Annotated in this window: 42 protein-coding genes and 3 pseudogenes (2 of these 45 cut by a window edge); 18 read left to right on the top strand and 27 right to left on the bottom strand. The window is 58.4% G+C overall.

Translation table 11 applies throughout. The features are described from left to right. Positions 1–364, top strand: partial view of a DUF3422 domain-containing protein gene (locus CU100_RS18245; protein ID WP_106717959.1) — the 3' end only. The gene continues 890 nt to the left of window position 1, outside the view; only the last 364 of its 1,254 coding nucleotides appear in the window; its start codon lies beyond the left edge, outside the window; its stop codon occupies positions 362–364. 320 nt (positions 365–684) lie between these two features. On the opposite strand, the gene CU100_RS18240 is transcribed toward CU100_RS18245, so the two are convergent. Together CU100_RS18240 and CU100_RS18235 are read right to left on the bottom strand one after the other, a co-directional pair. Further along, the gene (locus tag CU100_RS18240) at positions 685–1,767 is read right to left on the bottom strand and encodes a hybrid-cluster NAD(P)-dependent oxidoreductase (protein ID WP_106717958.1); all 1,083 of its coding nucleotides are present in this window, start codon (positions 1,765–1,767) and stop codon (positions 685–687) included. Next, positions 1,757–3,010, bottom strand: a complete 1,254-nt coding sequence (locus CU100_RS18235) for an aromatic ring-hydroxylating oxygenase subunit alpha (protein ID WP_106717957.1) — start codon at positions 3,008–3,010, stop codon at positions 1,757–1,759. The genes CU100_RS18240 and CU100_RS18235 overlap by 11 nt, the downstream gene beginning before the upstream one ends. 140 nt (positions 3,011–3,150) lie before the next feature. On the opposite strand from CU100_RS18235, the gene CU100_RS18230 reads away from it, so the two are divergent. The 5 genes from CU100_RS18230 (at position 3,151) to repC (ending at position 10,645) form a co-directional block, all read left to right on the top strand. After that, positions 3,151–4,068 carry a LysR substrate-binding domain-containing protein gene (locus tag CU100_RS18230; protein ID WP_106717956.1) on the top strand — a complete coding sequence of 306 codons (918 nt, stop codon included), beginning with the start codon at positions 3,151–3,153 and terminating at the stop codon, positions 4,066–4,068. A 402-nt stretch (positions 4,069–4,470) separates the two neighbouring features. Next, complete coding sequence (locus CU100_RS18225) at positions 4,471–4,974, top strand: hypothetical protein (protein ID WP_106717955.1); 504 nt, start codon at positions 4,471–4,473, stop codon at positions 4,972–4,974. Positions 4,975–7,044: 2,070 nt separating this feature from the next. Next, positions 7,045–8,238 carry a plasmid partitioning protein RepA gene (gene repA, locus CU100_RS18220; RefSeq protein WP_106717954.1) on the top strand — a complete coding sequence of 398 codons (1,194 nt, stop codon included), beginning with the start codon at positions 7,045–7,047 and terminating at the stop codon, positions 8,236–8,238. Then, the gene (gene repB, locus CU100_RS18215; protein WP_106717953.1) at positions 8,238–9,266 is read left to right on the top strand and encodes a plasmid partitioning protein RepB; all 1,029 of its coding nucleotides are present in this window, start codon (positions 8,238–8,240) and stop codon (positions 9,264–9,266) included. The genes repA and repB overlap by 1 nt, the downstream gene beginning before the upstream one ends. Positions 9,267–9,424: 158 nt before the next feature. Next, a complete protein-coding gene (gene repC, locus CU100_RS18210) occupies positions 9,425–10,645 on the top strand; it encodes a plasmid replication protein RepC (protein ID WP_106717952.1) in 1,221 nt (406 codons plus the stop codon). 972 nt (positions 10,646–11,617) lie between these two features. Here the strand turns inward: repC and CU100_RS18205 are convergent. Next, positions 11,618–12,634, bottom strand: coding sequence for a CHAT domain-containing protein (locus tag CU100_RS18205; protein ID WP_170113884.1), 1,017 nt, complete (start codon positions 12,632–12,634; stop codon positions 11,618–11,620). 195 nt (positions 12,635–12,829) lie between these two features. On the opposite strand from CU100_RS18205, the gene dpdE reads away from it, so the two are divergent. The 8 genes from dpdE to dpdD are packed head-to-tail and all read left to right on the top strand — an operon-like array spanning position 12,830 to position 30,749. Then, a complete protein-coding gene (gene dpdE, locus CU100_RS18200) occupies positions 12,830–16,078 on the top strand; it encodes a protein DpdE (protein ID WP_280951618.1) in 3,249 nt (1,082 codons plus the stop codon). Next, positions 16,078–18,663 (top strand): protein DpdF, encoded by a 2,586-nt coding sequence (gene dpdF / locus CU100_RS18195; RefSeq protein WP_106717949.1) that lies wholly within the window; start codon positions 16,078–16,080, stop codon positions 18,661–18,663. The genes dpdE and dpdF overlap by 1 nt, the downstream gene beginning before the upstream one ends. Continuing rightward, a complete protein-coding gene (gene dpdG / locus CU100_RS18190) occupies positions 18,660–19,562 on the top strand; it encodes a protein DpdG (protein WP_106717948.1) in 903 nt (300 codons plus the stop codon). Before dpdF ends, dpdG begins: the two co-directional genes overlap by 4 nt. Further along, a complete protein-coding gene (gene dpdH / locus CU100_RS18185) occupies positions 19,562–22,672 on the top strand; it encodes a protein DpdH (protein WP_106717947.1) in 3,111 nt (1,036 codons plus the stop codon). Before dpdG ends, dpdH begins: the two co-directional genes overlap by 1 nt. Next, entirely contained in the window at positions 22,669–23,403 is a 735-nt protein-coding gene (locus tag CU100_RS18180) for a hypothetical protein (protein WP_106717946.1), read from the top strand. The genes dpdH and CU100_RS18180 overlap by 4 nt, the downstream gene beginning before the upstream one ends. Then, positions 23,348–27,943: a protein DpdJ gene (dpdJ, locus tag CU100_RS18175; RefSeq protein ID WP_106717945.1), complete on the top strand. Its 4,596-nt coding sequence runs from the start codon at positions 23,348–23,350 to the stop codon at positions 27,941–27,943. Before CU100_RS18180 ends, dpdJ begins: the two co-directional genes overlap by 56 nt. Further along, complete coding sequence (dpdK, locus tag CU100_RS18170; RefSeq protein ID WP_106717944.1) at positions 27,940–28,479, top strand: phospholipase D-like domain-containing protein DpdK; 540 nt, start codon at positions 27,940–27,942, stop codon at positions 28,477–28,479. Before dpdJ ends, dpdK begins: the two co-directional genes overlap by 4 nt. Beyond that, the gene (gene dpdD, locus CU100_RS18165; protein ID WP_106717943.1) at positions 28,476–30,749 is read left to right on the top strand and encodes a protein DpdD; all 2,274 of its coding nucleotides are present in this window, start codon (positions 28,476–28,478) and stop codon (positions 30,747–30,749) included. Before dpdK ends, dpdD begins: the two co-directional genes overlap by 4 nt. 391 nt (positions 30,750–31,140) lie before the next feature. Here dpdD and CU100_RS18155 read toward each other — a convergent pair whose 3' ends face one another. The 10 genes from CU100_RS18155 to CU100_RS18110 are packed head-to-tail and all read right to left on the bottom strand — an operon-like array spanning position 31,141 to position 39,550. Next, positions 31,141–31,962, bottom strand: coding sequence for an HAD family hydrolase (locus CU100_RS18155; protein ID WP_106717941.1), 822 nt, complete (start codon positions 31,960–31,962; stop codon positions 31,141–31,143). After that, positions 31,916–32,830, bottom strand: a complete 915-nt coding sequence (locus CU100_RS18150) for a hypothetical protein (protein WP_106717940.1) — start codon at positions 32,828–32,830, stop codon at positions 31,916–31,918. The genes CU100_RS18155 and CU100_RS18150 overlap by 47 nt, the downstream gene beginning before the upstream one ends. Next, a complete protein-coding gene (locus CU100_RS18145) occupies positions 32,827–33,390 on the bottom strand; it encodes a VUT family protein (protein WP_106717939.1) in 564 nt (187 codons plus the stop codon). The genes CU100_RS18150 and CU100_RS18145 overlap by 4 nt, the downstream gene beginning before the upstream one ends. Before the next feature lie 12 nt (positions 33,391–33,402). After that, positions 33,403–34,104, bottom strand: coding sequence for a 7-cyano-7-deazaguanine synthase QueC (queC, locus tag CU100_RS18140; protein ID WP_106717938.1), 702 nt, complete (start codon positions 34,102–34,104; stop codon positions 33,403–33,405). A gap of 13 nt (positions 34,105–34,117) precedes the next feature. Next, entirely contained in the window at positions 34,118–34,474 is a 357-nt protein-coding gene (queD, locus tag CU100_RS18135; protein ID WP_106717937.1) for a 6-carboxytetrahydropterin synthase QueD, read from the bottom strand. Beyond that, positions 34,471–35,103: a 7-carboxy-7-deazaguanine synthase gene (gene queE, locus CU100_RS18130; protein WP_106717936.1), complete on the bottom strand. Its 633-nt coding sequence runs from the start codon at positions 35,101–35,103 to the stop codon at positions 34,471–34,473. Before queE ends, queD begins: the two co-directional genes overlap by 4 nt. Continuing rightward, complete coding sequence (gene dbpB / locus CU100_RS18125) at positions 35,100–36,221, bottom strand: DGQHR domain-containing protein DpdB (RefSeq protein WP_106717935.1); 1,122 nt, start codon at positions 36,219–36,221, stop codon at positions 35,100–35,102. Before dbpB (CU100_RS18125) ends, queE begins: the two co-directional genes overlap by 4 nt. Beyond that, positions 36,139–37,506 carry a tRNA-guanine transglycosylase DpdA gene (dpdA, locus tag CU100_RS18120; protein ID WP_106717934.1) on the bottom strand — a complete coding sequence of 456 codons (1,368 nt, stop codon included), beginning with the start codon at positions 37,504–37,506 and terminating at the stop codon, positions 36,139–36,141. The genes dbpB (CU100_RS18125) and dpdA overlap by 83 nt, the downstream gene beginning before the upstream one ends. Next, the gene (gene dbpB / locus CU100_RS18115; RefSeq protein WP_106717933.1) at positions 37,503–38,624 is read right to left on the bottom strand and encodes a DGQHR domain-containing protein DpdB; all 1,122 of its coding nucleotides are present in this window, start codon (positions 38,622–38,624) and stop codon (positions 37,503–37,505) included. Before dbpB (CU100_RS18115) ends, dpdA begins: the two co-directional genes overlap by 4 nt. Continuing rightward, the gene (locus CU100_RS18110) at positions 38,621–39,550 is read right to left on the bottom strand and encodes a hypothetical protein (protein ID WP_146141872.1); all 930 of its coding nucleotides are present in this window, start codon (positions 39,548–39,550) and stop codon (positions 38,621–38,623) included. Before CU100_RS18110 ends, dbpB (CU100_RS18115) begins: the two co-directional genes overlap by 4 nt. Before the next feature lie 144 nt (positions 39,551–39,694). Between CU100_RS18110 and CU100_RS18105 the strand changes: the two genes are divergently transcribed. Both CU100_RS18105 and CU100_RS18100 read left to right on the top strand, forming a co-directional pair. Next, complete coding sequence (locus tag CU100_RS18105; protein WP_106717931.1) at positions 39,695–40,345, top strand: hypothetical protein; 651 nt, start codon at positions 39,695–39,697, stop codon at positions 40,343–40,345. A gap of 11 nt (positions 40,346–40,356) precedes the next feature. Beyond that, positions 40,357–41,067, top strand: a complete 711-nt coding sequence (locus tag CU100_RS18100) for a hypothetical protein (protein ID WP_146141871.1) — start codon at positions 40,357–40,359, stop codon at positions 41,065–41,067. 360 nt (positions 41,068–41,427) lie between these two features. Here the strand turns inward: CU100_RS18100 and CU100_RS18095 are convergent, their stop codons facing one another. The 3 genes from CU100_RS18095 to CU100_RS26625 form a co-directional block, all read right to left on the bottom strand. Beyond that, positions 41,428–43,890, bottom strand: coding sequence for a S8 family peptidase (locus tag CU100_RS18095; RefSeq protein WP_106717929.1), 2,463 nt, complete (start codon positions 43,888–43,890; stop codon positions 41,428–41,430). A gap of 15 nt (positions 43,891–43,905) precedes the next feature. Beyond that, entirely contained in the window at positions 43,906–44,889 is a 984-nt protein-coding gene (locus tag CU100_RS18090) for an AAA family ATPase (RefSeq protein WP_106717928.1), read from the bottom strand. Between the two features lie 875 nt (positions 44,890–45,764). Further along, entirely contained in the window at positions 45,765–46,061 is a 297-nt protein-coding gene (locus CU100_RS26625; protein WP_146141870.1) for an alpha/beta hydrolase family protein, read from the bottom strand. Between the two features lie 801 nt (positions 46,062–46,862). Here CU100_RS26625 and CU100_RS27745 point away from each other — a divergent pair. Beyond that, a pseudogene (locus CU100_RS27745) lies at positions 46,863–46,951 on the top strand (LysR family transcriptional regulator); the annotation flags it as partial. A 37-nt stretch (positions 46,952–46,988) separates the two neighbouring features. On the opposite strand, the gene CU100_RS18070 reads toward CU100_RS27745, so the two are convergent. The 9 genes and pseudogenes from CU100_RS18070 to CU100_RS18030 form a co-directional block, all read right to left on the bottom strand. Then, entirely contained in the window at positions 46,989–48,866 is a 1,878-nt protein-coding gene (locus tag CU100_RS18070) for an adenylate/guanylate cyclase domain-containing protein (protein WP_106717924.1), read from the bottom strand. A gap of 167 nt (positions 48,867–49,033) precedes the next feature. Further along, entirely contained in the window at positions 49,034–49,255 is a 222-nt protein-coding gene (locus tag CU100_RS18065; RefSeq protein ID WP_146141869.1) for a lipocalin-like domain-containing protein, read from the bottom strand. A 46-nt stretch (positions 49,256–49,301) separates the two neighbouring features. Then, positions 49,302–49,502, bottom strand: a complete 201-nt coding sequence (locus CU100_RS18060; RefSeq protein WP_106717923.1) for a hypothetical protein — start codon at positions 49,500–49,502, stop codon at positions 49,302–49,304. 387 nt (positions 49,503–49,889) lie between these two features. Continuing rightward, positions 49,890–50,474: a dioxygenase family protein gene (locus tag CU100_RS18055; RefSeq protein WP_106717922.1), complete on the bottom strand. Its 585-nt coding sequence runs from the start codon at positions 50,472–50,474 to the stop codon at positions 49,890–49,892. Positions 50,475–50,525: 51 nt separating this feature from the next. After that, a pseudogene (locus tag CU100_RS18050) lies at positions 50,526–51,607 on the bottom strand (aldo/keto reductase). A gap of 29 nt (positions 51,608–51,636) precedes the next feature. Further along, positions 51,637–52,413, bottom strand: a pseudogene (locus CU100_RS18045) (SDR family NAD(P)-dependent oxidoreductase); the annotation flags it as partial. A 141-nt stretch (positions 52,414–52,554) separates the two neighbouring features. Then, positions 52,555–53,187: a class I SAM-dependent methyltransferase gene (locus CU100_RS18040; protein ID WP_407070339.1), complete on the bottom strand. Its 633-nt coding sequence runs from the start codon at positions 53,185–53,187 to the stop codon at positions 52,555–52,557. Between the two features lie 56 nt (positions 53,188–53,243). Further along, on the bottom strand, positions 53,244–53,885 hold the full coding sequence (locus CU100_RS18035) for a DedA family protein (protein WP_146141868.1): 642 nt from the start codon (positions 53,883–53,885) through the stop codon (positions 53,244–53,246). A 125-nt stretch (positions 53,886–54,010) separates the two neighbouring features. Further along, positions 54,011–55,327, bottom strand: a complete 1,317-nt coding sequence (locus CU100_RS18030; protein WP_106717918.1) for an MFS transporter — start codon at positions 55,325–55,327, stop codon at positions 54,011–54,013. Positions 55,328–55,491: 164 nt separating this feature from the next. Here CU100_RS18030 and CU100_RS18025 point away from each other — a divergent pair, with 164 nt between their 5' ends. After that, a complete protein-coding gene (locus CU100_RS18025; protein ID WP_183635554.1) occupies positions 55,492–56,415 on the top strand; it encodes an AraC family transcriptional regulator in 924 nt (307 codons plus the stop codon). Positions 56,416–56,542: 127 nt separating this feature from the next. Here CU100_RS18025 and CU100_RS18020 read toward each other — a convergent pair whose 3' ends face one another. Both CU100_RS18020 and CU100_RS18015 read right to left on the bottom strand, forming a co-directional pair. Further along, a complete protein-coding gene (locus CU100_RS18020) occupies positions 56,543–57,358 on the bottom strand; it encodes an NAD-dependent epimerase/dehydratase family protein (RefSeq protein WP_106717917.1) in 816 nt (271 codons plus the stop codon). Next, positions 57,355–57,671: the 3' portion of a MarR family winged helix-turn-helix transcriptional regulator gene (locus tag CU100_RS18015; RefSeq protein WP_106717916.1), read on the bottom strand. Its footprint extends 145 nt past the window's final position; only the last 317 of its 462 coding nucleotides appear in the window; its start codon lies off the right edge, out of view; the stop codon is at positions 57,355–57,357. The genes CU100_RS18020 and CU100_RS18015 overlap by 4 nt, the downstream gene beginning before the upstream one ends.

The raw sequence follows: 57,671 nt of genomic DNA, 5'->3' as shown, positions 1-57,671 counted from the left end.
CGCAGAAAGACGCCTTGATGAACTGGCCGGGCGTATCAGTTTGGCGGGAGACCTGCTCCGGACCACGGTTCAGGTTCAACTGGAGGATCAAAATGCCTCCCTCCTGACGTCCATGGAGGAGCGGGCGCGGGTCCAGGTGCATATTCAACAGGCCGTCGAGGGTTTTTCGGTCATCGCGATTACCTATTACGGCGTTGGTCTTGCCAAGATAAGTCTTGAAAGCATGTCGGGGCTGGGGCTTGATCCGCATGTGGCAAAACTTGCCGTTCTGGCGGCCATTCCTCTGGTGCTTTTTGCGGTCTTTAAAGCGGTGCATCACATCCGCAGGAGCATCAACCAAAGTCACGGCCGCCCTTTTCCCTAGCTAGACAAGAGCCGCCCGATCCCGGCGGGTGTCTTTGCCCGCCTTGCGCAATCCCGGGTGTCCAGATGCCAGGGCCCTTCCCGCGGCTGTTTTCATCGGCTCAATGGGCTGGGTACATCAAGCAACAGAATATGTTTGGCGCGCACCGGGCGAATATGGGCGAAAAATGCCGTGCCGATAGAGCGGCGCATCGCCTATCTGCGGAAACAAGAAGGAGCCAGTAACAACGCCATGTGCATGACGCGTTGATCGGCCGGCTGACCCGTCGCCGTGGGCGTGAAGGCGGGCACGCGACCCCTCCGTCAATCGTATTTGATCAACTATCGGTCAATGACCAAGTCGCTTAACGGTTTGGAACAGCATGGCAGGAAGAAGCCGGCCTCAATCTCCCTTTGCCTGATGCCGCCATCGTGCTTCATGTCGACGATGCCGCTGGTCAGCCGGGACTTGCAGGTTCCACAGATACCGTTGGCACACGATGATGGAATTCTCACTGCGGATTTCCTGGCGCAGGAAAGGACGGTCTGGTCGGCTCGCACGTCAATCGACTTGTTCTGCTTCGAAAAGTGAACCCGGAAAGATTTCGCCTCGATCACCTCTTCGTTGGGCACCGGAGCGGCCTCGGTCGCCGCGGCATCGAAACTTTCCTCGTAATAATTGGACCGGGGTACGCCAAGTTCTGCGCTGATGTTTCGAGCTGCCGCCATGAACGGCGCCGGCCCGCAACACATAATGACCCGCTCAGCCATGTCCGGAACCGCCAGAGCCAGGTACTCGCTGGAGATCCGGCCCGACAGGCCTGGCCAGCACCGCTCGGTGCCAATGTCTTCCGGAAGCAGGTGAAGCCTAAAACCCTTGATCCGGCTTGCCAGGTTCGCCAGCTCGCTGCGGAAAATGAGGTCTTGCGGGCTGCGTCCGGCATGAACAAAGATGACATCGGTGGGCTCAGCGGTATCCGCGAGCTCGCGCGCCATGGACATGAGCGGCGTGATTCCCGAACCAGCCGACAGGAAAAGGTACTTTTTTGCTGCTGGCCGCACGAAACGCCCCAGTGGTCCCCTCGCACGGATAACGGCGTTCTGCGCCAGAGTATCATGCAGCCAATTCGAGACTTTTCCCCCGGGAACGCGCTTCACGGTGATGGTGATGGCGTTCTTGCGAAGCGGCGAAGAAGATATGCTATAGCAGCGGCTGGCGTCCCCGTCGCCGGGTCCGAGCTCGAACAGAAAGTATTGCCCGGCACTGAAGGCGAACTGTTTGCGGTCGGGTGAGACGAAAGTGAAGCTTTTTACATCGTGCGTTTCCGCATGGATGTCGATGCACACGAGCGTATCGTCCGACTGCGGATCCCACAATTCCCCACTTGCAGATATTCCCGCCGTTGCAAGCATCTCAGTAGCCATGGGCGCGCATACGCTCGACATACCAGCTCGAAAAGTCATCCAAGGCGCCCTCGCTGAACTTTGAATAGGGGCCAGGCTCGTAGGCGGAATCCTGAATGCCGGCATAGGAGCGTGCAACAAGTTCGGAGTCCTGCTCGGTCGTGGCGACCCAAACATGGGTCAGCTTGTCAAGATCATAGTCGACCCCTTCCACCGCGTCCTTGTGCACAAGCCACTTTGTCCGCACCAAAGTGGTATCTGCCGACAGGGGAACTGCCGTGGATGTGACTGCGTGGTCGCCCATGACGTGGTTCCAGCTGTTGTGACCCCACAGGTGCAGGTCACCAAGATCCTTGCGCGCCATCGTTCCCAAAAGCTTGGACGATGCGGCCGTTGCATCCTCTGTCTGGGATTCGCCCGCTCCGGAGATGATGAGGCGCTGCGTGCGAAAGTTCGTTTCGCAATGTCTGACCTGTTCAACCGTTGCCGACGGAAAGCCCGCCTCCTCCCAGCCTCTCGTGCGTTCGGCATAGAGGGCAAAATGCTCCTCTGCCTCATTGCGATCTTCAGGGCTAAGGGAATCGGGATCGAAACCAAAATCGAGGTCAACAAACGAGACGCAGAGCTCAGGGTGATTGGCCGAGCAATGGTAGCACTCGCGGTTGTTCTCCATCGTGAGTTTCCAGTTCCCCTTTTCAATGACGTCGACCTGATGCGCGACCTTTGTGTTGCGCAGATCATAGGGAGCAAGGCGTTTCTCCATAACCTCTTCAAGGCGTTTGATATCTGTCGGGGGGTCGTCGGAAAGGCATACGTAAATAAGACCGCCAATCGACCGAAAGTTCACCGGTTTCAGGCTCCGGCAGCTTTTGTCAAAGTCCTTGCCCATATGCGGTGCATAGCTGAGTTCTCCCGAAAGCTCGTAGGTCCATTGGTGGTAGGGACATACAAGCTTGGAAATCACGCTGGAGCCGGCGTCGAGCAGGCGAGAGCCGCGATGGCGGCAGACGTTGCGCATGACACGGATCTGGTTGTCATCGTCTCTGAGCAAGATGAGACTGGTGGACCCGATATCGATGACGCTGGCATCACCAGGTTCTGGAACGTCGCATTCCACGCCCACCTGGATCCAGTGATTCATGAAGAACACTTCAACATCAGCTTCGAACACGTCGTCGCGTGTGTAAAGGCCAGCAGGCAGCGAATGCCCGGCACGGCGTTCGTCCAGCAGCGTTGTAATGGATGACGAGACCTTGTTTAGCATAATCTCACCTTATGACCGTTGTTGCGCCATAATGCTCGCGAAAACCAAGCGCTTCAACGCCACAAATAGTTGCCATTGACATAATCAAATGTAATGCAGTAGCTGTTGCGAACCACGGCCAAAGCTGAAAGGTCCTTTCCATGCATCGTCGCCGAAAGCTGCCGCCTTTGACAGCACTGACGGCTTTTGAGGCTGCAGCCCGTCTCGCGAGCTTTACCAAGGCTGCCGATGAGCTTGGCGTCACGCAAGCGGCCGTGAGCCGCCAAATCCACCTTCTGGAACAGCAGTTCGGATTTCCGCTCTTCATCCGGTTGCATCGGAAGATCGAGCTGACGGAGAAAGGCATGACCTTGTCAGCCGCAGCCGGAGATGCGTTCGACCTCATCGCCGGTTCGGTGGCCGAAATCTTGAGGGACGGACACAAAGATGAACTGACGATTTCTGCAACTGTGGCGTTTTCGCATTTTTGGTTGCTGCCAAGAATTTCCGAGTTCTCTCGTCAACATCCGCAGATCAATCTTCGTATCGTCACCCAGGACAAAACGCCGAACATCGAATCTGGGGAACTGGACGTTGCAATCAGGTTCGGCAGTGGCATGTGGGCGGATGGCCAGGCCGAATTGCTTTTCGAGGAGGAGGTTTTTCCGGTCTGCAGTCCAGATTACGCCAAGGGAGCTGCTCAGATCATGACGCCGGACAACCTGACAGGCCATCCGCTCATTGCCAACGATGTTGACGATCCCACCTGGATCGGGTGGACCGAATGGCTCGCAGCCTTCTCGGTCAAGGCCCCCAGGAAAACGCTCGGGTTCCGCTGCAGCTTTTATACCGAGGCCATCTACGCTGCACTCAATGGCCAAGGTATCGCCCTGGGCTGGAGACTCTTGGTCGGAGACCTGCTGGCCCAGAACCGGCTAGTCAGAGTGAGCGAGGCAGCGGTGAAGACCAGGAACGCCTACTTCGTCATTCTGCCGAAACGCACACGACATCCCAAAGCCGCCGGCCTTTTTCTCTCATGGCTAAAAAGTAAATCAGACCTTCCGTCCATGGCGAACTGACAGGCGCGGCCCTCAGCGTATCTTGCTGGCAGATCTTGTGTTCGGGTTTGATTGTATACATTGCAATTCGCTGTCCTGGTCGCTGGCCAATCAGGGTGCATCGCTTGCCAATGTTCTGGCAAGCGTTGCAGGCAATTTTTGGAATTGCGAGAGGTCTCTCTGCACCTTGTCTGCTTGAGGTGGAATTCCACGAGAATTTGCCGTCGCCTGCCCCAGGCCGAGGCAGGCATAGGCGGAACGCGCAAACTCGCGGGTGCCGCCGCTGCGACCTTTGATTGGTAGATCATCAAGCCAAGCGTCGGCCTTGATCCGGCACAGACTGCCAGCCTAGTCTCGCAACTGGCTGAGGGGGAATAGATTTCCGAAGGATGATGCGCAGCTGGCCAATGGCCGAACTGCCCGTTGGCTGATCGTGTCGGAGCCGTAACGAAGGTACTCAACGACTTTGAGGCCAGAATCGGCAAGAAGCCGATGTGTTCTTTCAAGATTACCGGCGAGATGGATGAAATGAAGCGCAACGCCGATCTCCTGCGATGCGAATCGCACGTGCGTTACAGCATGGGGCTTCACGCCGCGACCCATATGGATCTGCCGATACATGGCCACTGCAATGGCTGGGGCCTGTTCTCACGCTCCCCTGATATCGGGTCAGCTTCGTCGACTGGCAGAAATTCTGGCGCATTGCCGGGGTCGATCATCTTCATATCGACAGGCTGGCGCAACAAGTTGAGCGAGGAGGGCGTTATCGATCGCGTCGGCGTGCCAGTGCCTCACTCCCCTGTTCGATGGCACCAGGGATTTCCGGGTCATGCCGGTATTTCTTCCAGGCAGTCGGCAGAACAGGTGGAAGACACCTACAAGGCCCCGGCTCGACTGATCTCATTTATTGCGCTGGCGGCGGCATAAGAAGTTTTGCGCGAAGCCTGGCAGGCAGCTGTGGAGGCTATCCGCCTGGATGCCTCGCAGCCACGCATCCGGTTTGGACAGCTGGACTGACTTGCGCCGGCAGGATCGTTGCACCAGCGCGGGCATCCCAGAGGTGTTGAGGTCGGCGGGGACGGAACATACTCGCCTGGCAGCTCTGGCATCGAGGATTAGGTGACTTCAGCTTCGTGCGAAGGATGGTCTTGATTGCTTCGAACCGGTTTCCCAGGATGTGTTAGAAGCAAGAATTTCATCCGGATCAAGTAAATGCGTGGATTCTGGCGATCAACTGCCTTATCATTGCAATTGCCACCCCGCTTTCGGGACGCAGGCTCTGGCCGGTTTGGTGCGGAGAAAACCATATTGAATTTCCATGGTTTTTCTGGCGTTAGTGAAGCTATCCCGCAGCTGCGTATCACTACCGCCGACCTATTTGAGTCGACTGCTCTCGATGGCATCCGCAGGTTCATTGGCCAACGTGCGTTTTGCTACGGTTTCGAGCAAATATGAGGAATGCGGCTTCGTCGATCCAATCAGAAACCATCCCGAGCGTGGCAAACAGGATTGCGAGGCCAAGGTTCATCCTTCGAAGTTGCCGGCATAGATCGACGCGGGCGACGGCCATCATTTCCTAAAGCAACTTTCCAATCGCTGCGCTGACGTGCATCCGCAGGGAAAAACAATCTCGCAACGAATTGCCGAATCCAAGGCAACGCGGGAAATAGCCGCGCCTGTCACCCGGAAATCCGCGCGTGGCACGATGAAGGGCCATTTGTGACCATGTCTCGTCGGCTTGACGCTTCGATCGCAGCCCTGGATGGCTCTGGAAAGACGTCGCAAGACTCAAGCATCTGGCAGCATTGTATGGCGTACGGCCCGGCTGCGTCTTTGTCAGGCTCCCCTTCCCCGGCTGGCCGCAGCAGGCCCGTTGCTGACGTTTGTGGTCCATTCCAGTGGAATCCAGTATGCGGTGCCAGCGCTGATTAGGGGTCGCCCGGAATGTGAAGCTGGATTATATAGGCCAGTGCCAAGCTGCGACGCACCCGCCATGCCGCGACTCTTGCCTACCGGCGCAAAAGACACCCGTCCCCTGCCCTCATTTTCCGTCCAGCATGGCAAGGCTGAAACCGCGTAAGCCAACGATGAGTAACCCGCATCGATTGCTGCCTGGGCTAAGCAGTCGTTAGTAGGAACGGCACTATCGGTGGTGGACATCGATCGCCAGCCTCTGACGCCGTATCGAACAATCTGATGCTGAAACCGCCAATCGCCGGCTCGAGCTCCATCCCATTGCCGTTTCGCCGGCATGGGTTCGACTCCGGCTGACGGTAAACCAGAGCGTCCGGCTGCTGGATGCACTCGAACAGTCGCGTGATAAGGTTCCCACAGCTGCGGCGCCACAGCTTAGTTGCGGTGTAATCGCTCAGCTCGGTTGATCGCCCAAGCGGCAGTGTTCCAGCCGATAACGTTTCGCAGAAATTGGCCGTCCCGTGCAAACCGTCGTTTATCCTGGAAAGTGAGCGAGAAGAACACCCGAATGCCCGTGCCTGCTATGCGAGACCTTGCACGTAAAAAGCCCGGCTCTGGGGGGAGGGCGCCGGGCTTCTATATTGACCGACAGCCTGGGAGGTGTCCTGCCCGTCCGATTAAAGCGGCTTGGGAGGGTAAGCCGCTTGACGTAATAATGGTAGGATTGCGCTGCGCCGATTTCAAGATTCACCGGCTTTAGGTTGGCTGACTGCTGAACCCGGACCGCATTTTTCCCCAATGCTGATCTTGGGCAAATTCGGCTCCGCGAAAGTTGACCGCGTATTTCCCGTTGGTAGACCTGTGGAAATGCCATCGCGCGCAGTTGTGGTGCGGTGCCACCTGCCAAAGTTGTCCGCGGACAACTGGCCGCAATTGTTGCGATCCATCGCCCCGTCAACAGCTCCGGGGCACTATTTGCTGCCCTATGGTTAAACATTTGTGAATCGTTTACGAATCGGAGCATATTATAACTGCGCAGTTCGATAAAATTCTGCGGCAATTGCGCAGTTCGAGGATTCGCCGATGTTACAAACACCTATGCAGAACAGTGAGCAGGAACACCTGCCGTCAATGTTGTCGGCGGATTCGATCGAGTTGTCACGGCAACTCCAACTGCATCAACAGAAAATATTTCCACCAACATCCCAAAAGACCATCCGTCACTTCACACCCGCGGAGGCCGCCTTCTATATCGGTATTGGCGAAGGGTATCTTCGCCAGGTAGCTTCCGAAGGACACGGACCCGAGCCTCTGGCAAACGGCAGGCGGTTGTACACACCCGATGATATGGACAATATCCGTCGATCTCTCGACGAGAAAAACGGAGCCCCTAAATACAGCCCGAACCGCCGTCCGGGTGAAAAACTTCAAGTCATCGCCGTGATGAATTTCAAGGGCGGGTCGGCCAAGACGACAACGTCGGCGCACCTTGCCCAGTATCTTGCCCTGCGCGGACACAAGGTTCTGGCGATTGACCTGGATCCACAGGCCTCTTTGTCGGCACTTTTCGGGCATCAACCCGAACTGGATGTCGGCGAGGGTGAGACGCTCTACGGTGCGATCCGCTACGAAGAGCCACGTCCAATCGCGGACATCGTTCGGGCAACATACACTCAGAGCCTGCATATCGTTCCGGGTAACCTCGAACTGATGGAGTTCGAGCACGAGACCCCGAGAGCGATTACGTCCGGATCGGCAGAATCCATGTTCTTTGCCCGCATAGGGGAGGTCCTAACGGATATCGAGAGTCTCTACGATGTGGTCATTATCGACTGTCCGCCTCAGCTTGGCTTTTTGACGATGTCCGCCTTGTGTGCAGCGACGTCGGTTTTGATCACCGTGCATCCGCAGATGCTGGATGTGATGTCCATGTCGCAATTTCTCGCCATGACGAGTGAGATGATGGCCGTCGTCGAAAGAGCAGGAGGACGCACCAGCTACGACTGGATGCGCTATCTCGTTACCAGATATGAGCCTAACGACGGCCCGCAAAGTCAAATGACTGGCTTCATGCGCGCCATCTTCGGCAATCGGATGCTGCACAATCATATGCTGAAATCCACCGCCATCTCCGACGCCGGCGTCACTAAACAAACACTCTATGAGGTTGACCGAAGCCAGTTCACTCGTGGCACCTATGATCGCGCGATGGAATCCTTGAACTTGGTCAATTCTGAAATCGAGAGCCTGCTGAAATCAACATGGGGGCGCAAATAATGGCTCGCAAGAATTTGATTGAAGTTTCTGCCGACGGAGATGCAACGCTCCAACAAGCAACGGCAATTTCTGCGGCAAGGCCCATCGCAGGGTTCGTCACTCCCGCGGTCCGCAGCACTCCTATCGGGGGTATCACCAAAACGCTGGGCAATATCACTCAGAAATTTGAACGTGCTCAGGACCTTGAGAAACAATTGGCAGAAGGCCAATTGATTGTCGAACTTGATCCTGCCTTGATCGACGGATCGTTTATCAGTGACCGACTTGGCATCGATCCCGTGGAACTTGCCGAACTTGTCTCCCAGATCAAAGACCATGGACAGCAGGTACCAATTCTTGTCCGACCGCACCCGCAGACCAATGGCCGCTATCAGGTGGCATATGGTCATCGCAGGTTAGCGGCCGTCAAGGAGCTTGGCATCAAGGTCCGGGCTGTCATCCGCGAACTGTCCGATGATCAGCTTGTGGTTAGCCAAGGCCAGGAGAACAACACTCGGACCAACCTTTCCTACATCGAGAGAGCCCTGTTTGCGGTTCGGCTCGAGGATCGGGCATTTTCCAGGGACACGATCATGGCTGCTCTCGGGATCGACAAGGCGGCCCTTTCGAAGATGATCTCGGTTGTGCGTCAAGTACCAATCGAGTTGATTGAAGCCATCGGGGCTGCACCCGAGGTCGGAAGACGGCGATGGATGGAACTCGCAGAGTTGCTGTCGAAGGCTAAAAGGAATGACCTGATGGTATTGTTGTCCGCGGACAACTTTAGGGCGCTGCCCAGCGAACAACGTTTTCAACGGATGATTGATCTTCTCAACGACAAAGCCGAGAAGGTCAGCGAACCCCCACCCCTTGCAGCCTGGAGCCCAGCTGACAAATCAGGCAGTATTTCCGTTAACGGCACCGCCAAGAAGGCTTCAATCAGCATCAAGGCAGACTATGGTCGGGAGTTTGCAGAGTTTATCACAGGCAGGTTGGATGGCCTTTATGAGGCATTCAAAAGGTCAAAAGGCGAAACAACAGGAGACTGACAACGCAAAAGAAAAAGGCCCCCTAACGACGTAGTCGCGGAAGCCCTTCTCATAAGTCTGAACAGCTAGAGAATCGCATTTCCCCGAATCCCTGTCAAGAGTATTTGACGTCGTTTTGGCGAGCGGAAGTCTTTTGCCTTTTAAAAAGGTGAACGGAGATGCTTGGAATTCCTATAACGACCCCTTTCGGGGGCCGCGCGATGACGCTTGCGCATTTGAAAGCACAACATAGGGCAAAAGAGGTTGAAGAAGGAAAAACCGTCGACAAATGGCAGCTCTATCGCTGGCTGTGTGAAGCCAAGAGCATCGTCGGGGTTAGCGATCGCTCCCTGGCTGTTCTCAACGCTCTTCTGTCGTTTCTACCCGACGACGAACTGTCCGAAGACAACGGCCTGGTTGTGTTCCCCTCAAACATCCAGCTGAGCCTGCGCGCCCACGGCATGGCTCCCGCAACGCTGCGCCGACATCTTGCCCTGCTCGTTGAATGTGGCCTGATAACGCGGAAGGACAGCCCCAACGGCAAGCGCTATTCGCGCAAGGACGGGGCAGGAGAGATCACCGATGCTTTCGGCTTCTCACTGGCGCCGTTGCTGGCGCGCGCAGAGGAGTTGCAGAACGCCGCAGCAAGCGTTCGCGCCTCGGCAATGGCACTCAGGCTCATTCGCGAGCGGATGACGCTTCACAGGCGCGATATTGCCAAATTGATCGAGGTTGCCGTCGCCCAAGACATACCAGGCCAGTGGGACGACGTGTGGATACGGTTCCGCGCAGTCGTTGACGCAATCCCTCGGCGAGCCACAATCGCGGCCCTGGAGCCTTTCCTGTGCGAATTGGCTGCACTTCACGAGCTAGTGGCCAAAGCATTGGAAAACCATGTAAATACCCAAAATGCGAGCGCCAATGAGTCCAATAACGAGCGGCAGCAACAGAATTCACATACCGATACTATAGTTAATTCTGAACCTCGCATTCGGACCGACCAAGAGGCAACGCTCAAACAGGTCCAAAAAGCTCAGAAGGAAAAGAAAAATGTAACGAACTATCCCTTGAGCATGGTGATGAAAGCCTGTCCCGAAATTGCAGATTATGCCATCAACGGCATTGGCGGCTGGAGCGATTTGATCCGAACGGCAACCCAGGTTCGCGGTTATCTGGGCATCTCGCCATCAACCTATAACGACGCAGTCAACGTTTTGGGAATTCAAGAAACCGCCATTGTTATTGCCTGCATGCTGCGGCGGATACAAAGCATCAATTCAGCCGGCGCTTATCTGCGTACACTCACCGACAAGGCGAGGGCAGGGGAGTTCTCCGTGGGCCAGATGCTCATGGCAGCACTACGGTCGAAGGGATCCCATCTGCAGTTGGTGCCGAAATGACCCGCTTCAGTCCAACAGGCATCAAGTCTCAACCCGTAGAACAATCTTCGTATGAAGTGTCAATGCTCCACGACTGTCTCCCACCCGCTGCGTCGTCAAGGGCCTCCCTGCAGGGCAACACGGCACAGCCGCAACTTGCCCTTGATCCGATGCCAGAACGTGTCGAACGTTATCTGCCTTGGTCTAGACCCAGCATGGGCGAGGCAGGACTGTTCGAGATTAACCGGGGCGGATTGTCCTTGTACAATAATGCGAGTGATTAGAAATGGGTCGTTTGAAAATGCCGATAATAGGCAGATGAGCGTCCATGCGATCGTAGAGATGTCCGAAAAGCAAGGACTATGGGCGTTTTAAGCAGCGACAGATGCGCATGTCTTGGCTGTATACGCCTATCGATAAGGGTTAGTTATCGATAGTTATGGGGCAAGTATGGTTAATAGATGGTAACGATAGTGAATGTTGAAATAGCTTCCGGTTTGCAATAAAAAACACATGAAATCAATGGCACGCGAGCGGGAATTTGCTCTTCACCAGATGCGCGGGATAAGCGGAGCAGATTCCGGGTGTGGCTTCTGACTAACGATTTCAATTTGAAACGCTTAGCCAGGAATACGGTGTCAATTTCTGGCTAAGGACTTCAATTTTGCTGGCGTGTGCAATTCGCGCTAATCTGGTTCGAACGAAGGTACGCAATGCGCAAGGTATTGATTTCTGGACTTTTACCGGAAGTGGACCATTGAACCTTATCGGCTGTTCGAGACGTCTGACTTGGGTGACTTCAGAAGTGATGGAGAGATGTTGAACCAACTCGTCCATGCGGCGAATTCGTGCTGCGGTTGAATGAACGGCCGGACAGCCGGGTATGCGGACGAACCGACCTGACATACCGTCTGCCCCTCAATCCTATTGTGCTCCGAAAGCGGGGTGTCATCCCGTTGCTCCAATCGCCACTGACATTTTGCTAATAGCCGCTCAGTCGGGAGTCACCAGAACCAGATTGTCCACATCGACATCTTCTCGACAAACGCATTCGGGCAAATGATCTTCCGCTGACGCCAAAACGGAAAGGACGGCGCGTGCTTGATTTAAGGCACTACCGACGGATTGTGCACTGGCGATTGCGGAATAAAATTTTGTTGCGAACACGACCGCGGCGGTGTCTGTTATTTTATCCGACATGGCGACGACGACGGGGACCGCGCTCAACAACTCGTCCGCTCCGTCTAGGGTGTCACAAGCGTTCAAGACCAGGAGCCTTGGCGGCTCGTCTGTCGCCGACAGGAATCTTGTCAACTGTGAGTAATCGATACCGACACCGGCTGGCAATGCAACGCTACCATTGTCGAAGAGGATACCCGAACCGCCGCCGTGGCCCGAAAAGTGGACGACATGGGGTCTGATATCGTTCATCCCGTTCAGCATGTCTTCAAACGTTGCTGCCGGAAGATGCCGCACCACCACGCTGTCGCGGTACCGCGTGCCGCGCAGTTCATTCTGCACATTGCGCACCTCAGCATCTGTTCTCAGAGCACCTCCGGAAAGCATCTCAGGATTTGTGGTCAGATACAAAACCCGCAATGGCTCGGGCTTGGGCGCCGGCAGGGCGGCCATGCCATTCCGAAGTGAGGCCATTCGACGAATATGGCTTTCCTCTGCCCTTCGATCTTTCGAAGTCTGGCGCGCTAAAGCTGCTCGTTCAGATTTTTCGGCATTATCCAGACTTTTTTGTTTGGCCGCATTCGCTTTTGCCAGGTCCGCCAGATGCTTCTTGGCAGCGGCGACCTTCTTTTCGGAAGCGGCCGCTTTCGCTGCACTGCTCTCGGCCTGCCGGATATAGCTTGCACGCGACATCGGACTCTTCGTCTTGGAAGCAGCTTGGATCTTCTTCGATGCGTCTGCCGCGTGTTTATTGGCGTCGCGTGCGTGCTTAGCGACCTCCTGCTGAGCGTCCGCCTCGTTCTTTACGAGTCTAGCCAGCTCGCTCCGCAAAGTGTCAGTCCTGCTCATTTGCACCCCATGCCGAATTCATAACACGATCGATTTCAGAATTCGACGCTAGGAATTTGTGACAAAGTGTCGATGGGTTCGAAAACTACTTTCAGTAAAATGCAGATACTTTGCTATTGAGCAGCGAATCGTCAACCTTAGTGGCATAAGACGATCTAATAGCACGGGGGTTGAGCAGTGTTCGTTCAGTCGAACGAGGGGCAGTACGCATCGCTGGGTATAGGCAAGCTAGTCGGCCGAACCCGGTCTCTCTGCGTTGTCGAGTATTTCGATTCACCGATGACCGAGTTGGTCGTGCATCAGATTGAAAGTGATCTGATGGAGCGCGTGACGCTCGCTGAGCAGACCCGCATCTATCATTTCGACGAAGCGGCGGGGTCTTGGGAGATCGGTCGGCTGCTCGATGATCATGGCGACAGCCAACTCATCCAGTTCCCGAACGGCAAGGCGAAGCACCTGAAGGTCGGGGCGCTCTTTGTGCGGTGGGCTCGCCCCATCGAAGACCCAACGCCGTTCCTCGCGAACCGGATCAACGAGAGCCCAAGATTTTCCGATGGACGCAGTGTTTTCGTCCGTTCACAGACGCGCCAACGTGCAGCGTCGGTGGGAATGTCGGCCCTACTTGGGTCGGCGATCGAACTTGAGGCGCATCAAGTCGAGGTGGTGCGGCGCATCCTTCAGGACCCGGTGCAGCGATATTTGCTCGCGGACGAGGTTGGGCTGGGCAAAACGATAGAAGCCGGCGTCCTTATCCGGCAATGCATTATTGATGCGCAGCAGAAATGCAGCATCCTCGTGATTGCACCCGCAGCGCTGGTCGGTCAGTGGCGAAGTGAGCTTGCGAATAAATTTTTTCTCGGGCGCTGCCTGGATCGCAGCCTCCACGTTGTTGCACTCAGCGACTACGAAAGTATACGCGCGCTTCTGCCTAGCACTACGATGCTGGTGATCGACGAAGCGCATCATCTGACTGGGCAAAAGATGGGCGTCGGTAACGGAATTTACGACGACATCGCTGCTGCGTCACCGTCAATCGACCGTGTCCTGTTATTGTCGGCGACGCCGGCGCTCCGCAACGAGCGTGGCTTTCTTGAAATGCTACACCTGCTCGACCCCGCCACTTATCCGCTTAACGGCGAAATATCGTTTCGGCGGAAGATCGAACGCCGCCAGGCGCTGGCGGAGATTGTTGCCGGTCTGACACCCGAAAACGCGCTATACCTGGACTATACTATCGACCAGTTGGCGACGCTATTTCCTCATGACGAATTGCTGCAGGAGCATGCGGGGGATTTGCGCAGCGTCGTCGAGACGATGCCCGATCCCGAGGATCCTGCACTCGTCGAGGCGATCGGCCGGCTACACGCCCATCTCAGCGAAGTCTACAGGTTGCACCGACGCATCTTGCGCCATCGGCGACGGAACATCGGGGGGCTAACTCCTGACCGCTCTGGCGCGGAGATCATCCGATATGCGAGCACTGATCGCGCAGCATTGACAACCGCTTTGGATGACTGGCGGTTCGATGAGGCCGTTAAACTCGACGCTGCCGGCTCCGAAAAGCTCCGGAGCGATCGTGTACGCACCTTCTGGCAGGTGCTCGACCGCGCTTCGCAATATCCCATTCCTGGCGAAGGGAAGAACGGATTCCTCGCCGGCCAAACCGTGATGATGGGCGATCACGAACGCTTTGCGAAGATCAACCGTTCTCTCGAGCGCGCCGGCTTGTTTGAAGACCGAGCACAGGCACTGCTTGAAGTGCTCGCTCCGCTGGTGCGTAGTCGCGCCCAGTGCGTCGTTTTTTGTTCCGATCCGAAGACCGCCGACGCCCTTGCGAGGCTTATCCGAGACGCGCTGGAGATTACGGTCGATCGGCACGATCCCGAGGACGATTCATGGATAGCATTTGGAGGGGCGGCCGATCATCCTGTGCTCGTCTGCGACCGACGGGCCGAGGAGGGCCTCAACCTCCAGGGCGGAAAGAAGGTGGTTGTCCATTATGACCTGCCGCTCAACCCGAACCGGATCGAGCAGCGGCTCGGACGGGTAGATCGCTATGGATCCGGGGAGGCAGTGCGTTCACTCGTGCTGGCTTGCGAGGACGATCCCTTGGAAGTGGCTTGGATAGGGTATCTCGACACCGCCCTGAGGGTATTCGACCGCTCGGTTGCGAGCCTTCAATATTTGATCGAGGAGACCGTTCGTGAGATCGCGCGCTCACTTTTCACGGATGGTGCCGAGGCAATTACCGATCTGACAGCAAGCGGCGCAGGCGAGCAGGGTTCAATCGAACGCGAGATCAAATCGATGGATCAACAGGATGCGCTTGATGCGCTGGGAGCGCCTCCGACCGATATGATAGATGAGATTTCGGAAGTCGACGAGGATTGGCAGTCGCTCGCAAGCGATACGGCAGCCTGGCTCGACCAGACTCTCCAATTCGGCCGCGCCGACGAGGCGCGCCTGCTCGCCGGCGGCGCCAGTGCGGCAGCACCATTTCGTTACGTCTATTCGACCTCCAATCCGCAAACTCTGATCTCCCTTCCGGCGTTCATGACGCAGTGCGCGGCCGCACTCGATCTGGTGCTCGGGTCGAGGGGCGGGCGGACGGTCAGAACGATTCCGTACACATTCCGCAGACGAACTGCGCTCAGTCATGCCGCGCGCGCCAATGGCGTTCGTCTTTTGCGCTACGGTGATCCCCTGATCAGCGGACTGACCGCGCTCACGGAAGCTGATGATCGCGGTCGATCCTTCGCTATGTGGCGCTTTGTGCCCGATCATATCGGCGACCCGCTTGCCGAATTCTATTTTCGCTTCGATTTCATCTTAGAGGCGGACATCGCCCCGGCGATGGGCGTGCTGGCTGCATATCATCGTGAGACGAGCGCCGCCCGCGCGGCCGTTCGCCGACGAGGCGACATGGCGCTCGCCCCATTTTACCGCTCGATTTGGCTCGATCGTGAATTAAATCTGGTGGACGATGAGGCGCTGTTGGCGCGCTTGGGGCGTCCGTATAGCGTCAAGCCTGACCGTAGCGGGGCCCTCGATCTCAACCTGAACTCGAGAAGATGGCAGCGTCTGCTGCAGTTGCACCTCCCGGAACTCGCCTATTGGAGAGAGCTTTGCGGAAAGGCTAGATCGGTGGCAGAGGACGCGCTTCGTGCTGATCCCGAACTGATCGCAAGCCTTGGCCAAGCAGAGCAGCGGGCAGCTCGCGTCGATCAAGGGCGACTCGGGCAATTGCGGGTACGGGCACGTACGTCGACCGCCGAAGGAGAAAGTGCCGAGCTTATGTTCGAGGAGCAACTCGGCGCAAAACTGCGAGTCGGCATCAATTTCCCTCATGTTCGGCTTGATACGATTGGTGCAGTCTTCATCTCTGCGAGCCGATCGGCGACCGACCAAATTTCGGGCGGCATCTGATGGCCGTGCATGACTTCGGAAGCTTGCAGGATGCTTTGCTAGACCCCACCAAGGTTGTCAGACAGTCGCCGCTCACAGACGGCATTTTTGACAGGCTGACCCAAGTGCTCCTAGCTGCGAAGGAAGCGGGGCGGCTAAACAGTCCGCATGACGCGATGGCGCTTTTCCGGCACGTGCTGCGCCGGCAATCGCTGCGCGCGGGTCAGCAGGCGCAGTTGCGCGTTCCTTCGGGAGTAGGTTGGCCCACCCGAACCGATTGGGCGAGCTTTGGCATCCGTGCCCACAGTGAATCGAGCGGGCATCTCCTAATCGAGGCCCGACCATGGCGTGCGGCCTGGCTCGGGGACAGTGATAACCCAGTCTTCGAGGATGTCTTTGCCGAGCGGAATGTCCGGCTCGACTGGCAACGGCCGATCGATCCGTTCCTTGGCGAGGCGAGCGGTTTTGATACCTACGTGTCCCCGGGACAGCGAGAAGCCGTGCGCAGCGCCTTTCTGCTGCCGACCGGAGAGACTTTGGTGGTCGCTCTGCCGACTGGATCGGGCAAGAGCTTTGTCGCCCAGGCCCCCGTTCTCGCGCGGGGCCTCGAAGGCGGTCTATCGCTCTGTGTTGTGCCGACGACGGCACTGGCGCTCGATCAAGCGCGGCAGATGCGGCAGATGCTGAGACGCCGCTACCCACGCCGCGAAGTGCCCGCGCTTGCATGGCATGCCGGCCTGCGCACGGAGGAGCGCGCCGCCATCAAGTCCGCCATTCGCGAAGGTCGCCAAGGCATTCTGTATTGTTCGCCCGAGGCGGTGACGGGCGCGCTGCTGCCTTCACTTTACGATGCGGCGCGCGCAGGGCTGATCTCGTATATTATCGTCGATGAAGCCCATCTGGTGAGCCAATGGGGTGATGGCTTCCGCCCCGCCTTTCAAATGCTGGCGGGCGTGCGTCGCGGTCTGCTTGAAGCATGCCCTGAGGCCCGGCGGTTTAGGACGCTTCTGATGTCCGCGACCCTGGCGCCTGACACGGTGGAAACAATCGACGCGTTGTTCGGGCCCGCGCGCACTGTCCAGATGGTCGCCTCCGTCCATCTTCGACCAGAGCCGCAATACTGGGTGCATCGCGAGGACGATCCCGAAGACAAGGATCGTAAAGTTCTCGAACTCCTGCGGCAAGCACCGCGCCCGTTCATCCTCTATGTGACAAAGCGCAGTGATGCGAAACGATGGATGCGGTTGTTGCGGAGCGAAGGTTATGCTCGCATCGAATGCTTTCACGGCGAGACGCCCCATGCCGATCGTCTGCGGATTATCGACCAGTGGTCTGAGGGAGGACTCGATGGAATCGTCGCCACATCAGCCTTTGGGGTCGGCATCGACAAACGCGACGTACGGACGGTTATTCATGCCGCCGTGCCTGAGACGCTTGATCGCTTCTATCAGGAAGTGGGGCGTGGTGGACGCGATGGGTGTCCCTCGGCGTCGTTCCTGATCTACTCGCGAGAGGACCAGGAGACGGCCTATCAGATCGCCTCGCCTTCTTTGATAAGCGACGATCTCGCGTTTGAGCGGTGGACGACCATGTATGGTCAAAGCGTGCAACTCGATGCCATAGGGCAGTTGCTCGAGGTGGACTTAGCGGTCGTTCCGCCGCGGCTGCGCAGACAGTCAGACTATAACCAGTCCTGGAACATGCGTACGTTGATCATGATGGCTAGGGCCGGCTTGCTCGAATTGGAATCGCAGCCGCCGTCCCGCATCGCGCAGCTGGAAGACGAGGGCGAATCCGCCTTTGAACTACGCAGTGATGAGCATTGGTCCAAATTTTTTCAGCGCACCGTTGTTGGCATGTCGGAGTTCGGCCACCTCAGCCGCGAACGCTTCGAAGCGCTGATCGGTCAGGAGCGGCAGCGCTCGTTCGATACAGCGACCGAGAACCGCGCCGTGCTCGACAAGCTGCTCAGCGGTTCGACCGAGGTTTCACTGCTGCTGGATCATCTTTATCGCAGTAATGCACCGGGGCGTTCGGTGATTGTTTCACGCGCCTGTGGGGGATGCCCGACGCATCGACGCGATGGGACGGCTACAACCGACTATCCGGCGCCTCCCGCCTACGGCATCGAGCAGGTCGGGCACTTCGACCTCAGTCTCTTTTCCGCTCGCTTCCCGCACCTCGACGTAAGCCAGCCGATTATACTGCCCCTCGAGGACCCGCTCGACGACGATGAGATCGGTAGCCTGCTCCGCAATTTTGTCGCGATGTTCGGCGTGCGCGAGATTGCGACCTCTTCGTCGTTTCGCAAGCGCAGCGCCGCGCTGTCAGTCCTGCACAAGCAAAGCGATGATCATGTGCTGTTATTGCAGACGCTCGAAGAAGAAATGCTTCGTCCCTCGTCCTACGAGCTTCCCCGGGTAACGCTCTGGACGGACGCGATGGGCAGGACCTTGCCGAGAGAATTATTCTTCATGAAACGACCGCTGCATGTCATCATATTATCGGCCTCGACGCCAGACCCATGGAACTTTGCACGCCGCATTGCCGACACTGGCTCCAATGTGCTAGCCGTCGATCAATTCAACCTCGGAGCGCGCCTGTGAGTGTCCTCAACCAAACCAGCGACGGGCTGTTCAATGTGCTGATCGTGCTGGTTCGTGCGCTCGTTCGCTTTGGGCCAAAGGGTCGCGAGGATCTACTCCTTGCATGTGGCGCCGCCGCTGACGCTTTCGACACCAGCCAGTTGACAAGGACGCTGAACCGCTGGACCGAGCTTGGCCTGTTTGGCGAGGAAAACGGGTTGGTTATCATTGCTGAGCCGTACCGTTCTGCGCTTGGCAAGAACGCCGAGGGAGCGGAAAATCGCCTTCCGAAAGTGGCGCGCACAGTGGCGCTGCAGTCGGCAAACAATGCGCGTTTTTGGGAGAGTGAGGAAGCCAAGAGCGCGGACCTGTCGCGCGGCGTGGCGTGGATGCTCGCCCAGGACATATATACGCTCGACGCCAATTCAGAACGTCTGGCTGACCTAGAGGGGCGGCAGCTGCTCGACAGCGGCGCGCAGAAGATTGCCCAGAACAATACGCGCTGGAACGGCCTCAAAACCTGGATGCTCTATCTGGGGTTCGCCCGCGACGGCGTGCAGTGGGTCGTGGATCCAACGCAGGCTTTGCGCGAGACTCTCCCCGAGATATTCGGTTCGAACCCAGAATTGTCCGCTCCAGCTTTTATGGAGCGGGCTGCCGCTGTGCTTCCGGTCCTCGACGGTGGGGCCTATCGGGTCCAGGTCGAGGGCGCGTTGAAGGAAAGCGCTCGGCCTAAGCTCCGTGCTGGCCTCGTCTCCTCGTCCTTATCCCGGGCGATCCAACGCCTCGATCATGAGGGGTCCATCGCGCTCTCAAACCGAAGCGACCCTGAAGGGGTTGTGACGCTCACCGGCAGCAATGCCCGCACCTGGCGGGACGTATCCCATGTAGCCCTGGCGCAAACAGGAAAGGCGCGCTGATGCTCGAGAGATATTGGCCTGAGACCGAGGAGGTCAACGCGTGCATCAAGAACGAAGCTGAGACCGCGGACGTGTCGGTCTTGCTGGCAGTTCATCAGCCGACTCCGCTCACGACTCGCAATGCCGGTACGAACATCGAGGCTTCGGCAAGCGAGCAGGAACTGCTCGATGCTTTTCTTTCCAACGACGTGCCGGGCGGATATCTACTGTTTCCGATCACCGGACCCTCCGGCGTCGGCAAGTCACACATCATCCGCTGGCTCGACGCGCAGCTACAGCGCTCGCCCAAGCGGGATCGCCTCCACATTATCCGTATTCCAAAGAGTGCAAGTCTCCGACGCGTTGTCGAACTCATTCTCGAGCCGCTGGAAGGCGATCCGCGTTTCGAGGCGTCGCGATCGGAGCTAACGCGCGCGGTTGCGGAGGTCGATAAGCGCAAGGCAGTGGTGCTGTTCCGCGCACAGATCGAGAATGCGCTGGCGAGCCGAGCGGACGCACTGATTGTGGAGGCACGCGAGCACAAAGAACGACGCGCCGAGCTATCGGTCATGATCGGTCACGCAAGAGACTTGCCGAAATTGTTCAGCGACGCGGCGCTCAGGGACTATTTCGATGACACCGTGTTGGCCAGGGTGGTCGCTCGCGCGCTGCGAGGCCGGGAAGACGGTGCGGAGGGAGACGAAACTCAGTCACAATTTTTCGCCGAAGATTTCCTCCTCCCCGACGAGATCGATCTCAATGAAGCGGCACTGCCGGTAAAGACCTATTATCAGACTCAACTCGCTGTTCAGGATGTCCGCCGCCGTCAGGCCGCGGCCGACCTTCTCAACACAATTGTCGACACGGCGATTGGAAATGTCTTCCAGCTTGAGCAGAGCACGGGCGGCATTACCTTGCAGGACATCATTCTCGGCATCCGTGAAATCCTGCTAAAGGACGATAAAGACCTAGTCCTGCTCGTCGAGGATTTTGCCGCGCTGTCGGGCATTCAGGATGTGCTACTCAAGGTATGCGTGCAGGAAGGCACTCATGATGGGAAGAAGGTGCGCGCCACCATGCGTACGGCGCTCGCGCTCACCGACGGTTATCTTGCCTCGCGCGACACGATCCTGACGCGCGCGCAGCGCGTTTGGGTGATCGGCCACCGTGAGCAGAGCGACCAGGAGATCAAGCGCGCCGTTACCGAGATGGTCGGCGCGTATTTGAATGCGGGCCGTTGGGGTGAAGACGGCCTGCGCAAACGCTTCAACCGCCGCGGTGCCGACGACGGGCTCACCGGCTGGTTGCCGCCCTGGCGGGACGAGGAGCAGAGCGACGAGGAGGCTGAGGCGCTGACCGCCTTCGGATACTCGGCACGCGGCCACGCGCTATTTCCATACAACCATCTGGCAATCGAGCAACTCGTCCACCGACATCTGACCGAGGCTGACCGGCTCATCTTTAACCCGCGCCGGGTAATCAACGAGATCCTCCGCCGTCCGCTGCTTATGCGGGGGAATTTTCTCAGCGGGAATTTCCCCCCGCCCGAATTCCACGGGCTGCGCCCGAACGCATATCTCGCTGGGCTGGTCCGGCAAGCAAGCCAACCCGAACCCGTCAAGCGGCGCTTGGGCTCGGCGCTGGCGGTATGGGGCGGCAATGCGGCAGATCAGGCCGCGCTTGCCCATGTGCCCCCGGCGATCTTTTCCACCTTCGCGCTGCCGACGCCAGCCGAACTCGCTAGCGTGGTGTTTGTACCTTCACATGCTCTGCCTACCTCAACGGCAGGCGCGGCTCCCATAGAAACTCCGCCCTCCGCGCCGCCTCCAGCAGGAGCCGAGCAGGATCCGCGTGCCGCGGCATGGTCGAAGAAGCTGGATGCTTGGGCGTCTGGCACCGAGTTGGTTCAGGCTGACGCGCGTGAACTTCGAAGCGCCCTGGCGGCGATGCTGAAGGGCGCAATCAATTGGCCCGCACTTCGCATTCCAGATCAGGAAATCAAGGCCACATGGCTCGCTATCGCCGGGGCTCGAAACAATCCGATCGGCGGTCGTATTCTTGTCGTTTGCGATAACCATGACGACTTGGAAGGGACATTGCGCGAAGGGTTTCTCGGCGCGCTGCGGTTCGGGTTCAACGGTTATCGCTGGGATTATCCCGAGGCAGATATTGACTACGTCGCGAGCGCCGCGATCATCGATCGTTTGGTCGCGCAGTTGGTTCCGATGCTCGTCGCGGAAGCAAATGCGCAGACCGCGGTGATCGGCCGAGCCCTGCTCAATCAATCACGCATTGTCGGCCTTTCCCCTCCGGTTCGGCCGGCTAGTGCCGAACCACTTCTGCGCGGCCTCTTCTCGCCGCCGCCGCAGGTGGAGACGCACGCTTTCGAAGAAGGCTGGGATCAACTTCGCGCCCAGGCGACGGGGTCGGTTAACGGCCGAAGTACGCGCACGATCCTGCAACAACTGCTGCTCGATCGCAGCGCCAGCTTCCAGGGCACCGGAAGTAAGCCCTTCGCGGTCGACAGCCCTAGGCTGCTCGATGTGCTTGCCGGGGATCCGCCAACTGGGCCGCTTCCAGACGGGCTGCCGGACGAGGCTCGGACCTTTATTCCGACCATGACCGACGCGCGCATCTGGGGAAAGCTGCAGTCGGTCATAGCCAAGCTCCGTGCATTTCGCATCGAGACCGCCGATTATGTCGACGAAAGCTTCGACAAAGGCACTTTCGTTGCGGATCTGCGCGAAATTATCCCACTGCTGCAGAAGACCAACTGCTGGCCCGACAATGTCACGATCAAGAACAGCGAGTTCGAAATTCGCCTAACAGAGTTCCAGACCAGCCGCTTCGTTGACTTAGTGGAAAAGACGGCGATGATCGTCGATGAAGCTGACCGCGAACAAATCCCCAAGTTGCTCAACGCGCTTGGGTCGCTCGATCTCGGATTGATCCAGCGGACCATGTCGTTCCTGACTCTCGCCACCCAGATTGTGTCGCAAGCTGAGCCGCGCGTCACTCAGCAGGAGGCGGTTCGGGGCCAGTCAGATCCTAACGCTGTTGCGGCGGAGATCACTAGCCTGCTCGAAGGCGTGAGTGGAACGTCACACGTGGCTGCGGAGGCCGCAGAATGAGCACCTCCCTTCCTGCTCGCACCAAGGCGCTTCGCGAACGGTTGGTTGCGCTCGACCTGCTTGGTGCGAATGTCGAGGAAACAGGGTTGCTCGAGGACCTGCGCTCCGACCTCGCGCCGCCCGCGGTCGAACTCAGCCGTGCCCTCGACCAGCGTGCGCTGCTGCTGGGTTCGGAAATCGAAACGCCCGAACCACCCTCGCTCGAGACGGCACGTAAACGGGCCGCGACACTGCTCGATCGCTTTTCGGCGGAGCGAAAGGCAGCCGCACTCAAGAAGGGTACTGGTTGGGCCAATCTCCTCAAGGAGATAAAGACGGCCTCCACGGACGTCTCCGCCTCCGTCGTGCGTGCATGGAAAGGATATCGGCAAACCCTGTTCACCGGCGAGGCGCCAGCGTTGGTGAAAGGCCGCATTGCCTTCACGCCGGCGAATAATGCCGCATTTAAGACCTATGAACAACTCCACCAAGCGTTCCGAGCCGAGTTCGACAAGTTCCCCGCGGACCACGCAGCGATCGAACGCGTGAAGGCACTGGCGGCACGGCTTACCGAGACGGCGAAGGAATTCGACTTCAACGTGCCGGTCGACGTGAAGCGCTTCCTCGAAGCCATCCAGAGCGGGGGAGCGAAGCTCGACCTACTGACCGAAGCGGTCCTCAAATGGCTCAACGAGAATGATGCGTTTGACAATTACCGGATCGTGCCGGGGAGTGCCGATGGAAGCCGATGAACCTTTGATGCTCGCCGCGCTTGATGAGATCGAGCAACGTGAAGCCCGGCTCCTGACATGGGGCCTTGTCGATGGCCACGTTTCGGCGGGCGAACTGCACGGCATTATCGATGCACTGCTCGACGATCCGAGATTGGGCGCCGGGGTTTCGTTCGCGGATGCAGGTCACGTCATTATCGCGCTGATCGATCGTGCTCTCCTGTTCGATGTCGGTGAGGTATCGGGCTTGCGATATCGGTCGCGGATGGCAGAAGGCGTGCGTCTACTGTTCCGGTTACGCCAACTGTTTCCGCAACATCGTGGGCCCATCGGCTGGCAGACCGCTCCGACCCTCGTTGCCGACTTCCGCTTTATTTGGCGCCGGCGCCTATATCCGCGGCGCGATATCGACGCGGCGACTGCGCTCGCAACAATCGCGTCAGCAACGCCCGATAGGGCCGCACGCGCTGCCCTCTCGGCGCTCGTCGATAGCTATGGGCCAAGATTTGCGCTTGCAGGCTTTCAAGTCGCGGCCGCTGCGCGGATACTTGGGAGCTTTGAGGGCTCTCACTCGACAGCCACGCTGGTCAGTGCCGGCACCGGTAGCGGCAAGACCTTGGCCTTCTATCTGCCCGCGCTGTCGCGGATCGCCTCGCATATCCAGCGTGATGCCGTCGGCGAGCGGTGGGTCAAGGTCCTCGCCCTTTATCCGCGCAACGAACTTCTGAAGGACCAGTTCGCCGAAGTCTATGGCAAGGCGCGCCGTCTCGATGCCTTGCTCGCGGTGCGCGGGCGCAGGAAGATACTGATCGGCACGTTCTTCGGTCCGACGCCTCGGTCGGCGGAAAAAGCCCCCGAGGCGCGTAGCGGCTGGCGGCAAACCTCCGCCGGTCTCGTCTGCGAGTATCTCCGTTGTCCCTCGACGGGCTGTGACGGCGACATGGCGTGGCGGGACGCGGACCGGCGCACGGGGCGCGAGCGGCTCGAATGCCTCGAATGTTCCGCCGCCATCGAGAGCGACGAGATCATTCTCACCCGCGACCGGTTGCAGAGGGAGGCGCCCGACATCCTGTTCACCACCACCGAGATGCTCAACCAGCGCATTGGGGACGACCGTTTCCGGCATCTCTTCGGAATCGGAGAGCGTGCGCAGCGACCGGTGGAAATGATGCTGCTGGACGAGGTCCATACCTATGCCGGCAGTTCTGGTGCTCAAGTCGCCTTCCTCTTGCGTCGCTGGCGGCGACTCCTCCGGCGGCACGTTAGCTTTGTGGGCTTGTCCGCGACGCTCAAGGACGGTGCGCGCTTCTTCGCACAATTGACCGGCTTGTACGAACAGGCGTCGGCCGAAATCGCCCCTTCCAACCGTGACATGATCGCGGAAGGCGCCGAGTATCTGCTCGCGTTGCGGGGCGATCCCGTGTCGCGCACCGCACTGCTGTCGACGACGATCCAGACGGGGATGCTCCTTTCCCGGCTTCTCGACGCGCCGGATGAACGCAAGAGCCGGGGCATCATCGGGGAACGTGTATTCCTGTTCACAGATGACATCGATGTTACCAACCGCATGTATTTCGCCATGCTCGATGCCGAGGGCCGACGGAGCAGCGGCGTGCCCGACTTGGCGAACAAGCCGGACGGCGGCCTGGCTTCGCTGCGCCGTCCGCTGCCGGCCCAGCACCGCAAGCTGCATGGGCAGGATTGGGAGGCGGTGGTTGAGATCGGCCACACTCTCCAGCCGCAGGATCGCAAGGCGATCGGGCGCGTGATGTCGATGGATCCGGGTGTCGGCAACAATCTCGACATCATTGTCGCGACCGCTTCGCTCGAAGTTGGATTCAACGATCCGCGCGTCGGTGCGGTCATCCAGCACAAGGCACCGCGCGACGTTGCGCAATTTCTCCAGCGCAAAGGTCGGGCTGGCCGATCGCGCCAGATGCGGCCTTGGACCGTCGCGGTGCTGTCCGACTATGGCCGGGACCGTCTCGCATATCAGAGCTACGACCTGCTGTTCGATCCCGAGTTGCCGCTGCGTACGCTGCCGATCGCTAACCGCTATGTGATGCGCATTCAGGCGGTCTATGCGACGCTCGACTATCTGAGCCAGATGCTCGGTTCCTCCCCCCAGGGGAGCGTGTGGCTGGACCTGTCGAGCAGTACTGACAACAATTACCAGCGGGCGCGGCAGACAGCGCTCGCCGGCCTTATCCGCCGCATCCTCAGCATCCCCGCCGAACTCGACCGCTATGCGTCCTATCTCGCCTCGGCGCTGAAGGTCGAAGAAAGCGCGGTCACGCCATTGCTCTGGGATCACCCCCGGCCGCTGATGACGCAGGTCCTGCCGACTGCCCTTCGCCGGCTCGAGAGCAACTGGCGCGCCAGGGGCCGTGCGGGTGAGGATCATCAGGTCTTCAACTCGCCTCTACCCGAATTCGCGCCAGCCAACCTGTTCAGCGACCTCAACCTTCCCGAAGTCGATATCGTCCTGCCGCAACCCGGCAGCGCAACGCCCGAGCGGGCTGCTATGCCGATCGTGCAGGCCCTGCGCGAGTTCGCCCCCGGCCGCGTGTCGCGGCGATACGGCATCAGCCACGCGTTCGAGCGGCATTGGTTATGCCCGGCACTCGACCAGAACCGCGAGCAAGCCGTGCCGCTCGAGCCACTCGCTCGTCTCGACCGCCTCGGCGATTGGCCCATCAATGTCGCCGGTTCGGTTCGGCTGGTCCCCGTCTATCGGCCGCGCGTTCTCGAAGTCCAGCCGCCGCCCGGTACTGTCGTCGATACGTCCAACGCCCGACTTCGCTGGCGCAGTCAGCTTGTCGCGCGCGATCAGGGCTTAGTGCTCGATCCGCCGCGCGGCAGTTCTTGGACACCACTGATCGAAGACGTGCGGTTCTACTCTCACGAAGGGCTGAGCCCGATCGAGGTCCGCCGGACGACGCTTGGGAGCAATGCGGAGATTAGCTTCCGCGACGGCGGATCACTCGCCAAAGAGTTCCACTTCGAAGTTGGTGGTGAACCGGTCGCCCTTGGGTTCAGTCTTGCTGTCGATGCGATGTGCATGCGCCTGCGATTCCCCGAGGCCTTGTGGTCGAACCTCGGAGCGGAGTCGGACCCACGATATCGGGCGATGCGCACGGCGCGCTTCCACCATCAGGCATTGCACGGGCCGCTTGGCGAAAGGGTGGAGAATCCGTTCGCGCGAGAGTGGTTGGCCCATCTAATGCTTGCAGCCCTCAGCAATGAAGCGATGGCGCGTGGGATCTCGTTGAGGGAAGCGGCCGCACGGTTAGCGGACAGGAACGCCGAACTCAGCCTCGATCAGACGCTCAATATCCTGTTTCAGTCGGCGATCGTCGATGATGCCAATGCTCTAGGCAACCGGCAGGACAAGCTGCGCCAGGATCTGGCCGGCTTCCTCGCCGACCGGCAAGTGGTGGCCAGCCTATTTGATTTGGCTGCGATCCTATGGACGCCTATCGACGCGGGTTGGGAGCCATGGCTGCGCGAGCGATACGCTTCGACCGTCGGCGCGGCTGCGCTCAGCGCCATCACAAGCTTATGCCCGCAGATCGACGGCGAGAGTCTGATCCTCGATGTGACGGCAGGGGTTCGGGAAGAAGATGACGTCCTCGCCGGCACACCCGGTGGTGAGATCTGGATCAGTGAGATGGCGCCGGGCGGCAACGGGCAGATCGAGGAGGCGCAGCGTCAATACGTCGAGGACCCACGGCGGTTCTTCAGCCTGATGACGGCGACGCTACGCGACAATGATTTCTCCCTCAGCGACTATCAACTCGGTCGCTTCCTCGCGTCGGTCGTGGAGGGCGACAGCGACGATCCATTGCTGACCGCAACGCGTGCGTTCCGGCATGCCTCGGGCGCGGAGGAAAGCCATGCGAGTTTCACCGCGTTGCGTCACGCGCTCGCGGAGGAAGGATTCGTCACATTTCACGCGTTCGTTGTCGCGCTCGCCAACCGCATCCTCCGGCCCGGCTCGAGCGGCGACAGCGATGCCTTCTTCCTCGACGCAGTGCGGTTGTGGGACGCCGAGGAGGCGCGTCTCGGCATCGAACTGGATGCCCGCGTGCTCGCCTACCGGCTCGCGCGCTCCGACGACATTGATGCGGCACTTGCCCTGGCCGGCATCGAACCGCCGACGGTCAATCCGGATCAGTGGCGATTCGGCGTGATCTACGGACTGCTCTGGCCGCGCGGCGCGCAAATTCGGCAATCGGGCCTTCGGCCCTATTCGCCATTTGCCGATCTGCCGCTGCCTGATCCGCTGCTGTTGCGGACCTATCTGGCGGAGGATGCTGCGCTCATCAATCTCGAGGCTGACGGCTGGCAGGATCTTTGCCTCGATCGTCTCGCCGACGTCGGCGCCGCGACGTTGGTCTGCCCAATGGCGGCTTCACCGCTGCTGGCGGACGCTCTGAGCTTTCTGGCGACCAATCCGGTGCAGTCCGGCTATCTGTCGGTCTTTGCCCGCGTCCAGGCGGTGCGGCGGATGGAGGATGCCTTCCATGTCGATCTCGATGTCGCGGAGGCGCTGCAATGAGCTTTGAGACGCGACGGATCTTCAAGAGCGCGGTGACCAGCCAAAATCTCATTCGTGAACTCCTGCAAATGATGTTCCTCGGCGAACTCCTTGCGCCGGGCGGAGAGCGCGCTTGGCTGGTCAGCCCCTGGATCAGCAACGTGGTGTTATTCGACAACCGCGCAGGCGGTTTCGGCTCGATCAATCCGGAGTGGGGCAGCCGCGAGATCAGATTGGTCGAGGTTCTGACCGACGTCATGGCGCGCGGCACGGCGCTCGGCATTGCAACGAGCTTAGACGATCACAACGATCCGCTAATCAATGCGCTCGCGACGGCAGCCGACGAGGCCGGCCTCACTGACAAGTTGTGCGTCGTCCGGCGACAGCATCTTCACATTAAGGGCGTGCTGCTCAAACGAGGACTGCTCACCGGGTCGATGAACCTCACTTACAACGGCCTCGAATTGAACGACGAGATGGTGGTCTACGACACCACGCCGAAGACGCTCGCCGAAGCACAGATCAACTTTGAATCATATGTGGGCAAGGCCGCATGATCGAACATCTGCCCGCGAGTGAGCAAGAATGGCTAGAGGGCTTCTTCGTATCTCCCAACGAGCTGAGTTGGAGGTCGCTTCTCAGCGGCTCCGCCCCTGCGGAACAGGCGGATCAGGTTCGGCGATGGCTCACCCATCTCGGCGTCGAGAAAGCCAACGCGCCGCTGGTACTTCCGTTCGTGCGTGGCGGAGAGGTGACGGGCTGGTATGCCACTACGCAAGGAGCCGCAGGCGGATATGAACTCGGGGACGAACTCAATGCGTGGCTTGGGCCGACATGGCTGAGTCGCTGCGACCGAGTGCCAAGCGATGCCCCAGATCCGATGGCGGCCGCGCTTCGCAGCCGCTTTGGTGGGACTGTATATCGCTTCACCGGACCCGATGCCGCAGCAATGCGGACGATTGCCGACCGCTTAGGTGATTTTGCAGCGCTGCTCGAGCGAAAGCCGCGAGTGACACGCGCGCAGATCCGCCCGGTCGGAGCGATCCGTGGCGACTTCGAGCGCGCGCTGCTGACTGGCGACGAGACGCAGGCCGAGGCAATGATCGCCGAGTTGAAGCAGACCGGACGCCTCAGCGAGGAGAACCTCAAATACCTCGACGTGAGGCTGAGCGCGGGCCTCGGGCTCTGGCCGCAGATCGCGCGCGATCACTGGCTCATCAAGACGCTCGCGGATCTTGCCCTTCCGCCGCAGATTCTCGCAGACCTGATCGAGGCGCTCTACCGCACCTATGTCGACGAGGCGGAGGCGAGTGGCGATCCGGCCGCGCTGCGCGAAGCCTTCACCGTTCACGTCGCAACACCGTATCCCAAACTGTTTGCGTCGCGTCGGGGCATTCGCGCACCACGCGTGGTCAAGGCGTTCGCGCTGTTCGAGCAAATGCAACCGAGCCCAGACCTGGCGATCGTCGCTTCGCTCCTCGCGCTGTTGCCTGCAGGAACGCAAACCGCGGTGTTCGAGCCGGCTCCTGTCGCAGAGCCCAAGTCCCCATCTGCCACGACGTTGGACGAGGCGGACGAAGCATTTGACGACGGGCAGATCGATCGCGCCTTCGAATTTTACATGCGGCTGCCGCCGAGCAGGAAGACTATCAGCAGGTTGGTGTCCTGCGTGGGAACGATCGGGACCGACGAGGCTCAGGATCGTTTCATTGCGCTACTCGAAGGCTCCGACCCGGCGCTCCTCGATTCTTTGGCGCCCGCCGTCGCGGCGAAAATCGAGAGCCTGAGGCAATCGCAGACCGACGGTGCAACGCCTGCGCGAGCCGAACCGACGCCCGCAGCCGTGGTCAGCCCTTGGTTGCGGTGGGCACAGCAGTTGCAGGCGGGGCGAAATCTCGTCGTCGCCGAGCGCGACGTGCAATCCGCTCCGACCAACTGGAATGCGTCAGAGATAAGAGAAAGCAGTCCACTCGCCCAGCAGTTCGTCGATATCATCGGCGGCCTCGACGGCGAGGCCAGCGCGATCGCTCGCGCTGCCGTTCCCCAGATCTTCGCGGGCTTCTTCCCCGATGACGTGAAGGTGTCGCCGGCAGCGAAGCCGATCGCGTCGTTGCTGTTCCTGCTGATCGCGGTGAGCGATACGCTATCACGATCGGACCTCGACCTACTCGCACAGTTGACGACATTGCTAATCGAGCAGGGATTGTCATCATCCGAGTACGTGTCGCTGATGAATGATCTCGAAGATGTGCAGAAGAGGATCGGCTCCTACGCCTATCTGCCGTGGAGCCTCGACGTCGCTGAGTCGCTCGCGATCCTTCCCAGCCCGTCGGATCAGGCCCGCGACGCCCGGCTGAGGCTTTTTCTCCAGGTGCTTGGCCAAGCCGCCGGTTTTGCCCATCGACTGGCGCCAGCTGATCTAGTTTCGGTCGACACGCTGGCGAAAGACTATGGCGTCGGGCCCGAGGCGGTCAACGCCCTCAAGCGCGAGCAAGGCCTGGACGACGTTGCCGCCGCTGCTCTGCCCAACCTTGAGGGCAGGACAATCGGAATCTACACGCTGGCCGAAGCGGCGGGCAGTCGGGCGAAAATCGCGCTTGAAAAGCTGTTTCCCGGCTGCAAAGTGGTCGTCAATTCGGACCTGGTCGCGACGACTCAACTGACGAATCTCGCCAAGACTGCAGACCTGTTCGTCTTCGCCTGGAAGAGCAGTAGCCATCAAGCCTTCTACTGCGTGAAGGATGCGCTGGTCGGTAAAGAGCCGATCTGGGCGCCGGGTAAAGGAACGGCGAGCATCCTACGGGCAGTCCTCGATCGGCTCAACTGAAGCTGAAAATTACCACCTCCGAACTCCGAAGCGGGTGATCGGGTCAAATGATCGAGTAATCGATGTGGCCGCCCCTGACCAGATGTTAGGGTGATCCTGCAGATCTGATTCATGCTTGCGATAGCCCCAGACGCCGATCTCGGCTCCGGATCCAGATTAGAACCGGTATTGTCGCGATCACCGTGATAAGTTTACTGACAACTCGGCCAGCTAGGAAATCGAGCGAGCCGAAGACGAGCCAAGAAACATTCTGCTGTCGACGATGAGGCCGTCAACACTGCTGACAAAAGCAGCCTTCACGAGCCCCTTCTTCTCGAGCGGCGTGAATACGAGGAGGTCGGTGACGATTGCGTCCTGTTCTGGACCCGCAAATAGTCCGGGTTTTAACCGCCTAATTGGTCGGGCGGGCATCATCTTCGGAGTGAAGCAGGAAAGTAACCGCCGCATCGAACGAGGGGGCTTGGAACGTCGGCAGGGCGCCGGCTTCGAACTCCCACTTCGGCTGAAAGCCGCCAGGTATATAGATGGTCTTGACACCAGCCTCGTTTGCAGGTCGGATGTCGCGGGTAAGCTGATCGCCAATCACATAGATTGACTGGTTTACCGTCGCCAGTTTCTTCACTCGCTCAAACATGCGGACCGTTTTTGGCGCTTCAAAGACACGGTCTACGAACCCGCTGAGTTGGTGCGATTCGATCGTGCGCATCACACGCTTGCGACTCCCTTCCGTGAAAACGACCGACGTCGCGCCGATGGAGGCAAGGTCGCGCAAACCCTTAATGACGCCGACATGGAGCTTTGGTTGTTTTGCGATGTTTGCGAAGAAGTCGCTCTCCATCTTACCCACCAAAGCACGGTCGAGACCCGAATCCGCACCGTTGCTCCAAGCACGCCGCACAGCCTCTTGGGAGCCCACGCCCCGTAGTCCGAGCGTCAACGCGTCGATCAGCAGGCGGGTAGGGTAGCGAAGTCCAAGATGATGCTTTTGGGCCAATTTCTGATCGAATTCCCGAACGAACTCTAGGCGGTCGGCCTTAGGACCAGCCAGATTGGCAGCATGCTCGACTGCCTCCAGAAGACCCAATTGCGCTTCCGCAAAAACGCCATCTGTGTCCCAGAGGGTATTGTCCGCGTCAATCAGGACCAGCGGTCCCGCGCGACCCGTGTCAAGGCGAGGGGCTGCAAGGCTGGCCGTTTGCTGCCGTGGAGACATTGTTTCCACCAGTGATACACACCGAGGAGATCGGCGTTTCTATTCGAATCACCGGATTAGACTCCTTTTTTACCGGCTGCACAAAGGCAAATACGAAAGCCGTTACAATAATCCAAAAGAACAGGGCCTTGATCGCCCAAGACTGGATGCGCTGCGCCGGCTCCAGAAACCTAACTTTGTCTGCGACCTTGGCGGCGACTAGATAGGTTTCGACAATGTAGTTCCTAAGGTATTCAATGCGCAGTTCCGGTGCGACTTTTTTAGGATCGGCAGGATCAATGAAGGCTTTTGCCCACCTGTTTGGCTGAGTGCGCGAGATCCCCATCCAAAAAAGCATAGATGCCGGAGGCCTGTCCTTCGCGGCTGCTCTTGGGTAGCGGAAGCGAGCCCGGATCGCATGAAACGTCACCAGCGCCCCAGAGGTGGCGAGCAAGGCAAACGCTGCGAAGAGCAAATAGCTGACCACAACCAAGCCGCTGTTGAACGAAGACCTTTTATCCACCCAGGAGATGATCGAGAGTGGATAGCCATCCGCTAGTCTATTGAAGGCGAAACCGGAAAATGCCGACATAAAGGTTAGGATGGTCAGAAGGCGCGTGGCTTTTCCGTCCTGATAGTTGGTTTGGGCAGTGACTTCGTCGAGAGACTCGCGAGCGACCTTCAGCGCGTCCTCGAGCGTGTCTTCGTCAGGCGCTAAGTGTTTTACCTCGGCACTGATCGCTTCGATCGCTTCTTTGTCGGTGAGCGTCCGGAGCCTGCCAGGAGCGCGATTGTCGTCGGCCCGAGGAAAGAAAGAGATGGACTTGCCAGCAATGGCCTCAAAAATGGCCTGCGCGCATCCCAATTTATCATCGGCCTCTGTCGTCATACTGCCATCAGCCCCAATCGCCGGTCTCGGTTGCGGATCCAGAACAGCATTGGAAGCGTCAATACAACCATGATCAATTTCCCTAGAACCTGTCCAGCCAGAAAATCAAGCGAACCAAATGCCAGCCAAAGAAACATCACGCTGTCGACGATGAGGCCGACAATGCTGCTTGCAAAAGCCGCTTTGATCAGGCCCTTTTTCTGGAGAGGCGTGAACACCAGTAGGTCAGCAAGCTCGGAGGTAACGAAGGCGCTCGCAGAGGCCAGCGCCAAAGATGGCGCCGTGAAGGTCGTCGACAGGAACGCGCCAACAATGATCGCTCCGAGTGACCACAGAAGGCCGAGGCGACGCTGCACCAGGTCACGCAGAACGAGCGCAAGCCCGACAAGCAGTACCCCGCTCGGTGCCGTCAGACCAAAGCCGACGGGGATAAGGCAGGGACCGTCAGGGACGCAGATCGTGCCGACATGACCGATCATATAATTGGCGAGTGGGATGCAGGCGGCAAAGCCAGCCAGAAAGATTCCGCCCTCGATCCACTGCCTGTTGCGCGTCGTCATCCGCCCTCCTTGTCACTCTTCTTCGGCGACGAATTTTTCGTGGCCTTTTGCCCGCAGATCACAGGCCGGGCAGGTGCCACAGCCATAACCCCAATCATGAAACTCGCCACGCTCGCCGAGATAGCAGGTGTGGCTATCCTTCACGATGATATCCACCAGGGCCCGGCCACCCAAATCCTTGGCCAGTTGCCAGGTTTGCGCTTTGTCGATCCACATCAACGGCGTGTCGAGGACGAAACGCTTTTCCATTCCGATGTTGAGCGCCACCTGCAAGGCTTTGATCGTATCGTCACGGCAGTCGGGATAACCGGAATAATCCGTCTCGCACATTCCCCCAACGATATGCTTCAGGCCTCGCCGATAGGCCAGGGCCGCCGCAAAGGTCAGAAATATCAAGTTTCGGCCCGGCACGAACGTGTTTGGAAGTCCGGATTCGGACATCTCGATCTGCATGCCGCTGGTCAGCGCGGTATCCGAGATCTCACCGAGCGCCGCAAGCGATATCGTGTGATCATCTCCAAGGCGATCTGCCCATACAGGATTGAGCGCGCTCAATTCAGCGCGCAACGTATCCCGGCACGCGAGCTCGATCCGATGGCGCTGACCATAATCGAAACCGACGGTTTCCACGCGTTCAAAGCGATCGAGTGCCCAGGCCAAGCAGGTCGTTGAATCTTGGCCGCCCGAAAACAACACAAGTGCAGTTGTCGACATCGCCCAGTTCCTTTTAATTGCCTTCAAATTCCGCCCAGCAGGATGGCGTTTCGAATACCTTCACGGAATTCAACTCGTCGAGTAGCGGCTTGACCTTCTGCCAAATCCAGACAGCGATATTTTCTGCAGTCGGGTTTTCGAGACCGTCGATATCGTTGAGTGTATGATGATCAAGGCCTTCGAGAACCGGCCCGAAAACTTTCTCCACATCAAAGAAGTCGATCACAAATCCAGTTCGTGGACCGACGACGCCTTTGAGTTGCAACTCGACCCGATAAGAATGTCCGTGCATGCGGTGGCATTTGTGCGTTGTGGGTACATTCGGAAGTCTGTGGGCCGCCTCGAATGTAAATGCTTGTGTGATTTTCATGGGATCCCGATCATTTTGTGTGTCTGCAGGCTGAGCCGCCAGCGGGGGTTTTCAAGACAAAATGCCGTCACGGCCGCAATATTCTCGATCTGCTCCGGTCCGTCCATCGGCTGCAAGAAGTAGTGCTCGAAGGAAACATCGGGGAGATCGTCAGGTAGCAACTGCGCCTGCGGATAAACGAGCTTCAGTTCGCTGCCGAATTTGAGATTGAATGGCGCGCCGGCCTTCGGACTGACGCAGATCCAATCGATGCCCTCCGGCGGTTCGATCGTCCCGTTGGTCTCGATTGCGATCTCGAAACCGTGTTCGTGGACCGCCACAATCAGCGCATCATCAATCTGCAGCAGCGGTTCGCCGCCGGTGAAGACGACATAGCGCCTGCTCTCAGCGCTCCCCCATGTCCGAGCGATCGCCGAAGCAAGCTCGCTGGCGTCGCGAAACTTCCCGCCGCCTTCACCATCTATCCCAATGAAATCCGTATCGCAAAACTTACAAACCGCACTGTGGCGGTCCTGCTCGCGGCCGGACCACAAATTGCAGCCGGCGAAGCGGCAGAAAACTGCCGCGCGGCCGGCCTGCGCGCCTTCTCCTTGCAATGTTTTGAAAAGCTCTTTTACCGCATAGGTCATTGAGCCCTCGCGCTTAGTACCGACACTTCCAGGTCAAGTGCTTCGGCCGCAGCCGCCCGACGCGCTTTGACGTCATTTCTTACAATTGTATTCAGGTATTGTGCCAGACTGACAATGTCACGATTGACGTTTTGCACCGATTTCCAATGCCGCTGGTCGCCATTGCCAAAGTCCCACTGTCCGGATGTCCATGCGGTACGGCCGACGAGGCACGCCAAGCCTCTGGCGAAATCTTGCCATGACCTAGCCCCATCGAGGAGCGCCAGGATTTCCATAACGTATCCCAAGGCCATGATGCCTGCGCCATGGACCAAGCGTGACGTTTTTGGAGTGTGATCGCGCCACTCTTCCCGAAATACGTACTGAACGGCCCGATAGAATTCACTCACCAGATCAAAGCACAATTCTATGCCATTTGGCTCTTTGACCATCTCGCGCATGATGCCATCGCTGACCGAGTTGATGATCACGCGTTGAATGGCGGTGTCGCGGATAATACCCGTCGGGTTGGTGTGCTGGTAGATATACCCCTTCAGCGATGAATGCTGGTCATAATTGAGCTTTGCAGCCAATTCCGCAGCAAGAGAGCGATCGCCAAGCCTGCGCGGCAAACCCCGAACAGTGGGCAACAGTTCGTAGATCAGAGATTTGGGCAATGGTCGTGTGTTGTTAATGAGGACAAACTGTCGGCGCAATTCGGCTTCATCCGCACAGATCACGGCCGAGACGAAGATCTGGAAATCCTTGTCGTGGACTTGGGAGAGTGCTGTCAGGCGTTGTTGTCCATCGACGACGAGCCCGGGCGCGCCTAGTTTAAGGTCAATCGTCACCGCACATCGTCCGTCAGCATCGACAGGTCCAACCTCGACGCGGTCGGTAAATGCAACCACGATAGGATTGGGAAGGATGGCTTCCGGCTTTTCGAGATAGTCCCGGATTTCCCTGATGTGACCAGCAATCTGAGGCCGCTGAAAACCACTCAGTGCTCCGGCTTCGTTGCGAGCAACACGCTGGATGGTGGCAAACTGCTGAAGTTCAGATGCAAGGACTGCAAACGATAGAACCGTGTGGGTCTGGCTTTGCTTTGCTTGTATCGCCTGGAATGTCAGCTTCGTCATGTAATTCACTTCTAGATGGGAGTTTGTTTACGAGCGATTTGTAGACGCCCAGGTTATGAATTCCGCGTCGCTTGTTGCGGTTACTCGCCCTGAAAATCAGGACCTCGATCGAAAGGGCTTTGCAGATCGGGCAGGAACATGCCTTCCAGGGCCGATCTTCCAGCGTTCGCCTATAACGCGCCCGCAGTTCGTCGACAGCCCGCGTTCCCGGCAAATCGGCAAGTGGGGCGCCCATCAATGCTGGCGTAGCGTAGGTTAGAACAGCCTCAAGGGTGTCGTCGATCGGTGCTTCATTGCGGTCATAAGCTCGCAGCGCATCTAAGGCGCTACGTTCCATCTTGACCAATTCTTCCTGGTTCAATGCGCCGCGCTTCGCAAGGCGTTGAAGCTTCGGATTTTCCAGCGCCTGAGGGACCCGAATTGCCGTGTAATAGTTTAGTTTTCCCGCAGAATTCGGCAGGTAATAATTCGCCTTCGCATCTTTGAAAGCACGAATAAGCGGCGACGTTGTGTCGAAACTCGTGATGTTGAAAGGTTCGAAAGTTTCAATTTCGTCCGCCTTCGCAAATCCAAGGACGTGGATCCTCGTGCTTTGCGGTATTGCCTCTCTGATTTCCCGAAGGCAGGCTTTGATCTGCGAGGCTTTGAGAGGAACGGTGCCCCCGAGAGCGAGATAGTCGTAGCCCATAGCGACGAGGCGGCGGGCGGCCTCCGCCATGCTTCCCGGCGACCATCCCTGGATAACCCCAAGTGGCGTGAACCGGCCAGACATGTGGCGGGTCGAGACTTTGAACTCGGCGGCGTTTTCGAGAGTGATATCGAACCGGCGGCGGGCGTCTTCGGTTCCACCCTCAAAACCCGCCAGGTCTTCGTCGAAGTCGAAAATGATATGGTCGACGGAGCAGCCATGGGTGAAACGGCCGTCATCGTAGAACTCGGCGGTATCTTCCGGCGTGTACGGCGGTCGCTCTTCCTTGTGATACGTGAACGCTCCGCAATCTCCAAAAATAGGAAGTTGGCTGAACGGGGGCTTATCCAGACGAAGGAAACTCCGGGCGCCGTCGCGACGAAAGCGCATGGCCTGAGCCTCTGTGTATTTGCCGCCAACTGCTGTGCCCCCGACAATCCCGCGCGAAACAAGCATGCCATCGTAAGGCGCATAACCCATGATCTCATGAGGATAGACGTCATCCCAATAGGGCTGGCGGTTTTCAGAATACCGGTCGCGGAGGAAATCGTATCCAGGATCGACATGGTCAAGGCTATCGGCAAAAATGAACTTCATCGTGATGCCTTCGAAAGCTTGCGATCAAGTTGAATGAGATACTGCGATAGCCTGTCGATGTGTTGCGACGTACCTTGAAGGTCATTCCACTTCCAGCCGAGATCGTCCCACTTGCCTGCGGTCCAGCAGCAATACTGCTTCAAACGACCGAGAGATTGCCGAATGTCTCCCTCGACATCTGTGCTGCTTTCGGCACGCAACATGACGGGATCCATGAGCGCGCCCATCGACCGGATGCCGGCCATATGCATCAGCCTGCTTTTTTCCGGTCCCTTTCCCCAAGCCTCAGGGAAGGTATCTTTCACCGCGGTCCAGTACTTCACCAACATGCTGAACATCTCGTCGGCGTCAGACGTGCCATCTGAATTCACATATTGGCTGAGCGCACTGGTATGCAGTTTCAGATTTGCTTTGATCGCGGCGATAAGGGCAGAGTCTATAATCACCGCGTTCGAGGTTTTCTTGTCAGACTTTCTTTTTATCAGTCTGTAGAAGGGAGAATCCTTGTGTGTGTTGAGCAAATTGCAAAGTTCGCTAGGCAATTTGTTTTCAGCCAAATCCTTCGGCAAAAGCGTGCTGACTTCGGGAAGCAGTTCATCAATCAGACGCGTATCCAGTGCTTTCACCTTATTCACCAAAATGAATTGCTGACGCTGAACCTCGATATCATGGGAAACAAAAGCAATGACCGGGACAGGTATATCTTTGTTTTGCGTCCGCGAAAGCGCGAGCGATCGCTGCTGGCCATCTACGATCCACGCAGCCTTATCGCCGGTTGCTGGAACCGGAATGCGCAAGGTGCCAGAGGTTACGATTTCCACTGCTTCAGAAGGCTTGGAGCCTCGCGCCGCTGTAAACGTCACGTCTTTTGAGAGGGCAAGAATGATCGCATTTGGAAAGAGAACAGGGCCACTATCCAGAAATTCGACGATGGAATTGACGTGGCTGCGGATTTCCTGCCGCTGGAACCCTTTTAGTTCATTGTCGTCGCGTTGAATCCGACTGATTCCAGCGATTTTCATCACTTCGGATCCTGGAAGAAAAAACGCGTACACATCGGTTTCGACGCCCTGCTGGGTTTTGACCGCCCGCACCGCGATATGATCTTGTGTGCTCATCGGGTTGCTACCTCATTCCGCACAATTGCGGCCAGACGAGCGAAGCGGCCTTGCTCGCAGGCGATATTCATTTCGTCTCGGAACACCCGCAACAGTTTCGTAGAACTGCCGTTAGCCATGGCCCAATTGTCGCGCAGCAATTTTAATACTTCTTGATCACCTACACGCTTGCCTGTTTTTCGCTCGGGGATCCGCCATTCTAGTTGCCTGGAGCGGACTGACGCAGCATGATCAGCTATGTTTCCTTGCGGATTATCGAGCAGAACGTTGGATACGAAGTGCCTCAGCGCGCGCGGCGCATAGTCGCCGATGGTTCCTGGGATGGGGCTGTCGGGGCCGTCCAAACGCTCGTCGTATGGAAGCAGGAAAGGTTTCAAGGCAGGGGCGAGATCCACTTTGGTCGAGGCCGTCATGATCCGCAATCGCCCTGCATTTGCGGTTGATAGGGAGATGAGAAGCGGCGTTAGCATGCGAAGGTACGAATGTGGGAGCGACACCAACAGTAAGGCTTGAGAGTTACCTTGCAGCACCGTGGAGACCGCCTCGGCCTGGCGACTGGAGAATACCTCCATCCACCAATCGTAGGCATTGGCTCCGGGCGGAAGCTTTCTCAAAATGGAATCTGCTGAACCAGGGGAGACAGTAAGGTTGTAGCTTGGAATCTTCATATCTGCCGGTACTAACCCAAGACCGGCTGACGCTATGGTCAATTTAGCTCCGATTGCTCGGGCAGCCGCTTTGGCCTCTGCCATACTTCTTCCGGCGTACAGGTCGGATGCCAAAACTTGTGGCTCTGCACGTCGCACCCGGTCGCGCCAATCTTCTCCCACAGAATGCGTCGTTCCCGCGGTGATTGTCCTCGCATTGAGCAATACATCTGGGGAAAAACGCTTGCGCATCGTGCATGCGGTGAGAATTACGGTCATGCTCTAATCGCGCCATGATAACTGCTAGGACATCTTGATGTTCGTAATAACTGCAATCGGAAGAATCGGCAATTAAAAAACTGCAGGGCGCCTAAATTATTCTGGAAAACTGCGCGCCGTCGCTAATGTTAGGAGCTTTGGGTAATGAGAGACGACGAATCCGGATACACCCCTTGGGGCGCCAAGCTTGGCGGCCAAATTTACTGGAATGCCGTCAACGCCGTGAGGGACGTATGGTTGGAGATTTACGGCGAGCACATTGAAGTCGCAGTGCAAGGTAAAGCCGGCTTCAAGCGTCTCTTAGACGAGATCAAAAGCAAACTCGTCGAGAAACGCGGGCTCGAGAAGATCGTTGAGGAACTAAGGGATCGCGGCTACGATCTAACTGACCCGGCCAACCCGGACCAGTTATTCAAAAGCTTGCTGGCCCCAAACCCCTCGGGAATTCGGAATATAGACTATATCACTCCGAATGAGTTTAAAGCCGCGGTCTATTCCGTCGCTGATCAAGCGCGTGAAAGTGGGAATGACGGGGAAGATATTCTGTTAGACCAGTTTCTTCGCCGTTCTCTAGATCATCTTTGGGATGCTAAAGGTTTGACTGGACGTATCAACGTTGGTGAAAATCGTCACTTTCCTCGTATGTTCCAGTGGCTGAAAGAGGTTGCTGGCGAAACAGACTGGGGCGAAGGGAAGGGGCTTAAGATTATGAACACCAGCAGAAAAGGGGCGGTACGCTCTAATCCATCGGGGCCTCAGGGGCTGACCGTACGATTGAATTTCAACTACATCTAGAGTCGCCCGCTATGAGCCTGTATTCCTTTTTCAAAGAGCCAAATAACTTTGTTGCCCGGGAAAAGCTCCTGCATATGAAGGCAGCGTTGGACCTGAAGCAGACAGCCGCACAGCACGGGATTCAATTGCATCTGACTGAGCCGGAGATAGATAACCAAGGGTATGACTTTATCGCGGCCGTCGGTTACGATCAGGTTTATCTACAAAACAAAGCAACCTTGGACGATGCAAACGTTAGCATGTGGAAGATTCATCCAATGCACTTAAACGTTCCACTCCAAGAGCGTGACCTATCGCCGAGCATCGATGGTTGGCCCATTGGTGGCGGGGAAGGAGCTATGGGAGGCGTCCTTCTGCATTTAATTGATGCCGAGGCCGCGAAAGCAGACGATCTTCAAATCTCCTACTTCTACTTCGACATTTTCTACGCGTCGGCAGTCGCCAGTGGTCTCTGGGAGACACCAAAGTTTAATTCAATGGAGGCGGCCGATATTTTGCGGAAGGTGCGCGACGGTGGCCCTGGAGATCGGATCACCCTCCCTTTTCGAGCGTTTCTTCCCATTCGATCGCCGAGTTCGATCCTTGCCCTGCGTCTACATATACCGCAGCCATCGAACTACATCAGTCTCGGGCATCGAGCCGAAAGCGGATCCCCAGGCCCTCTAAGAGAGATGTGGCGAACTGAACTGGCTCGGCATCTTCCAGTGTCAAAAGCCGTGTGAGGCTCGGAGACAATAAGACGATGATCCGTAAGCACCCGATATGGCGGTCGTCCGTTCGTACCCTTTCAAGGCGACCAAGGGACACGAACTTGCTCAACTTGGATCCAGACAATTTCACTCAATGGTGCGTAAGTTGGTACGTTGACTGAGGGATTCGATCCCGGCGCGGCTAAAGTTGACATCCGGCCTTCTGGGAATTTATCTCTCATCTGAGGCTTTGAACGCGGAACGTGGACATTGCATTTTTGTCTGTTCGAACGGCGGAGCCTCAGATCCTTGATCTGCGGTCGCGAGCTGATTTGGATACGTTTGTCGCGGTTCACTCCATGATCGGACGATTTTTGTGCGGATGAACTTGCGTCATCCGGCCGGAACCTCGATCTCGAGCTTGTTCTCAATTGCGGTGTAGATGTCGATATCTGCGCCCGGCGCCCTGATGGATACAACGAGCGCATAGCGTGCCGCTCGGTCCCAACGCTGCAAACCGGGCTTCTCTTTCCACCATCCGCTAACTGGAAAGACGCCAATCGCGTCGCGTTCAGCAAGTGCTGCAGCACTCCCGCGCCAGATATCGGAATGAACCGACCCGCGATCTCGTATCATTCCCAGAAACCAGTTGTCGCCGCCTGCAGCAGCGCCCACAGCGCCCTCTTCTTCTGCTTCGGCCGCCTTGTTAATCCTCGCTCGGAACTGCTGTAGGCTCTCAAGGGAGCGTTTGACTGCAAATCGCAAGGAGTGTGACGAATAACGATGGCGGCGCGTCCAGCCGCGCTCTCCAGGATTCGGTTCGATAAAATATGAAAGCGTGACGCGCAGTTCGACGTCGGCAGCGCCAAGCTCCAACAACTCGTCACGGGGCCAAGGCAAGGCGTGCAGGTTCATGCTTCGAGTTTTGATTACCGATTTTTCCTTTTTGAACGGCAGCAGCACGTCCTCTACCACCAATGTGGCGTCATCGGCGGCACTCTTTAGGGCGCGAGTAAGGTCAGGCACGCCCCAGCCGTAGCGTCGAAGCATTGCCATTTTCATGGTTTGCGTTGCGGCGCCGTCAAAATGGGCTCGCATCGCAGGTGTCCACTCGGCAGAATGGATGGCAAGACCCCGTACTGTCTCCAGCCATAGTGTTGGCCGCGCGGCAATGATGTTTGCACAAAAGTTCGCGCCGAGCGCGGCGGCGGCGCTCGTATCGCCAAACGTATCGAATAGCCGAATATTTGGCCGGTAGTGTGTTGTAAGGAGTTGCAAGTCATCCACGTGTGAACTCGGGTTCACCCCATCGTGGGCGAAGTTTCCCCCTTCGAAAACGACATCCGGTCTAACCGGCCATTGACGATCCCACGTTCCCGAGGTTCTGCTCGCCGGTGATAGATCTCCGGCCGGAGCGACTGCAGCCCAAGCATCAAACGCTGGATCAATGATGTTGACCTTGTCAGTAAAGGCTCCAACGACGAGAGCGTTCCAGGCCTGTGCCGGGCTTTCTGCCTCTTCCAAATCATTTCGATCCGGGTACTCCGCTGCATGGATGTCACCGCGCAGATTGCCAGCGGCGATTACAATTAGACGGTGGAGAGTTCCTCCGCCATAGGTTAGTTGGTCAACGGCAGCCGACCAGGATGAGGGACGTCCGCGTGCGAGCCCAATCTCACTTGTGACCGCCATACAAAAGACCCGCTTTCGAAGGGGCGCGCTTACCTCGGCTTTGGTCATGCCGATCTCGGTAATCGCGCCGTATAGCAGCGGATCATTGCTGCCATTTGGCGGGAGGATTTTTACGGTTTCAAGCCAGTACGGCAATTCGACGGCACCTTGCTGCGCGAGCGCCTGTTGGAGGTCACCATAGAGCGCCACCCCGGACATTGAAGTGCCATGCCCGTTCCAGAACGGGCTGTCGCCAACTCCCCAATTATTGTCGTAAGCATGCTGGTTCGCCACCGGCAAAGCTGGAGCGATCAAAGGGTGTTCCCGTGTTGCTCCGCTGTCGAGCAAGCATATCGCCGGCGCCAGCGCGTCCGGGGCGACAAGACGGTCCACAAGGTCTTCTGCCCACTCGACCTGCTCGACGGCACCCATCTCCAGGAAGGTCGATGGCGTGTCCTTGGCGAGCCGTAGTTCAGCGACAGCATCGGAATTGATCAGGAGACGCGCAATAATAGCCTCTGTGCCATGGGCGAGCACAACGTCCCGTTCCGGGAAACGAATAGCGTGATCCTTGAGTGGAATATTCAAACGGCCCGCCACTGTTCGAAACGACACGAGTTTTCCGTCCCTGATCCAGACTTCCCACCATGAGACGACATTTGGTTGAGGATAGAAATCCGGCGCGTCCGTAAAGAGTGATCGGACGGTAGCGAGACGAACGTCTTCAATACGCGCGATCAGGTTTTGGTTCTTAGGGTGCCCTGCTTTCGTTTCCTCATCGCGATAAGCGTCAACTTTCTTACTGTAAAATTCGACGGAGCGCTCAGGGACGAAGACCGTGGCGGTGACAATCACCTCCCCATCGGCAACCTGGGGAACAGCTACGAGCTCAATGCCAGCCGGCTTGTTTTCCAAAGCCTCCACTGCGCCGCGCTCTGCGACGGGAATATCAAACTGTAGATAAAAGCCGTGTTCGCCTTCGGCAATTCCCGCCTCCCGATCCGCCATGAGCTGCTGCGCGCCAGCAATAGCAGTCGCAAACGATTGAGAGAGTTTAGCTGCGTGCTGTGCTCTTGCTCGGGCAGGGGGAAGACCGGAAATAACCGTACGTGGGGAGGTATAGGCCTCGCCTTGGCCACGACCATCCAGGAAAAAGTGAGATCGATTGCGAGGCGGTCGGGCCATGTACTGGTGGTCACCTTATCGCATCGTGTTGTGACGTTCCGACAGGGCGCCAAGCAGAAGAGAGGTCTCGACCGTCGGCTTGTCACTCAAGATCGCGATCTTTGCCGCTTCGTCCGCAGCTCGCGCTATCTCAGCCTGACTGAGCCCCTTGGCTGCATCCAGGATTGCCGTCCAATCCATCTTCTTTGGCATGAAGCGTGACAAATGTGTCTCCAGAATTCCGCGCGTGATGCGCTCGTCCGGTAGCTCGTACGTGATGACGTCGTCGAAGCGGCGAAAGATCGCCCTATCGAGAAGTTCCGGATGGTTCGTAGCAGCGATGATTAGGCTCGGGCCGTGGTCGTTCTCGATGAACTGGAGAAAGGAGTTCAGCACACGACGAATCTCGCCGACATCATTTGGCCCGGACCGCTGCGATCCGATCGCATCGAACTCGTCGAAGAAATAAACGCCCCGTTGCGCGGCGACGGCATCGAACACCAATCTCAAGCGCGAAGCTGTCTCTCCCATGAGTTTGCCGATGAGGCCGTCATACAGAACTGTAAAAAGCGGCAACTTCAGTTCGTGCGCGAGCGCTGCTGCGGTCATCGTTTTGCCAGATCCGGGCGGGCCGACAAGAAGCAGTTTGCGGCGAGGTGTTAGACCGTGCGCCCTTAAACGCTCCTGATGCCGCTGTTCTGCGATAACTCGTCCCAAGCGTTCGCGAAGCTCGTCAGACAAAATCATGTCGCCCAATCGTGTATCCGAGAAACGAGCGGCGAGCAATCTCGTCAACTCGCCTTTCGGTTGTGCAATTGGGACTGGACCTGCGCCAACGCGAGCTACCGTCGACGTCTTGCCACGCGCTGCGTCAATAAGTTCTCTGAGCTCTTGAGCAAGCTTGCCATGACCCTGCCGGGCTTCATGCGCCGCAAGCTGCGTCGCAACGGAAAGGAAGCGAGCTTCGTCTCCGTCAACATGGCTTTTCAGCAGAGCTACGATGTGTTGGGCAGTGGTCATATTCTCGAACTATTCGCCGGTCAGCTTATCGGTGCCAAGACACCTTAGCGTCTATACCTTTCAATGTGTCAGATATTTCGTCTTCGCCGTTTTGGACGTGGATCTGTCCACAGATACTCATTCAGGTTGTAAAGAAGCTATCTCTATATATCGCATGAAGCCCTTAACGGTTCCTTGTGTCCTCCTGCAGGTACATCTGCGAATTAGAGCTTTTTCCACATGTACGTTCCGGGCTGATTGATCTTCTCTCCTTTCGCGCCTGGCTCTCCTCTCCAATGATACTGACCCCAGCCGCTCCATACGGCCACTTCTTGATTTCAACACGCTCGACGACCAGGAAATGACCAGCATCGGCTGCCCAGGAGCTCTTGGCGACCTGGAACGGCAAAGCCTCTCCACCTTCGCGCCACAGCTGAAAGATGTTCTTCCAATCAGTATCAGGTTCAGTGTGCAACCGCATATCCTTGCCCGAGCGGACTATCGATCCGGAACAAAAAGGGAACATATCAGACGATCCATCAAATACAAGCGAGATCTGGACGAATGTCTACGTAAGCGTAGCGTGTAGCGCCATCCGCGCGAGGCTTCTATCCTAAGCGCGGACCTTTAACGACAGCAAGATGCTCCGCTTAATAAGTGGTCCGGGTCATACTTACTTTGGCTCGGTTCGCAGCGCTTGAACTGATTGTAGAATTCTAGGCGACAATCAAAGAATGGGGAAAACCCGCTGTAACCCGCTGTTATCGGCTTTTTCAAAGGAAGAGTTATCGACGGATATCGATTTCGTACAAACGCCATGAACTCACACTGTACGATGAAGGCAGTCGATTACACTGGAAGCGCAAACCAATCGGTAGCAGCGACGATATTCTCACTCATACCTGATCGCGCGCATCATGCCCGGCCTCATCGACAAGCACAAGTTCGCTGCCTGGCCAATTCGTGTTGAGCCGCCAGGGGGTGATCAGTGGTCCTCCTATGTCCAGGCGGCCATGGATCAAGATGCCAGGAGTGCCAGAAAGAAGGCCGGCGCTTTGAACAAGAATATCATCCTCATGCCAGCCCTTGTGCCGCCAGTAGCGCGTGACGAGACGGGCAAATCCCAGCCGAAAGGATGCATTCTCCCAGCGAGGATTTGGCTTGTGGTTTGAATGCACTGATACGATGGCCATTTCCCAGTAGCCCAGCAACGTGCGGCCTTGTCGCGAACGGCGGGATCCGGACTCATCAGCAGATAGTGATAGGCTTCGACGAGATTGCCGCGGCAATCCACTGTGGCAGCGCCCTCGCGAAACCGCTCCGACGCCTGCGGAAAGAAAACGCCAACACCGCGGGTGATCCAGTCGATTTCCCGGGCCGTTGTTGTCGCGATGCTATAAAGCACCATTTCCGTAACGTTAGCAGGCAACGTGTTGTCGCTGACTTCCTCAATGAGGGTTATTTTCCGGCACATCTGCGCCGTCTCAGAGAGCGGTTGCGCACTTCTCGGGATTTGCTCGCGGGTCTCCTGATAGAACGCGCCGGCGAACACCTCACCGTCATGCTGCCGGATCAGGGTATCAATCTGACCGCATGCAGCACGGGAACGTGGGATAGCGATACCGCAGTCTCAGCGGCCGCCCTGAGGAAAGGCGTTGTCGTCATGCCCCTTTCCCGGATGAACGTCTCATCTTCTGACACGACGAGGCTGCTGCTAGGCTTTTCTGGACCCTCGGAAGAGGAAGCCGACAGTGGCACGAGACTCTTGACAGAGACATTCAACTGCGGGGAGTTTCGCAAAGCTCCTATTAAGCGACAAATCTGCGACTGGCATTTGTAGGTCTATCGCAGACTGTCTTCATAACTTGAATGGGCTTATGTACCATCGATGATTTTCGGAGGCCTGATATGTTCAGGGGACATTCGTATCAAACCGCAGTGCCGTCATCAACTAGGGGTCAGGGCACGCCTCGTGCCAGCTTGCGGTCTGGTCTCCCCTTTCTTCGGGATACCATCTCTATATCCCAGCCACCGGCAGCCCACGCCAGCTTTCGCGTTGCTGGTCGATGCGTTGCGCTACCGACAGTTGCCGAGTCTGCCCCGCAGAATGATCTCTCTGCTCATGCCGTTTCCGGCGCTTTGGCCCGCGCCAGGTCTTGCAAAAATTCATCCATTAACGGTTTGTCGCCAAAACGGCGATAGGCTCTTTCCGCTTCCAGGGAAAATGTAGGACGAGTTTCGATCAGGCTCGTTAGGGTCGCCTGCGCTTTCTCCAGATCCCCGTTCGCACCCTGAAGGGCCGCCTGAATGAGAAGGCAGTTTGAATCGCGGGGCGCCCTAACGAGACATTCGCCAATGACTGTAGCGGCCTCTTTGCGGCGGCCGTCAGCATAAAGTGCCTGACCGTGCACGTACGCATAGTATTCCGGTGCCATGGGATGCAGGCGGCGCGCGCGCTCAGCATTGGCGACGGCATCTCCATAATCCCCGAATCGAACCTGCGCCTTGGCAAGGGCCATCATACTGTCGGGATCGTTAGGGTTCAGGTCTACGGCGCGTTGGGCAGCTTGAAGCCCACCGGAATAGTCGGCCTGCAGCGCGAGCCCGAAGCTGATGACCTGGTATCCAAGGCCGAGATTAGGATCAAGGCGCACGGCCTGGCGTGCTTCGCTGAGGCCGAGGTCGAGTTCGGGCGCGGCCGACTGACCGCCCGGTCTTTGCGCGACTTCGGCTATATAGGTCAGCGCGAGGCCCGCGCGGGCCGCGGCATAGGCCGGGTCCATTTCCAGCGCGCGCTGATAAAGCCCACGGGCTTCGAGGATGGCGTTCTGGTCAGTCGCGCCGTGCCGATAACGGTCGCGGGCCTGCAGGACAAGATCATACGCCTGCAGATTGTCTGTCGGCCGCTGCGCCGCCGCTGCCGCTTCACTCCTGCCGATATAAGGCGCAAGCTGTGCGACGATTTCGGTGGTAAGTTCGCTCTGGACGGTGAAGACGTCCGCGACCTTCCTGTCATAGCTGCGCGACCATAAGTGTGCGCCGTTGCCGACATCAATGAGCTGCGCCGAGACCCTTAGCTGATCGCCCTCGCGGCGCGCGCTGCCTTCGATAACATAGTCAACGCCAAGCTTTGCCCCGAGCTTGCGTATATCCGTATCCTGCCCACGAACGGCGTAAGTCGAGTCGCGCGCGATAACCTGAAGCTCGGAATTCCGCGCGAGAGCGGTGGTCACATCCTCCGTCAGGCCATCGGCAAAGTAAGGTTGGTCGACGCTGCCGCTCATGGTGGCGAAGGGCATCACGGCAACGGAGGGTCTTGGGTCTGGACGGGTTCGGGTCTGGCCAAGAGAAAGCACCGCCGGGATACGGCTGACCATTGCCGCCAGCGGCAGAGGCGTAATCTGGGTTCCGATGAGAATGAGGGTTACCGCGGCCACGCCATAGGACCAGCGCGCTGCCGTGCCGCGCAGAACCTGGGGCACCCGTTGCCAGGCGGCCCATGGAGAGCCCGAGCGCCGCACGCGGTAAACATTAAGGAGCTCGGGAATGTTCTTTGCGCGCCTGCGGCCGACCTTGGCGAACAGATCGCCGCGATTGCGCTCGGCCGCCATTACCACAGCACCGCTGACGAATATGTGGCCGGGTTCTGTCATTGCCTCAAGCCGGGCCGCTACGTTGACCCCGTCGCCATACACATCGCCATTGTCCTCGATGACATCGCCGAGGTTGATGCCTATGCGCAGCTGGAAAGGCCCTTTGTCGAAGCCTTGCTGGATTGCAATCGCCGCATCAACAGCCTCATTGACGCTCGGGAACATCGTAAGGAAGCCGTCACCCGTCGTTTTGAACGTCCGTCCACCATGGCGGTTGACAGTGGGGTCGATCAGAGCGTCGAAGACAGTGCGCAACTCCGCATAAGTGGCAGTCTCGTTTTCAGCCATCAGAAGACTGTAGCCGACAATGTCGGCGGCCATGATTGCCGCGAGCTTGCGTTGCATTATTGGTCTCCCGACGGATTGGCCTTGAACGTGCTGGAACTGCTTATAATTCGCGACGCCGTTCATATTAGTACGGTAGATGGTCGAGCGGTCATCAAAACCGCTCACAAATGTGTGAAGATTGAGACCGGTCCCTCAGTGACCGGTCACCAGCTCGATGAAAGCGTCTATCCCAAAACCCTTGACAAAGGATCGCTGCGCATGTCCGGTGTGAAAACGAGCAACCCATTGGGCTTTTCGCCGTAGGCGGGAAGGTTTTTCCCATCCGGATCGATCCGGGCCGCGACCATACGCCAGGTGCCGACAACTTGATTAGCCGGGCCGGTCTGCGCGAAAACCGTCATCGGTGGAAAAGCGAGGAGAAGGCTGAGAAGTGTTGCGCGTAGCATTGTCATGTCCTTTCTGATCTGTCTGAAGAGAGCGCGGATGGTGGCGTCAGGTGTCAAAGATCTTGCCGGCCATCGGCAAGTCCTTGTGCTGCCGCTCTTCGATAAAGACACCTGGAGATGCGGTCGCTAAGCTGACCACCGCGAAAAGAACGAAAATCAAGCCGATATCGGCGATCCACCGCCTTGGGGTGTGGGCAGCGGCATCAATGCAGCGGTGGACATAATACGGATCACGGTCGTTCGTCATTGTTTCATCCTTCCGTGTCTGGGTCCCGAATTGAGCCGGGGACACACAACACAAGCTTCATCGCCTAGAGGCGCGGGGTAGGTTTGTCATAGGGATGCTACAGTCCAGTTGTCGCAGACATATGCCCGGCAAAACCCATTTTGTATCAAAATGTACGAGCTTCGCGAGTGCACAGTCGGTAGCTCTTAGGTCGATCATTCTAGTCTGTCAGATGTGCAAACTGACATCTCAGATGCTGGGGCCGGTTATACATTCCTTACGTATTTGCTTCCGCACAACTCAGGACGCCGTTTTAGCGTCGAAGTACAAACAGGCCGATTGAACGGATCGATCTTGAGTCCTAGTCGCCTGACGTGCATGGCGCTCGAGTCGCTGGTGCAGATCGATCTAGACGACGAAGTCGAAGCGCCCAAAAAAGCCATCTCCGGTATCCAGCATGTCGAGGAGCAGAGAGTCGTGGAAAATCCTATCTCCGGCGTTTCTTGGTTCTCCAGGAAAGTAAAGCTGGGTTGTCAACACACTTCCGCCGGGACGCTGAACCTTGAAATGGAAATGACGTGTTCGGCCAGGATAAAGCGCTGGCATAATCGTGTGGAACCACCAGCGCCCTTGGGCGTCGGCAAACTGGTGTCCGCGCAATCGAAACCCATCCTGGTCGTATTCGCCGTTTTCGTCCGCATGCCAAATCTCAACAAGGCTGCCGGGAAGCGGTCGGCAGCGATTGTCGACGACAAACCCCGCCACGGTTATCCGTTCCCCACCGGGCGAACCGGGGAAGAGATCTCGATTGAGCGGCGTGTTCGGCTTGAAGAATGGGCCCGCTTCGCGTTCAAGGGTGAGATCGTCCCCATCGTCGCATGCACGGGTAAGGGGCAGTTCCGGCGCGACTTGCGCGAATGCGCTCCTGTTGGCAGCCTCAAGGAGTGGTAGCGACAGAAATGCTGTCAGAAGAGAGCGTCGGGTCGAGCGCATGATATTCTCCGGTCTTTAGAAAGCCTGATGCGTGCAGCGGTTGACCTCGCGCTACTTTAGGCGCTTCGCAGCGTTTGCCTGCGCCTCTCGGATAAGGCCGGAGTACATCTTCTCCTTGCCCGGATACCATGGCATGGTTCCGATGGAATCGAACCCAGGGATCGTTTCCATATGCGCGACCATACGTGCAAGCATGCGCTCGTCCGGAAGCGGACCAGTCATCGCCTGAACATTGTCGCTCATATGATCAGGATTTGACGTCCCGCAGAGGACGCTTGTCACGGCGGGATGAGCCATGACCCACTTCAGAAAGAACTGAGCCCAGGTCGTTGCGCCGAATTCCTGCGCGAAGTCCGGAAGAGCACGTCCTTCCACCACTTTCATCAGCCGCGCCTTTTCGAGTGGAAGATTGATCAGAACGCCAACGCCCTTGTCGGCCGCGGCGGGAAGCAAACGTCGCTCGGCGTCGCGGTTGAAGATCGAATAGTTCGTTTGCACAAAGTCGACATCGCCACGTTCTACGATTACCGTGAGTTGATGGTGCGCCGCGGACTCGTGATGGGTCACGCCGACATGGCGTATCAGACCTTCCTGTTTCCATGCCTTCATCAGCGGGATGACGACAGGCGCATTGGTGATGCTGTGGCACTGCATGAGGTTGATCGTTTCCCGCCAGGTGCGCAGTCGCGACTGCCGGAAGCTCTCCTGCGCGTGGCTTTCATCGCCGAGATATTCTCCCGTCGACCACACCTTGTTGGCAAGAAGAGTTCGTCCGATCCGGGAAGTTCCCCCATGAACTGGCCAACACTGACTTCAGCCGAGCCGTAAAGCGGGGAGGTGTCCACCACGCGACCGCCAGCGGCAACGTATCGATCGAAGACCTGCCGAAGGTCATCGCGACGATCACCCGGCATCTTGTCGAAGGTCAAAAACGTGCCCAGACCAAGGGCTGTGACCTTTTCACCGGTGCGCGGCAACGCACGGGTCAGAACATCCGGGTTCGATCCGGACCCTGTCGACTTTGAATTCGTATCCTGAGCATGAACGGTCGCGGGGACGGCTAATGCCAGTCCAGTTGCGGCCGCGCCGACCGTTCCGAGAAAACCGCGGCGATTGATTTTAGACTGATCCATAAATTTCTCCTGTTTGGCTGTCGTCGGTTTCAAAACTGCCAGCCGGCTGGGACCCAGGCGTAGCCGCCATCGGTCTTGAGCATCCGGCCAAGGCCGGGAAACGGATAGTGGAAATCAAGCACCGGGATGCGATCAGCGGCGGCCATGTCGAAGATGCGGCGGCGAGAAGCAAGGGCAGTCTCCTTGTCGCGATCAGGGCCGGGCAGCCAGGGATTGTCGATATTGACAACGGGGTGATAGGCAAGGTCCGCTGTCAGCAACAATTGATCATTTCCGGAATGGACGAGGAAGGTCGCCATGCCGGGCGTGTTACCGGGTGCAACGATCGTCGTTAGGCCCGGCACGATCTCGGCGCCAGCCTCGTACAATTCGACATCCTTGGTGACGGGTTCGAGGCTGCTCTTGATTGCAGCACCGAAGCGCACACGAAAATCCTCCGGCACGGGCATATAGGAAAGATCCGGATCGTTGCGAACGAAAAATTCCCAGTCCGCCTTTGGCAGGAAAACTGTGGCGCGAGGGAAAGCCTTCCCGCCATCTGCGGTTCGCAGATTGCCGACATGGTCTGGATGGGTGTCCCTATCCCTGATGACATTTCCGATGCCAAACTCCCGACGAACGCGTTCTGCGGCCGCTGCGATCGATGTCTTGTCGGTCACGTCCAGCTGAAGCGCAACAGCGGTCGGTCCCACTTCTATAGCAGCGGCTTGGCCGCGCTCGAAGTCGCGCGACCCTATAAGGACGGTAAGGCCCCTGGCAGTCAGCTCCTTGGCGATCTGGAGGCCGATACCTCGATTGGCGCCGGTAACGAGGGCGACGGGCTTGTCGTGCATGATGATCTCCTGAGTCATGCGAGGAAGATGGTGGCGCTACTCATGGCGGGACTTCGACTCCCTTACTGATCCGCACGCTCAGCGGCGAAGCAATCAACGTGAGATGGCACCCGGTTACTCAACGAGCACATGCTGCCGCGATGAGAAGCGGGACAACGTGGAAAGGGGTGGGTGCGTGCGCCTGATCCGGTATACCGCGGCAGGCGGAAGGTTGGCGAACGCCCCACCAATCCGCTCCGCTTCGAGCCCCAGATGATCCAGCAATCTGGGTGGAACCGGGCAGCGCGGGCCGTAGGTGAATTGGTAGAGCGCGCCGTCCGGCTCCATCTTGCGGAACGCGCCTATGAGGATCGCGATCACCTTGCGTGGCGGCATCGACAACAGGGGCAGCCCGCTGACCACGGCACCGGCCGACCTCCCATCGAAGAGGTCGACGGTCCGCAGGCGAGCGGCATCCATGCAGAGCGTGCGTGCTCTGGGGTAGTGGAACTGGAGCGCGGCGGCGAACTCGGATCCGAACTCGATCAGGGCGAGGTCTTCTTGTCTGACGCCGCGCGCGATGAGTGCGCGCGTGAACGCGCCGGTCCCTGGCCCCAGTTCGATCACCGGGCCGGTGTCGTGCGAAGTCTCGGAGGTGATCAAGCTGGCTAGCGCACGTCCTGACGGTGCGATCGCGGCCACGCGTAGAGGGTTCTTGAGCCACGCCTGGAAAAAGCCGAACGTCTCGGCCATATGCTGTTTTTTCATTGGAAATAACCTCGAACATGTTTCTTTGGCCGATGGCGCGCCGCTGCGAGGTGTCATCAGGTCTCGCATATCGCGGCACTTGGTGTACGACGGGCGCGAACCCGCCGAGCGATCCAGAACAAGGCGGCTTCCGCACCGAGCAGGCAGCCGAGGGCAGTCAGGGCGAGGATTGTCGTATTCGCTGTCTCGAGCGAGTGCGAAGCGAAGTAGCCAACACCGACGAACAGGCCATTCCAGACCGCGACGCCGGCCGCCGAAGCAGCCAGGAAGCTACGAGAGTTCCCACGAAGGAGGGCGGCGAAGGCGGGAGCGAACAGCCTGACCGTCGGCACGAGCTGCAGCGCGAAGGCCAGTGTGGTCTGGTTCCGGCGGAAGGAAACGGTCCCTTGCTCGATGCGATCGACGGACATCCCGAAGAGCCTGCCAGCTCTGTTGAGGAGGCGCGTGGATCGCGCGACGCCCAGCCCCCGGAGGGCGTAGAACAAGGCTGCGCAGCCGAGTATGCCGCCAGCGACAGTTGACAGGAAGGCGGCCGGCAGCGACCAGGCCTCGTCCGCCGCGCCGATGCCGACCGCCAGCAGCAGCCCGTAGGATGGGATGACCGGCACGAAGCGTTCCGCCAGTGCGACGGCCAAAAGACCAACAAGCCCATAAGCGCCGATCCACGCCATGATTGCTCCTACCGGGTCGAATTCCATAAGCGGTTCCTCTTCAATCGATCGCTGGGACAGCGGACAGCGTTCGCCGGATATCCAGACATGGGAAAGCCTCTCTTTCTCAAAAAAGCCCGGCTTGCGGGTACGACCGTGGCCGCGTTTGGTAGTCACTGGCGCCGGAGTGCGGCGGCGATGCGCTGGTTTGCGATCAGCATGGCGATGCCGGTCAGGACGCTTGCGACGGGGACGATGAGCAGGCCGAGCCCGAGGCCATTGGAAACTTGCGCCGCTGTCGCCGCGTCACTGATCATGCCGACCATGAGGGGACCGAGGGCTGGCCCCAAAAGGCCGGAGCCGATCATCGCAAGGCTCGTCGCCATCGCCTCCTTGCCCTTGCCGGCCACCAGATGCGCGGCGCCGAAGCACCACGGCAGCAGAAATGCGAAGGACAGCATGCCGGGGACGAAGAGGAGGATGGAAAGCCATCCGACCGGCGCGAACAATGCCGCCGTCGTCGTCAGGCTTGCGATCATGAAGAGGATAGCGGGCGGACCGAGGACCCGGCCGGTTCCGGAGCGCACCGCGTGATCGAAGAGGCGTCCGCCCACGAGCGTACCGCAAATCCCCATCGCGCCTTGCAGCAGGCCGAACGCCAGTCCGGCCTCGCTGGTGCTGAAGCCGTGGGTGCGGATGAGAAAGGGAACGGCGAACGCGTAGAAGGGCGCTGCGGCGAAACCGAGAGCGATCGAGCCGATGAACAGCCAACGGAATGCCGGGGACGAAAGCAACCGCAGGCTTGCCTTCAAGAACGGCTCGCTATTGGCGAGCGTGCGCTTGAGCGGCGGGGTCGGACCGACGACAACGAGAGCCAGCAGACCGATCAGCACGCCCATGACGCCTGCGCCTACCAGGGCTGTACGCCAGCCGAGCGTATCGCCGATCGCGCCGCCGACGGCGAAACCCACCATGGTGCCGAGCGGAATGCCCATCGAGAAAATGCCGAGCGCCAGCCCGCGGCGCTCGGGCGGGATCTTGCGGGCGATGATCGCGTGGCTGGTGGGCGTCCCGCCGGCCTCGCCGAACGCGACGCCGAAGCGGGTGAAGGCGAGGCACAGGAAACTCATGGCGAGACCGCCGAGCAATGTCATCGCACTCCAGAGCAGGATGCACAAAATGAGGACGAACCGGGGCGATCCTCGATCAGCGGCGCGGGCGAGCGGCATCGACAGCAGCGTGTAGCAGACCGCAAAGGCGATGCCGGTGAGCAAACCCATTTCGGTGTCGCTCAGATCGAGGTCTTGCTTGATTGACTCGGCGAGAACGAAGGGAAGCATCCGGTCGATCTGGGAGGTTGCGCTGACTAGAAACAGCGTAGTAAGCAGCACCGGGATACGCCACCCACGGACGTGTTCATCGCCGCTCGCCTTCGCTATATTGGGCAGCACAGTTTGCTGATCTATTGACGACGCGGCGGTTTCTGTCATGATTGGCGCTTCCCTGGCTGTGACTGGCATCACCAAGCTAGAGGAAGTCTCAAATGACCAGAATGCCCGATACCTCAATAAACTTGCCTATTCCTACAAGCCGCGATATGCTGGCGGTTGAAGGGCAAGTTCTGCGCTGGCCTCGAAACCAATCGGAGGTTCGCGTGTCATCATCGCTACTTGGCGGGGTCACCACTTACATCGAAAGCCAGGGCGGCGGTGAGGGCCTGTTTCCGACGCAGATCGCCAGCGTCAACATCACCCGTTCCTACCAGCAGCGGATGCCGATGCGGCTGATCTACCGACCGTCGCTCTGCGTCGTGGTCCAGGGGGCGAAGGAAATTCTCTTCGGCGAGGACACGCTTCGCTACGGCGCCATGGAGTGCCTGGTCGTCAGTATGGAAATGCCAGCCAGTGGACGGGTCGTCGACGCGAGTCCGCAGGCACCCTACATCGGCGTCACCATCGATCTCGACGTCACGATGCTGCGCGAGGTGCTGGAGCAGTTGGAGACACCGCCCGTTCCACCGGCCACCCCCGGTCCATGCGTGTTCGTCGGCAAGGTCGACGAACCGTTGTCCGAATGTGTGCTGCGTCTGATCCGCATGTCCCAGACGCCGAAGGCGATACCGATCCTCTACCCATCCGTCATGCGCGAAATCTGCTACTGGCTTCTCACCGGCCCGCAGGGCGCCGAACTCTGCAGCCTGGCCGTTCCGGAATCGAATTTCATGCGGGTCGCCAAGGCGATCTATTTTCTGCGCGCCAATTTCGCCCAGACGCTGCGTGTGGAGCAAATGGCCGAGGTCGCGCGCATGAGCCCGTCATCGTTTCACCAGCACTTCAAGCAGCTCACCTCGGTGACGCCGCTTCAGTTCCAGAAGCAGTTGCGCCTCCTTGAGTCGCGACGCCTAATGGTCGCGGACGCTGCGAGCGTCGAGGAAGCCGCCTACAAGGTGGGCTACGAAAGCGCTTCGCAGTTCAGCCGCGAATATTCCCGGATGTTCGGCGTTGCCCCAAAGCAGGACGCGCTGAACCACCAGCGCATGTATAGCCAGTACGCCAGCCGCAAGGCGCGAACAGCCTAGGCACCGCGTTGCAGCAGGTCGCTCCTTGCCGGCTCGGCTCGGAGCGGCCTTGCCGATATGCCGTGAAGAAATGCCATTGTGAGTGGCGCGAATATGCCTCCGGCCGTCAGCTGCCGACGGGCGGGCGTCACATCAAGTTTTCCTGCATTGCCTGATAAACGGTCCTCACGATTGGTTGAAAACCAAGACTGCGAGCGAGCGAGACATCCATCTGCAGGCGCCAAGGATCGCCCAGCGGCGCTGAGGACGGTTCCATTGTTCCGCCGACCAGGGCGACGAGCTCGTAGATCGAGGTCGGCGCCTCATCGGCGATATTGACGATGCGCCCATCCATCGTGCCGGTCAGGGCGAGGTTCATCGCGGTGGCGATATCGCGATGATGAACCATGCTCATCCTCTGGGCTGGATGCATTTTGAAGCTGGAGACCAGTCGCGGCAACTCTTCGAGATGTCCGTCCTTGTCGCCATAAACGAAGCCGAACCGCTGGATCGACCAGTTCAGACCGCTTTCGCGCAGCGCGTTCTCGGCGGCGAGCTTGCTGGCCGGATAGGCTTGTTGCGGGTTGGCCGCATCGTCCTCGCGGCCAGGGTGCGGGCTGTCCGCGTCATAGACATTGGACGTGCTTGCCATGATGAAACGCGCCTCAGGCGCACCCGCTTTCGCCGCGGCGATGAGGTTGCGCGTGCCTTCGAGGTTGCTTCTCCAGATAAGATCGGTGTCGGGCGTGCGGAAAACCGCGGCAAGATGGATGATCGCCGAAACGCCCTCCACCGCCCGCATGAGGGATGCGGGATCGAGAAGGTCCGCTTCTACCGAGCTGACGCCGAGGGGCCTCCGCTTCCCGTCGCGCATCAGGACACGGCAATTCACAGCCGCATCGACAAGGCGCGGAAGAAGACGGGCTCCGACGAGCCCTGTTGCGCCGGTTACCAAGACTGTCATGACGTTGTTCCTTTCTGTAGCAGGTTTTCGAGACGCTTCGTTGCGGTCTGAAGAACCCGGACCGCGACTGCGATGTCGGCCTCGTCGATGCCGTCGAACGCGACCGAGCGGATGAAAGAGAGATCGGGCAGTTCGCCCCACAGCTTTGCGCCGGTAGCGGTGATGCGTAGACGCTTCTGGCGCTGATCGACCCCGTCGGGCTCTTGCTCGACGAGACCCTTGCGCACGAGGGTCGCAACGATGCCGGTCATTGTGGCACGTTCGATCGTAAGCAACCGCACGAGATCACGCTGCATGGTCGGTCCCGCGATTG

This window comes from Phyllobacterium endophyticum (genome assembly GCF_003010935.1).
Classification (GTDB): domain Bacteria; phylum Pseudomonadota; class Alphaproteobacteria; order Rhizobiales; family Rhizobiaceae; genus Phyllobacterium; species Phyllobacterium endophyticum.
This window is presented reverse-complemented; position numbering and strand designations above follow the sequence as displayed.

Excerpts from the sequence above, each read along its gene's own strand:
- CU100_RS18240 (WP_106717958.1), bottom strand. The coding sequence starts at position 1,767 with ATGGCTACTGAGATGCTTGCAACGGCGGGAATATCTGCAAGTGGGGAA.
- CU100_RS18235 (WP_106717957.1), bottom strand. The coding sequence starts at position 3,010 with ATGCTAAACAAGGTCTCGTCATCCATTACAACGCTGCTGGACGAACGC.
- CU100_RS18230 (WP_106717956.1), top strand. The coding sequence starts at position 3,151 with ATGCATCGTCGCCGAAAGCTGCCGCCTTTGACAGCACTGACGGCTTTT.
- repA (WP_106717954.1), top strand. The coding sequence starts at position 7,045 with ATGTTACAAACACCTATGCAGAACAGTGAGCAGGAACACCTGCCGTCA.
- repB (WP_106717953.1), top strand. The coding sequence starts at position 8,238 with ATGGCTCGCAAGAATTTGATTGAAGTTTCTGCCGACGGAGATGCAACG.
- repC (WP_106717952.1), top strand. The coding sequence starts at position 9,425 with ATGCTTGGAATTCCTATAACGACCCCTTTCGGGGGCCGCGCGATGACG.
- dpdF (WP_106717949.1), top strand. The coding sequence starts at position 16,078 with ATGGCCGTGCATGACTTCGGAAGCTTGCAGGATGCTTTGCTAGACCCC.
- dpdH (WP_106717947.1), top strand. The coding sequence starts at position 19,562 with ATGCTCGAGAGATATTGGCCTGAGACCGAGGAGGTCAACGCGTGCATC.
- CU100_RS18180 (WP_106717946.1), top strand. The coding sequence starts at position 22,669 with ATGAGCACCTCCCTTCCTGCTCGCACCAAGGCGCTTCGCGAACGGTTG.
- dpdJ (WP_106717945.1), top strand. The coding sequence starts at position 23,348 with ATGATGCGTTTGACAATTACCGGATCGTGCCGGGGAGTGCCGATGGAA.
- dpdK (WP_106717944.1), top strand. The coding sequence starts at position 27,940 with ATGAGCTTTGAGACGCGACGGATCTTCAAGAGCGCGGTGACCAGCCAA.
- dpdD (WP_106717943.1), top strand. The coding sequence starts at position 28,476 with ATGATCGAACATCTGCCCGCGAGTGAGCAAGAATGGCTAGAGGGCTTC.
- CU100_RS18155 (WP_106717941.1), bottom strand. The coding sequence starts at position 31,962 with ATGTCTCCACGGCAGCAAACGGCCAGCCTTGCAGCCCCTCGCCTTGAC.
- CU100_RS18150 (WP_106717940.1), bottom strand. The coding sequence starts at position 32,830 with ATGACGACAGAGGCCGATGATAAATTGGGATGCGCGCAGGCCATTTTT.
- CU100_RS18145 (WP_106717939.1), bottom strand. The coding sequence starts at position 33,390 with ATGACGACGCGCAACAGGCAGTGGATCGAGGGCGGAATCTTTCTGGCT.
- queC (WP_106717938.1), bottom strand. The coding sequence starts at position 34,104 with ATGTCGACAACTGCACTTGTGTTGTTTTCGGGCGGCCAAGATTCAACG.
- queD (WP_106717937.1), bottom strand. The coding sequence starts at position 34,474 with ATGAAAATCACACAAGCATTTACATTCGAGGCGGCCCACAGACTTCCG.
- queE (WP_106717936.1), bottom strand. The coding sequence starts at position 35,103 with ATGACCTATGCGGTAAAAGAGCTTTTCAAAACATTGCAAGGAGAAGGC.
- dbpB (WP_106717935.1), bottom strand. The coding sequence starts at position 36,221 with ATGACGAAGCTGACATTCCAGGCGATACAAGCAAAGCAAAGCCAGACC.
- dpdA (WP_106717934.1), bottom strand. The coding sequence starts at position 37,506 with ATGAAGTTCATTTTTGCCGATAGCCTTGACCATGTCGATCCTGGATAC.
- dbpB (WP_106717933.1), bottom strand. The coding sequence starts at position 38,624 with ATGAGCACACAAGATCATATCGCGGTGCGGGCGGTCAAAACCCAGCAG.
- CU100_RS18110 (WP_146141872.1), bottom strand. The coding sequence starts at position 39,550 with ATGACCGTAATTCTCACCGCATGCACGATGCGCAAGCGTTTTTCCCCA.
- CU100_RS18105 (WP_106717931.1), top strand. The coding sequence starts at position 39,695 with ATGAGAGACGACGAATCCGGATACACCCCTTGGGGCGCCAAGCTTGGC.
- CU100_RS18100 (WP_146141871.1), top strand. The coding sequence starts at position 40,357 with ATGAGCCTGTATTCCTTTTTCAAAGAGCCAAATAACTTTGTTGCCCGG.
- CU100_RS18095 (WP_106717929.1), bottom strand. The coding sequence starts at position 43,890 with ATGGCCCGACCGCCTCGCAATCGATCTCACTTTTTCCTGGATGGTCGT.
- CU100_RS18090 (WP_106717928.1), bottom strand. The coding sequence starts at position 44,889 with ATGACCACTGCCCAACACATCGTAGCTCTGCTGAAAAGCCATGTTGAC.
- CU100_RS26625 (WP_146141870.1), bottom strand. The coding sequence starts at position 46,061 with ATGGCCATCGTATCAGTGCATTCAAACCACAAGCCAAATCCTCGCTGG.
- CU100_RS18070 (WP_106717924.1), bottom strand. The coding sequence starts at position 48,866 with ATGCAACGCAAGCTCGCGGCAATCATGGCCGCCGACATTGTCGGCTAC.
- CU100_RS18065 (WP_146141869.1), bottom strand. The coding sequence starts at position 49,255 with ATGCTACGCGCAACACTTCTCAGCCTTCTCCTCGCTTTTCCACCGATG.
- CU100_RS18060 (WP_106717923.1), bottom strand. The coding sequence starts at position 49,502 with ATGACGAACGACCGTGATCCGTATTATGTCCACCGCTGCATTGATGCC.
- CU100_RS18055 (WP_106717922.1), bottom strand. The coding sequence starts at position 50,474 with ATGCGCTCGACCCGACGCTCTCTTCTGACAGCATTTCTGTCGCTACCA.
- CU100_RS18040 (WP_407070339.1), bottom strand. The coding sequence starts at position 53,187 with ATGAAAAAACAGCATATGGCCGAGACGTTCGGCTTTTTCCAGGCGTGG.
- CU100_RS18035 (WP_146141868.1), bottom strand. The coding sequence starts at position 53,885 with ATGGAATTCGACCCGGTAGGAGCAATCATGGCGTGGATCGGCGCTTAT.
- CU100_RS18030 (WP_106717918.1), bottom strand. The coding sequence starts at position 55,327 with ATGACAGAAACCGCCGCGTCGTCAATAGATCAGCAAACTGTGCTGCCC.
- CU100_RS18020 (WP_106717917.1), bottom strand. The coding sequence starts at position 57,358 with ATGACAGTCTTGGTAACCGGCGCAACAGGGCTCGTCGGAGCCCGTCTT.